Genomic DNA, 44,380 nt, shown 5'->3' with positions numbered 1-44,380 from the left:
GATAAAGTGTGTGCCCTGGCTCCTACCCCTGGAGGCAACCATGATGCAAATGAGTGAACAGCAAGTCCGACTGCAGGCGCAGGCTGAGGACAAGCAAGGAGCCATTCGCCAGGCGGGCGACCTCCTGGTACGTAGTGGCTGCATTGAGGCAGGCTACATTGACAGCATGCTGCAGCGTGAGCAGGTTGCCAATACCTATCTTGGCAACGGTATCGCCATCCCCCACGGTTTGCCTCGCGATCAAGAGCTGATCCATCGGACCGGCATCGCGGTCTTGCAGCTACCTGCTGGTGTTACCTGGAACCCTGGCGAGATCGTCCACCTGGTGGTGGCGATCGCCGCCCGTTCAGATGAGCATATTGATGCACTGCGACGGTTGACGCGTGTGCTCGGCGATCCTGCCGCTGTCGAGCGCCTGATCCACACGACTGATCCCCGCGATATTATTGAGGCCCTTACTGGTGAACGGCCCACCGCTCCCAGTACGGAGGCTGACTATTCCGCTTCTTTCGAGACAGTGATTCAAAATCGTACCGGCTTGCACGCCCGACCGGCGGCGCGCTTTGTGGAGCTGGCCCGCGGCTTTCAGGCCGCGATCCGCGTGCGCTATGGCGAGCGGGTTGCCGACGGGAAAAGTTTGATTGCTCTCTTACAGCTTGGGGCCGAGCGCGGTGCCAGAATCCGCGTTTCGGCGGAAGGCCCTGATGCGGCCCAGGCTCTGGCCACGCTGCAGGCAGCCATTGCCGCTGGTCTGGGCGATGAATTGGAACCGCTACCTCCTTCCGATCCGGCTCCCTCTGAGGTGCCAGTATTGCGCTGGGCACCACGTTCGGTGGCTGCCGCTTACAGCGGTCTGGGAGCCGCCGGCGGGCTGGCCATTGCTCCGCTCCAGCGCTATCGCCGCCAGCGTCTGGAAGTTCTCGATCAGCCAACCGATCCCGCTGGCGATGGGCTGGCGCTGCAACGGGCGCTTGATGTTGCGCAGCGCGAGCTAGACCAGCTCTATGAGGAGGTGCGGGCACGTCTCGGTTCGAGTCGGGCGGCCATCTTCCGCGCTCATCGCGAGTTCCTGCAAGATGCCGAGCTGATCCAGGAGGCGGTACGCCTGATCTACGCCGGTCATGGAGCTGCCTGGGCCTGGCAGCAGGCTATTGCCCGGCGGGTGAGCCAGCTCCAGCAGATCGATGATCCGGTCCTGGCGGGACGCGCTGTCGATTTGAGCGATGTCGGTGAGCGGGTGCTTCGTCACTTGCTCGGTGTGGCGGCAGCGGGCGCTTTTCCTACGGCTGGCCCGGTGATTCTGGTGGCCGAGGACCTGACTCCCTCGGATACGGCAGCGCTGGACCCCGATATTGTCCAGGGTCTATGTACGGCGCGTGGTGGGCCAACGTCACACACGGCTATTATCGCCCGCTCGCAGGGTATTCCGGCAGTGGTGGCTGCCGGTGAGGCTGTACTGACGCTTGCCGATGGTACGCCGGCGATTCTCGATGGCTTCAACGGGCGGCTCTATGTGCGGCCAAGTGAGGCCGATCTGGCTGAGGCTCGCGCTTTACAGGCACAACTGCGTCAGCGGGAGGAGGCGGCCCTGCGTCAGCGCTTCCAGCCGGCGGTGACACGCGATGGGCACCGTGTGGAAATTGCGGCGAATATTAATCGCGCTGAGGAGGTCCCCCAAGCCCTGGACGCCGGCGCCGAGGGCGTCGGCCTGATGCGCACGGAGTTCCTCTTTCTGGGCCGGGCCGCTCCCCCCTCGGAGGAGGAGCAGTATGCGACCTATTGCGCGATGGCTCGTGCCTTGAATGGGCGTCCTCTTATTATTCGTACTCTCGATATCGGCGGCGATAAGCATGTGCCCTATCTGCAATTATCCGCCGAAGATTCTTCGTTCTTGGGCTTACGCGGCATCCGTCTGTGTTTGGCCTACCCCGACCTCTTTGTGACACAGCTTCGCGCCATCTATCGCGCGGCAGCCTGCGGCCCAATTAGCATTATGTTCCCAATGATTGCGACGCTGGAGGATTTCGCACAGGCCCGTGAGTATGCCGAGCGCGTCCGCCGTGAGCTGAATGCGCCCCGTCTGCCGCTGGGTATGATGGTCGAAGTACCTTCGGCAGTACTGTTGGCCGAGGAGTTCGCCGCGGAGGTCGATTTCTTCTCGATTGGGACAAATGATCTGACACAGTATACGCTGGCAATGGATCGCTTACATCCACAACTGGCACGGCAGGCCGATGCGCTCCATCCCGCGGTATTGCGTATGGTGGCACGCACGGTCGAGGTGGCTCGCGCCGCCGGTAAGTGGGTTGGTGTCTGTGGCGGCCTCGCTGGTGAGCCGTTGGGCGCCGCCATCCTGGTTGGACTGGGCGTCTCAGAGTTGAGTATGGCGATCCCTGCTCTGGCCACGATCAAGGCCCAGATTCGCAGTCGCACGCTCGCTGAGCTACAGCAGTTGGCTCAGCAGGCTCTGCGCTGTCGCACAGCGGAGGAGGTACGCGGGCTATGAAGGTGGCAACGGTCACCCTTAATCCGGCCATCGATCAGACGGTGTGCGTGGCCGCTCTGGTGCCGGGCCACGTCCACCGGGCCCACACTATGCTGTTTCAGGCCGGCGGTAAAGGGATTAATGTGGCGGCTTTTCTGGCCGCTAGCGGCTGCCAGGTGAGCGCCACCGGCTTTCTTGGTCGCGAGAATGCGACGCTTTTTGAGCGCTTCTTTGCCGAGCGTGGTATCGTCGATGCTTTTGTACGCCTCCCAGGCCAGACGCGCATCGATATCAAGATTGTCGATGAGGAGCGCCGACAGACAACTGATATTAATTTGCCGGGCCTGGCCCCCTCGGAGGAGGCTCTGACGAAGCTTTGTCAGACCATTGATGAGCTGGCCGCTGATTGCCGCTGGTTTGTGCTGGCGGGTACGTTGCCGCCGGCGGTACCCGCCTCCTTCTATGCCACACTCATTGCGCGCCTGAAGGCGCTGGGCCGACTGACGGTGCTCGATGCCAGTGGCGAGGCGCTGGCTCAAGGTATTCTGGCTGGTCCAACCTTGGTGAAGCCGAATCGGGCGGAACTGGAACAGTTGACCGGCCAGCCTTTGACCACTCTCACTGCCGTGGCTCAGGCGGCTCGCTCTTTGCTGCGCCACGATATTCGTCGCGTGGTGGTCTCCCTTGGCGAACAGGGCGCCCTTTTCGTGGAGGATGAGCAGGTATTGCACGCTGTACCGCCCGAGGTAACGGTCGAGAGTACGGTTGGCGCTGGAGATGCAATGGTGGCCGCTCTGGTGCTGGCGGAGCTGCGCGGCCTGGATCTCACCGCCAGCGCTCGCCTGGCTACAGCCTATGCTCTGGCGCGCATTACGCGTCTCGATGGGGCCTTACCGCCGTCGTCCGTATTGGAGCACTACAGCGAGCGCGTGCAGGTTTACTCGCTTGTAGCGCGGCCTGCTGAGGAGTAGCGGAGCACGCTCCCCCGGGCGAGGCCTCTCCAGTCCGGGTCACTCCGCCTGTGCAGGAGGCTGGTCAGCGGCAGGGCCTGACCCGCGATGGTCACCGACTGCACCATGTCTACTGAGCTAGATTGTGCTCGGTGCCACCGGCCCGTTCTATTCTCTCCACGGCGCCTACGCCTGCGACCACAGCGCTGGGTATTCTCTGCCAGCAGGCGACTCGGAGCTATGTGGCGAGCGAGCGAGCACGTGTTTGTTCTCGCTAGCAATGACGCAGCGTCGTTTTGTCGACCCCACCAAGCAAGCACACACAAAGGAGTTTGCGTATGGCACGGATTGTAGCCATTACCTCATGTCCTACAGGCATTGCCCACACGTTTATGGCCGCTGAGGGTCTTCAGCGCGGCGCCGAGGCCCTGGGCCACACTATCAAGGTGGAGACACAGGGTTCAGTCGGGGTGCAGAATACCCTGACTCCCGAGGAGATCACCACCGCCGATGTGGTGATCATCGCGGCCGATACGAAGGTCGACTTGAGCCGCTTCAGCGGGAAGACGGTTTATGAGACCTCGACGAGCGCAGCTATTAAGGATGGGCAGGCGGTCATTCGCGCGGCGCTCGCCCGCGCCGAGGCTGCGGCAGCAGCGCGTCAGGGAGCCGCCGCTAGTAGCGCCGGCAGCCCTACCCAAACGGCGTCACCCGAGAGCAGCGATTATCTGACGCGTGTGCAACAGGCCAAGGCGGCACGTGCCCAGGCTCGTCGTGGTCCCTATAAGCACCTGCTTACCGGCGTCTCGTATATGATTCCCTTTGTCGTGGCAGGCGGAATCTTGATTGCCCTGGCCTTCGCCATTGCTGGCTACCGCATCGCCTTCTACGACACCTCTAATCTGACCACGTTAACGACCGGTTTTCTTGCTCAGCCGCTGCAGTCGCTGGGAGCAGCGCTCTTCGTCATTGGGGCTAAGGCAGGCTTCCTGCTCTTCGTGCCCATCCTTTCAGGCTTCATCGCCTATTCGATCGCCGACCGGCCTGGTATCGCCCCAGGCATGATCGGCGGTGTTCTGGCCAGCCTCACAAACTCGGGTTTCCTGGGCGGCATCATTGCTGGTTTCCTGGCCGGCTACCTGGTACATTGGATGAACCGCAGCATTCGCCTACCCAGCAACCTGGCTGGACTGATGCCGGTGCTGATCCTGCCTCTGCTTGGCTCGTTGATCACCGGGCTTCTGATGCTCTATGTGGTCGGTACGCCGGTGGCCTTGCTTAATCAGGCTCTGGTGAACGGCCTGAAGGATCTGCAGGGGGTCAATGCCGCGGTCTTGGGATTGATCATCGGCCTGATGATGGCCTTTGATATGGGGGGTCCAGTTAATAAGGCAGCGTACGCCTTCTCGACTGGCTTGCTGCTTGATACCCATAATCCGGTTTATCTGCCGATGGCGGCGGCGATGGCTGCCGGGATGACCCCGCCACTTGGGTTGGCCCTGGCGACACTGCTCTTTAAGAATCGCTTCACGCCCGATGAGCGCGAGGCTGGTAAGGCTGCCTGGGTGCTAGGTCTCTCCTTCATTACGGAGGGGGCCATTCCCTTCGCCGCCAATGATCCTTTCCGGGTCATTCCTTCGATCATGGTCGGCTCGGCGGTGACGGGCGCACTCTCGGCCTTCTTCGGCTGCCAGCTCCATGTCCCGCATGGCGGCATCTGGGTCATGTTCCTGCCTGGCGTCGTGGGTAATCTGCCACAGTATCTGCTGTCGATCGTGGCGGGTACGTTGGTGACTACCGGCATGCTCTTCGTCCTTAAGCGCCCTATCGCAGTCGAGCAGGAGCACATGGAGGCAGCCTTGGCTTAAGCTGCGTGCAGGTTCATAGAGCGTAGGAACTGCAGGGGAAGCTGTGTTCGTTCGCGAGAGCTGTGCTCATGACAAGCGAAGCGCCTGGGATGAGGTGCTGGCTGAGGCAGGATCAGCGCAGTTTCATCCCAAGCTAACGCTTGGATAGCCATCAAAGAAATACTCCATCTCTCCCGACACTGGCGAGGATACGAGGAGCACATTTGACAGGCCAGGTTGCTGGTAGAGCAGCCTGGCCTTTCTGGTGCGAGCGAGTCTCTGCCTTCAGAATGTTAGCTGGTACACTAGCACTGTGAGCGAATAGGGCGGAAGCAATGGGGCGCTTGTAGCTGCCCCACGGAGTTGCTCGACACTGAGGGCTGTACTGTCCTCACCGTAGACGTAGCGCACCGCCTGTCGTGGCAGATGCACCCCAGGTCCTCCAGCCACATTCACTCTGGCTTGATAAGCTGTCAGCGGATCGGTATTGATCAGTAGATACTTAGCGATCCATCACGGCGATCCATCACGCCGCTGCACGGCCTAGACCTTGACCAGACTCTGATCAGAGCGGCCTGCCAGGCCGCGGTCGAAAAGGCTCGGCCAGCTTATAGGGTGTGGTTCCTCTCTATTTTGTAACCGTTACCGTAATCGTTTACGTAAGTATATATATTTAGGAGACTTTTGATTGTCAAGAGTGGGACAATAGCAGGCACGATAGAACCGTCGGGATGCTTGTGCTTATGCCGGCGTTTCGGTATACTTATCTCGTAAGCAGGTAACCGAAGCAGGTCACCTGTGATTTCTCACAGAGTAGAGCAGGAACCCGGAGCAGCAAAGCAGAGTAGAGACGACATGAAGGCAGGTTTTTATCGGCCTGCCTGCCTTGAGGCAGTTATGTTCCACATGCAGCGGAGGCGAAAAGCAAACACCTATGGCCCACAAAGTGACGATACTCGATATTGCACGCCTGGCGAAGGTCTCCACGACCACCGTCTCGCGTGTCCTCCATAACAAGCCGGACGTTGACCCGGCGACGCGCGAGCGTATTCTACGCATTGTTGAAGAGCAAGGCTTTGTCCCCAGCATTACCGCAGCCGGGCTAGCTGCTGGACGTAACCCTCTCATCAGCGTGCTGGTGCCGGCTTTGACCTGGCCATTAATTCCCGAACTGCTGCTGAGTGTGGCCTCTGTCGTAGAGAGCACCTCTTATGAAATGGTGCTCTATAGCATCAGCAGCTCTAATCACGAGCGAGACTGTGGCAAAATCATTGATCGTATTCTTGCCACGCGGCTGACCGCAGGGCTATTGGCTGTCTTTCCGGGTCAGTCCAGTCAGCATCTGACGAGGCTACGGCGCCAGGGCTTCCCGGTTGTGCTCATAGATGATCAGAGTCCGCCGCCGGAAGGGATTCCCTGGATTGGGGCAGACAATCGACGCGGTGCCTATGAAGCCACGCGCCACCTGATCGAGCTTGGTCACCGGCGTATTGCCCACATTCAGGGGCCGCTCAAGTACTGTGTCTCCCATGAGCGCTACCAGGGGTACTGCGACGCGCTCCAGGAGGCAGGTTTAGAGATTGATCCCTCGCTGGTTCTGGAAGGCGACTTTATGCCGGCGGGTGGTCAGCGCTGTGCTCTTGACCTCCTCTCGCGGCCTGCCAGCGAGCGACCCACAGCGATCTTTGCCGCCAGTGATTACATGGCCTATGGCGTGATCGCAGCCGCCGAAACGCTTGGTCTGCGCATTCCTCAAGATATCGCCCTGGTGGGCTTCGACGACAATCCGGCCTCGGCGCACCTGCGACCTGCCCTGACAACTGTTCGCCAGCCAGTGCATGCTATGGGTGAGCAAGCTATCAAGCTGCTGCTAGAGATGATTGAGCAGGAGCAGATGCCGCGGCGCCGGCGGCAGAGCACACCCACCACAGTCGAAGAGTTGCCGCGGGAGGCTCCGCGTCTGGTCCTGCCCACCAGTCTGGTGATCCGCGAGTCTTGCGGTGCTTTGCAGCGTCATCCCTCCGCGCTGCTCCCCGAGGCCTAGGCTACCGCTCGCTCGCGTGCCTAGATTGCTCTTTTGGTCTTTTCGCCTGGTCCGCCTCGGCGTCCGCCGCTACTGCGCGCTTTCCCAGCAATCTCTTGCCAGAGGAAGCGCCGACCGGACCAGGCAGCTTTTCCCAGGGATCTGGCCCTAGCCTGGCGCTAGCCAGAGTGAGACTCTTCCCGTCCTGACCGCCAGTCGCGCTCTTCCTGGCCGTCCTTTTTCTCGATTTGCTGTCTCTTGACCCCCCTGACTACACCCGGTAATATTCTTCCTGAAGAGAACCCTAACCCCCCGGTAGGACGTGTTTTCTAGTAGAGAAGGTCCTGTCGTCTTCAACCGTCTATAAGGAAAGCCCCTGCTTGCAAGACCGGGGAGTAGAAACCATAAGGAAGGCCCGATGAATACACCGTTTGTCTTCGGCTGGCAGCAGCTCTTGCTCTTCGCCATTGCAGCCCTCGGCCTGGCTTTGCTCATCTATGCCATTTTAGGGGTGGTTCGAGGAGAAAAAGTTTACTACCGTCAGAAACATCCTTACCGCAGCGAAAAAGAAGCCTGGGAGCATGGCTGGTATGATCACCCCCATCGCCGCTTCTTTCGCTATCGGAGGCGTTACCGTGTAGGTCACGGCCTCGGTGGGCTGGTCTTGCTGCTGTTCGCTATTCTGCTGCTTTGGCTCACGTCGCTGATGCAGACCTATATCGGTCTGACTGGTGATATCAAGGTGGCCCATGTACGCGCCTATCCGGTCGCTAACATGCCCCACACGATGAACGTTGAGCTGATCCTCTATGGCCAGGACGGTAGTCAGCTCTCCGACAACTTCTACATCGTGGCCGGTGATGAGTGGATGCTCCAGGGAGACATTATCAAGTATCCCTCCTGGCTGAATGTTCTGGGCCTTCATTCTGGCTACAAGCTAACTCGCCTGGAAGGACGCTTTGACGATCCCAATCTGGAGGCGAATGCCAAGCACACGGTAGTAGTTCTGAACGGGGGCGATGACAATTTCTTCCAGACAATGCGCAATCAGCGCGGTAGCTGGCTGTCGAATCTGGTAGAGGCCTCGTATGGCAATGCCGTGTTCAACCCGGCTGATGGCAGCTACGATGTCTTTGTTTCACAGACCGGCTTGTGGGCTAAACGCACGTCTTCCTAGCTAAGTTAGGACGAACGAGCCGCTGGTGGGCCGCGATAAGGCCGGCAATCAATTACAGCCAAGGAGGGGATCACAGGCCAGGCTTCTCTACGGTGTGGACAAGATCTTCTTTGCCCTTCTCGCGGGTCTGGCCGCGGCAGCCGTGTCCTGCTCATCTGCTCGCAGGCGATCTTTTCCAGCCAGGCGCCGCCCCATTCTTAGCGGCAGAGGGCCAGCACCAGCTCACGAGTTGTCTGCCAGGCCGCCGAGCTTGGCTCGATGAGGGCAAAGTGATCAACGTTGGGCAGCTCTATCAGGGTCACTTGATCGCCTGCCAGGCGCGCTCGTTCTGCGTAGCTGCGACTGACCTCCACGGGTACACGGTCATCTGCGGTCCCATGAATCAGCACCTGGGGAACGCCGAGCGGAAGCAAGGCCGCCGGTGAGGCCAGGCGATAGCGCTCGGGTACTTCCGCGGGGCTTCCACCTAGTAACTCGGCAACGGCGTCACGTCCAAGATGACGCTGCCAGCCAGCTTCTAGATCGACCACCCCTGCTAAGCTGACTGCTCCCCGCAAGGGCTTGGCTCTCTCAGGGCGCAATGGTTGCTGTTCTGTACCAATGGCTTGCTGGGCAAGCAGGGGCCACGCCGCGAGCCAGAGAGCAAGCTGTCCCCCAGCCGAGTGACCAAGGCTGATCAGCCGCGTTCGATCGAGGCCATAACTCTCTGCCAGTTGGCACAGGAAATCGACGGCCAGGGCCACATCTTGCAGGGTACCTGGCCAGCCACCGCCTGCATCGCCCAGACGACGGTATTCGATGTTCCAGGTGGCCAGGCCGTGAGCAGTCAGGTCCTCTGCTAGCCCTTTCATGAGAGAGAGGTCGTATGGATTGCGCCAGAAGCCACCATGAATCAGCACTACCACGGGATAAGGCCCAGGTGAGGATGGCAGACGTAGCTCTCCAAAGTGGAGAGGTTGCGGACCGTAGCCCAGGCGGATCAGCCGCGGTTCAGCAGCGCCTTGGTCTGTCGTACTCATCAGCAATTCTCTCCTTTCTTCCTTTGATTGCTTGAAACCGTCTTCGCGAGCAGAGGCCCACTCTCGTTGAGGATGACAGTAGGCAGGTAGCCAGCGGCAGACCGGCTGATAGTGTGCGGCATGACATTGCCCCCTCAGCACCAGTCAGCTCTTTTCACGAGAGCGCAAGCAAATGAGGAGCTATCCACTTGCCGCAGATAGCTCCTCAGCCGGGATGGATGCCCGGACGATGCTGGCAGTGAAAGGCCGTGGAAACGCTTCCCGGCCACTTATCCTTGCCTTTAGGACACCTCCGTCGTTAGCCTGGATTCGCCGCGGGCAGCTTGCCTGGCACGACGGGCCGCCATTGCTTCGGCATAACGCACCGGATCAGGTGTCTCGGGGCGCAGTGAGCGCGTGGCCCGGACCACAAAATGGGCCTCTACGTCCTCCGTCTGAAACATCTCCTTGGCATAGGCAATGGCGTCCTCTTGGCTGAACTCCTTACAGGAGCAGATATCTATATCGACCTCGCCGTACTCGGGCCAGGCGTGTAGGCTAATATGGCTCTGGGCAATGATGACAAAACCGGACATGCCGGAGTCGAGCGGATTCGGTGTCTCGATGTCGTAGAGATGCACCGGACTGACCTTCTCCATCCCCACCCGCGCCGGGAATTCATCCAGCACACGCCTGAGCAGCGGCTCGCTGGTCAAGAGTTCCCGTTTGCAGCCGTACAACTCCAGCATTAAATGCACAAGCATCGGGCTACTCCTCCTGTAGACGTTAAAAGTATGAAATCTGCGAGTCTTTAGCCTCACTCGGCCCAGACTGCCAGGTTAGCGACTCGCTGCAATCAATTCAAGTGCCGTTTTGAGCACAAGTGATATTATACGGTAGCAGGTCAACGGAACCGCAAGCCGGCTGCGGTCGCAGCCTGGCCTGAGGTACTCTCCTGGGGAGAGAACCATCAGAGCCGGCGCTGAACCAGGAATGCACTCAGCTCCCGGACAATCACTAAGGGGAGCCGTTTCATTGGCCTGCCTCCTCACATAAACGAGTAATGGAACACTAGTGTTACAGTATTGCTACGCATGAGCTTAAGCTCATGCTCATCCATAAATAGGCGCAAGTCACTCGCTTGCGCCGCCGCTTCTGGTCGTGCCAGTCCGTTCGCCGCTCCAGCTAGAGCCAGTTAGGAGTGTATGAGCGCACGACTGGCCCAGGGCACGCGAGCGGGAAGAGATCAGCTCAGCAATTCGGGGAGGAATGGCGGGCGCTGCATGGCAGAAGCCTAGCCGGGGCGCAGAAGCCCAGAGCCACCGCTCCCCAGCATTCAACAAGCCTGGCGACGAGAGAAGCGCTTTGCTCCCGCCAGCCACGCAGCGCGCCAGTGGCGGGGGCGCTTGTGTAGAGGGAGCGATGCCCTGCCGGCTGGGCGGGTCGCCAGCAAGGGGACACTCTTGGTCCAGCGGACGCAACGGAGCGTTAGGCTTGTGCGTCGCTCATGCTCAGGCTTGCTCGCGCTCCAGGCAGCCATCTCAATAGCGAAAGGCCTGTCCAGCGACTGCCTCTTATAGTGCTCTAGCCTGCCTGAATGCGGTCGCACAGGTGCTGATGCCTGCGCCAGGAGGAAGCTTGCGGTCGCTGCTTTTTGGTCAGTCGACGCCAGCATTCCGCAGACCAGCGGCTTTTTTCTTAAGGCTGTCTGGATCTGAGATGTTCTGCTGAAACGGGAGAGCCAGATCAACCACACTTTGTCGATCTCCCCCGGTCCACGGCGCCACAGGTCTGCTATCGACCATGCTTGGACCTCGCCCCGAAGGAAGCTTTCTTCCGCCAGCCGCAGCCTCCTCAACGGCAGCGAGAGCCTCTTCCGAGCAGTGACACCGCTGCTCCTCTTGGGGAGAGGCCCAAACGCGCTATACGGTGCGCTTGCCACAAAGAAACGTGCTGCCTCCTGCCAGCACGCCATATGCTCAACTTGAGAAAGAGGGTGATGGTCCGTCGCTCCTGCCCTGCCAGCTTTCCTCTGCCCTCTTGTCAGCGGCAGGCGCAGTAAACCACACCGCTGTTTGTGAAAAAAACGTTCTTCCGGCTGCTCGGATTGTTCAGCTTGCTCAGACTGTCCGGCTTCCTCTGTCGCTTGATGATGACGGCGCTGTGCCTGTTGCCGATGTTGCTGACTCTGCTGCTGGGCCATAGTGATACTGTTGCCAATCCTTTCCTTCCTGGTCAGATAGGTAGTAGCGCCGGACTCCGGCAAGGTTGGCTGCTGAGCAGGCAAGCCTGGTAGAAGGATAGACCTTGCCCGCTCTCTGTGGTCCTGGTGCCATGACAGAACTTGTGCCGCAAGCCTGTACGGCTTGTTCTTCTTGCTGCTCCGCTTGCCCTCTGTTTTTTCGCTCTCTTGCGGCTGGTATGGAAAAGCACCAGGCCCTCTTTTACTCAATCATGGCACGTCGAATCTCGATAATTTGATCGCGCAGCTCAGCTGCTTTTTCGAACTCGAGCTGTTTGGCTGCGGCGCGCATCTGGGCCTCCAGATTTTTGATCAGGCGCAGGGCCTCCTCTTTAGGGATGCCAGTCAGAGCCACTGCTGCCCCTTGCTGCTGTTGCTGACCCTCTTCGGCTCCGGTTGCGCTCATAGCCTTGATGCGCTCTGACAGCGTTTTAACCCCTTTCTTGATGCCGCGGGGAGTGATCCCATGCTGTTCGTTGTAGGCCATCTGCAGGCGACGGCGGCGGTTGGTTTCATCGATTGCCCGCTGCATGGAGCCAGTGATTGTATCTGCGTACATAATGACTGTGCCTTCGACGTGGCGTGCGGCCCGCCCGATCATCTGTATGAGCGAGCCTTCCGAGCGCAAGAAGCCCTCTTTGTCGGCATCAAGGATAGCCACCAGCGAGACCTCTGGAAGATCCAGCCCTTCGCGCAGGAGATTGATGCCCACTACCACGTCGTAGACCCCCAGGCGCAGATCGCGCAGGATATCGACCCGCTCAATGGTGTCGATCTCGGAGTGCAGGTAATGAACCTTGATATTCAGCTCCTGCAGGTAGTCAGCCAGATCCTCGGCCATTTTTTTGGTCAGAGTCGTGACCAGGGCACGCTGCCCTTTCTCGACCCGCTTGCGAATTTCGGCTACCAAATCATCGATCTGGCCTCGCGTTGGGCGCACAAAGATTTCGGGATCGACTAGCCCTGTCGGACGAATGATCTGCTCGACAATCGCTTCGCTATGCTCGTACTCGTAAGGGCCAGGTGTGGCCGAGACAAAGATAGCCTGGTTGATCTGGCGTTCGAACTCGGCAAAGGTCAGCGGGCGATTATCCAGAGCCGAAGGCAAACGGAAGCCATAGTCGACCAGCACCTGCTTGCGGGACCGATCCCCTTCGTACATGCCTCGCACCTGGGGCAGGGCAATATGTGACTCGTCCACCACCAACAGGTAGTCATCGGGCATATAGTCAAGCAGTGTCCAGGGCGGTTCACCTGGGGCACGTCCCGAGAGATGTCGCGAGTAGTTCTCAATGCCGGAGCAGATGCCGGTCTCACGCAGCATCTCAATATCGAAATTGGTCCGCTGCTTCAGACGCGCTGCTTCCAGCAGCTTGCCCTGCGCCTCCAGCTCAGCCAGACGCTCTTGTAGCTCGGCCTGGATCGATTCTATAGCGCGATTGAGACGTTCGCGAGTCGTGACCCAGTGCTTGGCTGGATAGATATCCAGTCGCTGCCGCCTTCCCAGCACCTCCCCCGTCAGCGGATCGATCTCCGTCATGCGTTCAATCTCATCGCCAAAGAATTCAATACGGACCGCTACATCCTCATAGGCCGGGAAGATCTCCAATACGTCGCCGCGCACACGAAAGCGCCCACGGGTGAAGTTGGTGTCGTTACGCTCATACTGAATCTCGGTAAGATGGCGCAAAATTTTATCGCGCCGTCGCTCTTCACCAACACGCAGCGTCAACACCACTTCCCCGTATTCTTCAGGGCTCCCCAGACCGTAAATGCAGGAGACCGAGGCCACAATCAAGACATCGCGCCGCTCAAAGAGGCTACGGGTCGCCGAGAGACGCAGCTTCTCGATCTCTTCATTAAGGAGGCTCTCTTTCTCGACATAGGTGTCGGTGCGTGGAATATACGCCTCTGGCTGATAGTAGTCGTAGTAAGAAACAAAGTACTCTACTGCATTATTCGGGAAGAACTCTTTGAACTCACTGTAGAGCTGCGCCGCTAAGGTCTTATTGGGGGCCAAGACTAATGTCGGTCGCTGCACCTGCTCGATGACCTTGGCGATCGTATAGGTTTTACCGCTGCCAGTGACCCCAAGCAGGGTCTGCATGCGATAGCCTTTTCTCAGGCCCTCGACAAGGGCTGCTATGGCCTGCGGCTGATCACCAGTTGGAGTAAACGGAGCTTCTACTTTGAACTCAGGCACAGATATTTGCCCCCCTCAGGTCTCTTAGCGCTTGCGTGCAATGCTTGTTTGGGTCTTCGTCGGCTCGGGCTGATGGCTGAGCCTCCAAAAGTCCTCACCATTATATCATCTTCTCTTCGTCGTAGCGACCCCTTTTTATGTGGCGGGTCAGTGGACACGAGCTTTCTTTTAGCTCAGCTTCAGCCGCTGACCCTTCCCTTTCTCAGACGCTTGACCCCTCAAGCTAGGAATTCAGTGTCAGAAGCGAATTGCCCTGCCTCGACTAGTCATTATGCTAGAATGGTAGCGAGAGAGGCAGGGAGGTTTCTCCCTCCTCTGTCGGCAGGCCAAGCCCAGAGAGCACCCACCCAAGGAGTCTTTGCTTATGGCGCAGGATTCGCCATTGTCGTCTTGTCCCCGCTGCGGCGCTCCGGCGAGACCCAACCAGCGCTTCTGCCCTGCTTGCGGTCTCAGTTCTGAGGAAGCCCTTCACTACCTGAGCGCTCGGCCACCGCAGCCATTATCAGCGTCGACCCAGCTCGCTGCTCCGGGTCAGCAGGAGAGCGCCTTTCCTCCTGCGACACGGCGTTCGCTGGCCAGGCGCCTTTCCTGGCGAAGCTGGTTGTTTCCGATCCTGCTTGCTGTCGTGCTTCTGGCGGCTCTGAGCTATGTCGCTGCCGGCTTTGCCGGTGCCCCCGTGCCCGGTTTTCGGAGCTCGGCACAGGGACCTGTGACCACGCGGACGCTGAATACAACTGTGACTTATGCTAGCGCTCGCCTGACCATCCAGCGGGTTCAACAGGCTCAGACTTTTGCCGATGATCCGCACGCTAGCTCAGATGGGATGCTGCGTGTCTTCTTGCATGAGGAGAACCCTGCAAACTACTCGATCGCTTATAATCTCTATCAGTGCGCTCATGTAGTTGTCCCCGGCAAGGGGGAACAGGCTCCGCTGCTGGTCACTGCGAATGGTCCTCTTGCTCCCCAGGCCAGCCGTAACAATCTGCTGGATTTTGCCGTCCCTTTCAATGTACCTCTCAGCCAGCTTGTGCTGCGCTTGGGCACGAATAGCGAGGCCCAAATGGATATCCCTTTGACGAGTAAGCCAGACCTTTCACGTTACGCTCCCCGCAGCGTGAAGTTGAATACACAGCTCCAGTACTTCGGGCTGAATTGGACGGTCACAGCCGCTACGCTGAGCTGGAGCGCTAACGGGCAACAAGCCCCACGCGACAAGGTTTTCTTGACGTTGACGCTGACTGCCACTAATACTCTGGCCCAGACGGCTATCCCTGGTTCGCCGTACGATTATATCCGCCTGGAGACGGAGAACGGGAGCCGCATCGCTCCAAGCTATAGCACGCTGCCCGTGGCCTTCGCCCAAGGAGCCAATGGGCAGAGCGGGACGGTCACTTTTCTTGTTCCTCAAAAGAGCCAGCAACTCACGCTGATCATGAGCCAAGCCGGAAGTGGCATGCAAAGCGCCAGCGCCACAATTCGCCTGCCATCTTAGCCCTCGCTCGCTTAGCTGGCCAGACAGGCCCAGAGCATGCGAGCGGACTATACGCGGGGCTTTCTGGAGGTTAGGTGATCAGGCTCTTAACTCCCTGACCTGAGCAGCCATTAGCAAGCAGTATGTGTCCCTGGAAGGGAAATTCCTTCCAGGGACAACGCGCAGTTACGTTCCACAGGAGCAGCGAAAAGCAGCGATTGTCTGCCTGACCCGGGGCTTAGCCGTAGCTCCGGGTGCTTAGTCTAGTAGGAAGCTGCCCATCAGCTCACGTCTGAGCGCAGCCTTGCGTTCCTCATCTAGGGCCGTGGGCGATGGTGACCCGGCCTGGCCTGGCCATCGCTCTGGCCCGCTTTCTTCGCCTTGCTTTCCATCCGTTGAGCCGGACGCTCCAACTCCAGGAGCAGGGGGCGCCATTGTCCCTAGCGGCCCCGTGGCAGCGGCTGCGAATTCATCAAGGAGCATCTCTTCGAGGTACGAGGGCGAGAGCCGAGGACCTTGCAGGCTCGAATCCGGAGTCTTGGGCAGCGGTTGGGCCATTTGTTGGGCTTCCAGCGGACCAATCGAAGCCCGGATCTGGGTAATTTCCGGGAGGCGCCCATCAGTTGCAGCCGCAGCTATCCCTTGCTGATCTTGTCCCACAGAGCGCCCTTCCGGTAGCTCCTGCACCGGCTGATAGGAGGACATTGGTGATATGTATTCAGACTGCGCTGCAGTCGCCGGCATAGGCTCGGGGAATTGCTGCCCCACAGCCCCAGGTACGGCTAGAGGATAGCGCACCCCCAGAATCTCCACGAAGATCCCTCTCCCCTCGCGCAGATCCGCTAACTGCTGGCGCAGCTCGCGATTCTCTCTTTCAAGCTCTTCGAGTAGACGCTGCTGTGCATAGATTGCTTCTAAGAGACGATCAAAGGCATCGCCACTTACGGTCATAGTTTTTAGCTTCTCCTCTCCAGTTGCAGACCTGACGATCCGATCACCCACGACCAACCGCTGCCCCAATCGCTGGAGACAGACAAGATAGAGACGGCTGACATCCTTTCATTGGCGCCTTCTTCGCTGAGTGACTTTCGCTCCCCCGATGAGATAAGCCCCATTCTCTAGTCTTGCCTTGTCCAGACGCTCACCCAACCGCGCCGCTCTTCTCTTCCAGTAGCCACCAGGCAGGCAGGCGCGCCTGTCACCAGGTCTGTCCGACCAGTGAAACAGCCTGATTACCCGAGAAACATTTCTTTGGCATAGAACGGTTGAGGGGCAGTGAAGTAACAATGGTTGGGCTTTGCTTCATAGCCCAGAGTAAGGCGTTTGCCCCTTGCCCCGGGCTGAGATTGCATGTTACAGTTATAGCCGGAATGACCGACGCGCCGGCTCAGGTGCCTCCCCTTCTTGGGGATCACCAAAAAAGGGGAGGCACACTCTAAGATCCTCTGAGCTCAGCTAAGGACTCTACAATGCAGGATTCGGTGACACAGGCAGCAACAACAGACCAGTCGCAGGAGCACCATGCAGGCCGTGGCCGCCTTGGCCCTCTGCTTTGCTGGGCAGTCGTCTTTGCTGACATCGGTACCTCAGTGTACTATACGCCCGGCATTCTCTACGTCACTGTGGGGAAACTGGCCGGGTTCTTTGTCCTCCTTACGATGGTTGTCTTTGTCCTGTTAACGCTCAAGTACGCTGAGGTCTCGGCTCGCTTTCCCCAGGGCGGTGGCGTAGTGAGTGTGGCGGCCCACGCGCTGAACCCCTGGTTTGGAGCCTTGGGCGGGATGTTTATTCTTGTCGATTACTTCTTGACAGCAGCACTGAGCTGTCTCTCTGGTATCTTTTATTTCAGTGTGGTCTTCCCCGCCTTGGGTCCTAATGCTCTCTGGATTACGATTGCCGTGCTGGCCCTGCTGGGTCTCCTCAATTGGGTCGGCATTACGGAGAGCGCTACGGTGAGCCTGGTTGGAGCGGTTATCTCCTTTGTGAGCGACTTGGCTATTCTTGTCACGGTCTTCACTCATGTCTCTCCTGCTGAGGCGCTCCATCTCTTCGAAAGTATGTTCGCCGGCAATGCAGTGACCCCCGTGAAGCTGCTGGTTGGTTTCGGGGGCGCCTTCCTGGCTTTCTCGGGTCTGGAGAGCATCTCGCAGCTATCGCCGGTGATGAAGACTCCTCGCAAAAAGGTCGCCGGCCTGGCCCTGCTGCTGGTCGTGGTAACGATCGGCCTCACCAGCCCCCTGCTCACAACTTTCTCTACGCTCCTGCAGCCGCAGGAGGCAGCCGATCCTCTGAAGAATAGTCAGCTCGTTTCCTTGCTGGCTGGCCACTGGGGCAATTTCTGGCTACAGACCGAGGTAGCAATTAGCGCTAGCGCCCTCCTGGTCTTTGCAAGTAATACGGCTATCATTGGCGCGTACCATGTCTTTATGGCCCTCTCGCGCATGGAGTTCTTGCCTTCCTTTGTGCTAAAGCGGAACCGCCTGCGCGGTACTCCCCACTATTCGATTGCGTTGGCCACGGGCGTTCCCATCGTGGTCCTGCTGCTGGTTCACGGGCAGTTGGATCTCCTTGGCGATATGTACGCCTTTGGCCTGCTCGGGGCGTTCTCGTTGACTTGCCTTGGCCTGGATGTTGTCCGTTGGCGCGAGCGGCGGGCGGCCCGAAACCGCGCCAGCGCCCTGACGGAGCTGCAGCACAGCAGCCAGAATGGTCATGCTCCGGGGGAGCCAGGTCTCACGCTGGCCCCCAATGGCAGCGCGGTTCTCAATGGCCATCACGAGCATCAGGCCTCACAACGGCCCTCTCACGGAGAGATTGTGGAGAGTTCCGAGCGTTCATACGAGGGATGGCGCGGCCTCTGGTATACGCTTGATTTTTATCTGGGGATCGCTACCACCTTTCTGGTGACGCTGGCCTGGTCGATCAATCTAGTGGCGAAGCCTTTGGCCACAGCCTTCGGCGGCTCGGTCGCCCTAGTGGGCATGGGAGTGGCTTTCTATAACTACCGCAGTCATCGCCTGATGGGTCGCCTGCCCGTGCCTGTGACCACCATTGAGGATCATCTCCACGGCTCTATTCTGGCTGTGTTGACGGCCAATAATCCTCATAATGAGGATGTGATCCGCACGGCGATCCACAGCGCCGATGGTCGCCCAGTCGTCTTCCTCTACGTTGGCGAGCCGCGTGTAGCCCGTACGCCGCGCCTCTTCGAGGTGGTTGATCCCTACCTTGAGGATGAGCAGGCCAAGGAGCTTTTCGGCAAGGCTGAGAGCCAGGCCCGCCGTGCCAAAATCAGTACCCGCCGCTATGTCTACCGTCCCTACGAGCCTGGGACGATTGCCCGCGTCTGGCAGATCGTTCATCCTCATGATACGATCGTCCCTGCTGACGAGGTGCCCAGGATTGAGGATATTAATCCCGATCGCATCAGCTACGAGATCACTCCAGGCGGTGGCATGCAGGTCGCGCATATGGTGAAGCGCTGGTAAGTAGGACCGGTCGTATGAGACGGTCGCCATTGCCGTTGCCTCAGCTCTTTGAGCAGAGACGAACAGCTTTCTGGCGCCGGCAAAGCTGCTGTGCGCGGGCCTTGTCAGCCGCACCGGTCAGGACCGCCGTTTCAGGCGTGATACAATAAAGGTTGTGAGCTCTCTCTCGCTGAGTTACGCTTACAGATCCTGTTTACCAACGTATTTGCCGCTGTTGATGGAGGAAGGAGCAACACGTATGAATGAGCGCATTCGTGAGATTCTGAGCTGGTACGCTGGTGAGAATCCCGGCGTCTTAACCAACCTGGCCCGTATCTTGAATCATGGCCGCCTGGGCGGCACTGGTAAGCTGGTCATTCTGCCAGTTGATCAGGGCTTCGAGCATGGCCCCGCGCGCAGCTTCGCCCCGAACCCAGCAGGCTATGATCCTCGCTACCACTTCCAGCTTGCTATTGAGGCGGGCTGTAATGCCTACGCTGCCCCCCTGGGCTTTTTGGAGGCTGGCGCCGCTGAGTTCGCTGGTGAGATCCCCTTGATCCTCAAGTGCAATAACCACGATCTGCTCTATGAGTCGCGCGATCCTTTGCCTGCCTTGACTTCTAGCGTGGAGGATGCTCTGCGCCTGGGCTGCTCGGCTATTGGCTTTACGATCTATCCTGGCTCGGCGGCTCGCGATACGATGTATGAGGAGTTGCGCGAGCTGACCCGCCAGGCCAAGGCTCACGGCCTGGCAGTGGTCGTCTGGTCCTATCCGCGCGGCAGCGGCCTGAGTAAGGAGGGTGAGACGGCTATCGATGTGGTAGCTTACGCCGTGCATATTGCCGCCCAACTGGGGGCCAACATTATCAAGGTGAAGCTTCCCAGCGAGAAGATCGAGAAACCAGAGGCCCAGAAGGTTTACCAGAAGTACGAGATTCCGATCGCGACTCTGGCTGATCGCGTGCGCCATGTGGTGCAGAGCGCCTTTAATGGCCGCCGTATTGTAATCTTCTCGGGTGGGCCGGCTGCCGCTGATGAGCAGGTCTTCGAGGAGGTGCGCGCTATTCGCGACGGCGGTGGCTTCGGTTCAATCATTGGACGCAATTCTTTCCAGCGGCGCAAGGATGAGGCGCTGCGCTTCCTGAGCACGGTGATGGGCATTTATGAGGGGTCCATCCGCTAAGCTGGGAGGGCTACAACGAGACCCCAGAGCGCTCAGGGGCTGGCCACCGGAGAGTGGCCAGCCCCTTTTTGAGGTCTGCTTGTTGACAGCACTGGCTTTTCAGCAGGTCAGGACCTCTTGCCCCTAGCGTGCTCCGCGCACCTGGGTGATGGCCAGTGTGCCGATGGCAAAATAGAGCGTGGTGACGGCAAAGAGCACAGTATAACCGAGATGATTAGGCAGGCTCTGTAAGAGCTGAAGAATGACGCCCCCTATGGCTGTCCCTATGACTTGGGGGAGAATACCCATCATTGACCAGAAGCCCATGAATTTGCCGGCCTCGTTGGTTGGAGGCAGCACATCTGTCGTGAGCGCCCAGTCGACGCTTGTGTAGGCGCCGAAGCCAATGCCAAAGATGAGGGCGGCAATTAAGGCCCCGTATTGAGTCTGGAAGAAGATAAAGACCAGACAGACAATGGCCATCATCGCGCCCGAGAGATAGACCAGTCCCTTACGTCCCCAATGGTCCGAGGCCCAACCGCCGATAATCGAGGTCAGCAGAGCCGTGAGGAGCAGTGCAGGCTGAAAGACCAGGCCATTGAAGAATTCACCTGAGAAGGGGGTGTTGTAGATGATGGTGCGTACTCCTGGCCCCCCCAGAACATTGTCAAAGTAATATTGCAGAAAGTAGTAGACGGTCCAAATGCCCATCATGACCAGGAGCCTGGCGAGGAGAACCCAGGCCATGTCAGGATAGTCCAGAGGGTTGAAGAGGAAGCGCCTGATAAAGCGCCTCAAGCTGAAACGCTCCTGATTCTCGGCGGCGAGAGGCGTTTCTTTGACGGTGAGGACTGTATAGATGACAAAGATGATTTGCACAGCGGCGATGATCAAAAAGATTTTGATGATCTCTTGACGGTAGACGGGGAGAGGATCATGCTTGTTGACAATAGCTCCAGCGACCAGCGAGCCGACGGCTGTTCCAAGGAGCGAGAGCAGCCCGTTGAAGCCGGCGGCAAGGCCGCGCTGATTCTGGGGCACCTTGTCAGCAATGATGGCACTCCAGGGTGAGTTAGCCACGTTGTTGGTGATCTGAAGAAGGATGAAAAGGAGAGCGAAGAGCACAAGGAGCGCGGTGGAGCTGGCCCAACCGGGCGCAAAGGCGAAGGCCAGCAGGACGATGATATTGAAGATGGTGCCGATGATCATGAAGGGACGCCGCCTGCCCATGCGGAAGGTGGCATAGTCGGAGATGGCTCCAACCAGCGGGTTGACGATGACGGCGACAATGGTCCCCCACAGGACAACGGTAGTCAGGTTGATGGCTTCCTGGCTGACTGGCAGGAATTTGGCCACCATGCTGGGGATAACGATGGCAAGGAGCGCCTGCCAGTGAAAGTTGTTGGCAAACCAGAAGACGTTGATGTTGATATGTTCGAGCAGCGATACTCGAGGAGTGACAAACTTTGCAGTCGCTGCGGCACTCATGGCTACTTCGCCTGAGTCTCTGCCAATTTCCATGAGGTTCCTCCCTCTCTGGTCCTGGCTGGCCTCTTTCTGTCTGTACGTTACATGATAATGGCCTGGCCCAGATTTGACCTCTGGCCTGCTACGGCTGATGCTGCAGGCGAGCCCGAGACGACCGGGAGGCTCTTCCAGTACAGGCGGTTCAGCTCTCTCTGCCTCTTGCTCTGCCTGTGCTTATAGCAAGACTGTACCCCCTCCTCTACGATCTGTCAAGTCTGCGCACGCTCTGCTCTCTTTTGCACATCTCTGAGAGATACTTGACGCTCCCTTTGCTGGCTGGCATCCTTTTTCTGGATGGAAGCGGAGCAGGCAATGCGCAGGACCACTGCTGGCTCACCCGCTTCGGCAGGTAGGCCGTCGGCTTGCCAGCGCCCACTTATGCCCGTTGTAGTTTGACAAGGAAGGTTACTCTGATGCGCTTTCCTCGTTTCGAACGGCGCCGTAGCGCGCCCTGGCGTATTTTTGCTGCCTGCTGGACTTTGCTGATTTTGACCGTACAGTATACAAATTATAGCCCTTTGATCCCTGAGCTACAGGCAGCGCTGCATATCAGCGCCGGCACGGTTGGCTTGTTTTCAACGCTGCTTTTCCTCGGCCTTACCTTGGCCTATTTGCCAGCGGGGATGCTGATCGATCGCTATGGCGCTCGTCCGGTGCTGCTGATCTCGACCTTGCTGGCTACTGGCGGGGCTTTGCTGCTGCCCCTGGTGCCACATCTCGCATGGCTGCTGGCGCTGCGATTGGTGACTGGGCTGGGAATCGGCGGGGCTTTCGTGGCAGGCGCTAGTGTAGCAGCGGGGAGCGGCCGCCTGGCCGCACTGGGTCAGGGCCTCTACGGTGGTTCTACCCAGGTTGGTGCGGGACTTGGTCTACTGGTGACTCCTTATTTGGCTCGGCTGGTCGGATGGCGCGGGGCTTTCTTGTGTTGGGGCCTGCCGGGCTTGCTCGGTGCGGCGATCTGGCTCCTGGTGGAGGTCGAGGAGCGACGCCCGATGCGCCAGGGTGGATTGCGGGATGGACTGCGCTCGGGAGCTGTCTGGAGCCTGGGTCTGGCGCATATGGGTACGTTCGGCTTGGGCAATGCTGTTGCTACTTGGATTGCGCTCTATCTGGTGCAGTTGGATCATTTGCCGTTGACTCTGGCCGCTACTTGCGGCTCCTTGGTTCTGCTGAGCGGGATGCTGTTCCGCCCACTGGGAGGTTTCATACTTGGACGCCGCTGGCTGGATAGCATCTCCTTGGTGCGCCTGATGGCTTCGCTCTCCTGCGCTGGGATTGTCTGTCTGGCTTTGCCCTGGCATAACGCTCTGCTAAGCTTGGTCGGCATTGCTCTTACCGCCATTGGTTCTAGCGCTCCCTACGCGGCGATCTTTAATGAGGTCGCTGCACTGCGCAGTGTCGGCAAGGGTGTGGCGCAGAGCCTGGTAAGTGTGATCTCTTCTCCAACGCTGATCATGGGGCCTCCTCTGATCGGCTTCTTGCTTGATCAGACAGCAAGCTACAGCGCCGCCTTTGGAACGATGTTGTTCTTTAGTGCAGTGGCCATCGTCTCTGCTCTGGCTGCCGGGCCAGCCACTGCCCGTGAGCGTTGGACAGCAGGCTTCGCTGCGTCCGATACTGTACCATCTTCTGCCTCCGGCGAGCCTTCTCCTTCTGTCCACAGCGAATAAGCCGCTCTGGTTCGCCAAGTGCTATCTTCAGGACGTGCTCAAGCGTGATCTTTCCCAGAAAAGTACTTGACAAATGGCAAAGATGAGCGTATGATAATTGTCGTCAGTTGCTGGGTCGCAGCCAACCCGGTAGCAAGCTTCTGTGGCGCATTCGTCTAGCGGTCTAGGACACCGCCCTCTCAAGGCGGAGATCACGGGTTCAAATCCCGTATGCGCTACTTTTCTCTCGTCCTCGCCCGAGGCTCCCTCTTATCTCCGCCTCGGGCCTTTTACTTGGTATTCCCTCCTTTGTGCCCCTGCTCCGATGATACCCGCTGCTAGAGAACAGGCCGCCGTTGGCTCGCAGGTCACGATCGCAGAGCTTCGCTTGAAATTATGGGTTTGCCCGCTAGATACTCTTGACAGCGGGCTAAGAATAAGGTATGATAACTGCCGTCAGTTGCTGGGTCGCAGCCAACCCGGTAGCAAGCTTCTGTGGCGCATTCGTCTAGCGGTCTAGGACACCGCCCTCTCAAGGCGGAGATCACGGGTTCAAATCCCGTATGCGCTACTTTTCTCTCGTCCTCGCCCGAGGCTCCCTCTTATCTCCGCCTCGGGCTTCTTGTTTGCCGATGCGAGCCTCACACGAGCATCTCTGAGCGGCGGGATGGTCCTTTTCTCTTCTCGTTCAGGTCGGCTTTTGCTATAGTTATTAAGAGAGCACCGCACCTGTTACATGTAACGGGGCACCGCACTATCTGGTAGGCTACACTGGCTCCCGGATTAGCCAGAGTAGACCAGATCGCTGACAGCAGGATCTTGCTCTCCTGCTCCTTTGCTATCTCTCCACGATGAAAGGGATGTTTTTTCTATGTATAGAAAGGTTGTTACGGGTCTGGTACTTCTAGGAGTCCTCACTCTGGTCCTGGCGGCCTGCGGCATCCGCGATACTGCTGCAGGGGCAGCGAACACCGGCCCAACGGTGAAGATGAGTTCAACTGCGTTCGAGGTCGCGCAGATTACCATCAAGAAGGGCCAGGCGCTCACTCTGGTGGATGATGTAGCTGTGCCACATGTGATTAAAAATGGCACCTGGAAAGGTTCCACCCCACAGGTGACAAAGGAAGCTGGCGCCCCAACGGTCGATCTGAATTTCAATGGCGTTCAGGGTGAGAGCGCCACAACTCCGCCTTTTACGACTGCTGGCACTTTCCATCTGGTCTGCACTATCCATCCCAACATGCAGCTAACTGTTATCGTCCAGTAGTAGCCAGGTAGGTAAGGCCGCAGCCAGGCTGGCCAGGATGAGTAAGGCTTGTGTCAGCAGGACATCACTCCTCTGTAGGAGGGAGAGGGCCGGATCGCCTGAGATCACTCTTGCCTGTCACTGAGGACAGGAGTCCTCTGGCTCCCCGGCCCTCAGAATTAGAGCTTGCCCTGTCATCTGTCTATCCGCTTACTGCGTTTTTTGCTAGTTGTCCTACTTCGCTCTCTTCCTCTTTGGCCTGCCTCCTCTCAGCCCTCTATGCTCTTACTCTGAGAACCCCGGGCCATTGCCGCGGCTGTCATCCGCTCGCTAGTACTTTTTGTCACAAGCAGCCGCTGATCTACAGGTGACCCGGGCGGGTATGCTATACTCAAGGCAGCCTTAAGCAGGGGCCTTTCCGCCAGCCGAGGGATTCGGACTGAATGTAGAGCAGTTGCGCCTATTTCTGTAGATGATGACTGATGAAGAAGATATTGACTTCTTCCGTTTATAGCCTTGTACTGAAGTGCGGCTCTCTGATTTTGCTTTTAGTGCTGTGTGCGGTGATCGTCGCCTGCGGAAATAACAGCTCACAGACAAACCTGGAAAGTCCTAGTGTGACTGCTACTATTGTCTTCGGCACAAATGATTCTCCCACTCCATCCCTGCCAGATTATCTGTGCGGCGCATGGGCAACGGATACCTCGCCGCAGATCGGCAGTGGAAAGATGATTATGGTCTACGCAAAATTCGTCCATACCGTTGATGGGAACCCTGTTGGAGTGGGAGATGCAACTGCGACAGCTACTGTGCGCTGGTGGGATGGCAGTGTGACTACTCAGACGGTACAGACGACCAGCGATGGCCTGGCGGTCTTCTCGATCCCCCCTCGGGCGGATGCGGTCGGCAAGATGACGCTGGTGAATGTGACCTTCAGTAAAGCTGGAACCCCTGGTTGTACTGTACCCCAGGCCGCCTATTTTACTATTTCCGGCGCCGGCACAGCGGTCGCTACGCAAACAGCTAGCCCACAGGCAACAAGTGGTCCAACTCAGCAGACGCCAACGCCTACCGCTACCTCTACGGCTGCGCCGTTCCCAACCGTGACGATTACGGTGACGGTCCCTGTCGGCCCACCACACGGGACGACTACCCCTTCACCGTGACGGTTCTTCCCTGGTTGGCAAGTTGGCCAGCGCTTAGAGTGTCTGCGAGCTACTACGACCCGGTCCTTTGCAGGGAGCGCCTTGTGTGAGCTGCGCCTAGCCTGTGGGGCCGGGTCCTTCTTCCTCCTGGCCCGCTCTTACTCCGGTGCTTCCTTTGCCACTGTCTTGGGAGAGGCAAGAGGCTCGCCCTTGAAACTTCTCTTAATTCGGGACATAATTGCTGTGGAGAGAACTGTACCGGCGTGATATGCTTCTACCTCGCTGCTCCTTCAAGCAGGTTAAGAAGCGTGCTATACTACCATGTGATAGATCGTGTTTGCTGTCATCTCTCCATTGATCAAGATGCAGGACATTCAGGCATATTGAGATACTAGGAAAAGTACTATGACACGCTCTTCAGAGGAGAGGTCACCCGAGCAGTCTACCCCCACTCCTGCCGAAAGTCAGCCCTCAGCCAATCAGCATGAGGCCACTGCTACTAGTACGCTGAAGTCTTGGCCCGCCGGCCCAGGCCGTGAAACAAGCCTGGCTCAGGTCCGTAATCTTCAGCGCCAGCTCGCTCTGCTGCGTGAAGAGAATAAACGTCTCCGCAGTGAACTGGCCGAGCAGCGCTCCGAGCTGGAACGCCTGGTTGCAGCTTATAATAACCAGCAGGCTGGCTTTGATGAGGAGCTGGCAGCTCTGAAGGAGGGACACCAGCGACAAATCGAGCAGTATCAGGCTCATCTCCGCGATATGCTTGCCGAAAACCGCCAGCTCCAGGCAGAGAAGCAGCGCCTACAAGAGCAGTATAAAGAGTTGCAGAAGAATTATCAGCAGGCAGTCGAAGAAGAGGCCCATAAGATGATTGCCGAGGCGGCTAATACGATCATTATGCGCCCGGAACATGTCCCTTCTCTACTGCAGGATGTCAAGAAGACAATCGAGCTGCAGATACGGCAGGAAGAGGATGAGCAGGCCGCCGCCACTCTCTATCTGATCCGCAATGCCCAGCGCCGCGCTCATCAGCTTGAAGAGGAGCTGGCTCGCGAGCGAGAGCAGATTGCTGCTGAGCGTCAACAGCTTCTGCAGATGCAACAGAGCATTCGGGAACAGGCTGATCTGCGCTATAAGACCCTGGCCGCTCATCTTGGCGGACGCTGGTCCTTGGCCGTGACTCTCTCTGTCTTGCTTCTCCTCGTACCTCTTCCCGTGCTGCAATCACTGTTCTATTTTGTCTTTCACTTCTCTCCAGCAGCATCACTCTATATCCCCATTCCTATCTGTATCGGATTAATTATTCTCTTTACACGCATACGCGCTGCAATGGCAACGTACTATTCCAGCGCCCCACGCAAGTCCCCAACTCCTAAAACCTGATATACTCTAGCTATTCATTGTGCAGTTATAGCAAGATTCACTTTCTCTCGATTTGATCTTTTCCATATATCTTGTATAACAATCTAAACTGAATTGCCCTAGACATTTTTTTGTCCTTCATGTACCCTATACAAGGGGAGAGGTCTAGCTCCCTCTTCTGAAGTCGTTCCCCCGTTCGTGGCAAGGAAGGAACGGAAAGGGGAAGGTTATGCCACAGCAGTTACAATTGGAACGGGCCACCGAACAGGACGAAATCATTAACGAAGTCTGCGACTTAGCTAGCAGGCTGGCCAGTGCTCTCCGCGAGCCTCCCTGCTATTGGACTGCCGCTATGCTCCGCAAGTGCTACCGGCAATCATACGCTGCCTTCGCTGAGGCACAGCGTTCAACGCGGGAGCAGCGACGGCGCTGGTGGGTGATCCACTACGCCGATATGGCTCTCTATGCCCTGTGTTGCCGCGCCGAAGGAAGTCCGGAGGAGCTGGAAGACTTTGAGAGCATTACCCAGACCCTCAATCGCACACATGGTTATCAGATCACGCTGCGTCAGGCAGCGAAGGCCGCGATTGCTCGCCACTCGCTCTACTTGCGCAGCTCGGTGCCTTCGTGCGAAGAGAGTCGGCGCGCTGTACTGGAGGCCCTCCAGATCGAAGTGTGACAGAGGTCGGCTGCTGATCTTCTCCACGCTCCCATTACTTTGGGCCGCTGCCGCTTCCTTTGTCCGCCTGCGCCTGCCCCTCGCACTGGGACTGTCTGGATACCGGTGATCATGCCCCCTGTCGCTCAGTGGCCATGGCAAGGGCCGGTAGCGGCCTCTCCAGTAGTCTCCACCAGCCCTGTGAGGCTTCCTCACCTCTCCAGGAGTGCTTTATCCTGGGACCAGGCTCGGGTAGGACTGCAGGTTCGTTGTCTGTCCACCTACCACGCTCGCTCTTTCTCCTCCGCTGCCTGGTCTCTCTGGTCCTGGCAGCCTCCTCTCATTGTCCATTCTCCTCACATAATGGAGCCTCTTGCCAGCCCTTGTCTCAGCAACGAGTCTTTCAGTCGTTATTCATAATAGACTGCATGCTTACTGTCCAAATGGTGGGAGGCTTTTCCCTTTGCTACAATTATCCGGGGGAGGAACAGTCTAGCTAGTAGATAGAGACCTCTGGCCGGCCTTGCGTCTGATCTGCAGGCAAAATAGCTGCGCTGATGCCCAAAGACTGGCTCGGGTCTCGAGGAAGCAGGAGAGACATTGATGGCAAATGCTGACTACAGCCACTATTCCCAATTACAACAGGCTCAATCTTCACGTCAGCCTCATGTTATCTGGCAGGATGGCATTCACCCGGAGCCTTGTATTGTTGTTATTTTCGGGGCCACGGGCGATCTCACTCGGCGTAAGCTCCTCCCAACACTAGCCCATCTGATGCATGCTCATCCACAGCCAGAAAGCTTCGTGGTCGTGGCTTTTGCGCGCCGACCTTTCTCTCAAGAGCAATGGCGCCAATTCGTTGTAGAGACGCTCGCAGAGAATAGCCCGCCCGAGCTGGGCTTAGATGAAGAGGCCAGACAAGCCTTTGCCCAATCTACCTTTTATTGCCAGGCAGATTTGAATGAGTCCGCAGGCTACCAGCAGCTTGCTCAGCTTCTAGCGCACCTGGATGAGCAGTATCAGACACGCGGAAACCGCATCTTCTATCTGGCCATTCCCCCCGATCTGTATGCCCCCGTGGTGCATCAGCTTGGCGAAAACGGCCTGATTCACCGTCCCCACGGCGGTCATCGCCTCAACCATCGTGGTCCTTGGAGCCGCGTGATCATCGAGAAGCCCTTCGGTCGTGACCTCCATTCCGCTCAGAAGCTCAATCGCGAGATTGCTCGCGTACTGCATGAGGATCAGATCTACCGTATCGATCATTACCTTGGGAAAGAGACTGTACAGAATATCCTGGCTATGCGCTTTTCTAACGGTATTTTTGAGCCGCTCTGGAACCAGAAATATATCGATCACGTGCAGATCCTGGTCGCGGAGGAGATCGGCATCGGAGGGCGAGCCGAATACTATGATGAGGCTGGAGCCATTCGCGATATGGTCCAAAACCATATCCTGCAGGTGCTTTGCTTGACGGCAATGGAACCCCCCGTAGCTTTCGAGGCCGACGCTATCCGCGATGAGAAAGTGAAGCTACTGCGTGCTATTCCTCCTCTCACTCCCGAGGAGGTGGCGCGACAGGTAGTGCGTGGGCAGTACATGCGTGGAACAATCAACGGCCAGGAGGTCCCTGGCTATCGCGAGGAGGCAGGCATTCCAGCCGATTCATCAACAGAAACTTTTGTGGCGCTCAAGCTCTTTATTGAAAACTGGCGCTGGGCCGATGTGCCATTCTATATCCGTACGGGGAAACGTTTGCCGAAACGCAGCACTGAGGTCACTATTCAGTTTAAGCGTGTGCCTCATCTGCTCTACAAGCCAAGTGAGGCCCGCGAGCTGGTCCCTAACCGCCTAACGGTGCACATCCAGCCAGAAGAGGGAATCACCTTGAAGTTCGGCGCGAAGGTCCCCGGCGCCGCCCAGCGGCTTAAATCGGTGGATATGACTTTCTCTTACGCGACGGCCTTCCGCATGGAGCCGCCTGATGCCTATGAGCGCTTGATTGCCGACTGTATGCTTGGTGACTCAACGCTCTTTATCCGCCGTGATGAAATTGAGACAGCCTGGCGTCTTATCGACTCGATTACGACAGCCTGGCAGCAGATGCCTGCAGATAGTGTGCGTCCTTACGCCGCCGGTACCTGGGGGCCTCCCGAAGCGGAGGAGCTGATACGGCGCGATGGTCGTGAGTGGGACACGCCTTGAAGCTTGCTCAGCCAGAGGGGGAAGCTTCGGCTCTTCTTCCCTCCTGCGCACAGGCAGCAGGGGAGAGACACGATGAGAGACGGTGAGCGTTGTGCCCCCCTGGCTCGCAGGGAGGCGAGCCAGGGGGAAGGCTAGGAGGTCTTAGTAGATTGCTGCTGTTGCTTCTGTTGCGCAAGTTCACGTAGTAAGGTGGCTGGCGAGGAGAGAGGAAACGACAGGTGTTCCAGCAGCTCTCTGACCGGCTGGCCATCGATGTGGAGATCGCCAAGGCGCTCTGTGAGCATCTCTTTCTCTGCAGGAAATTCGACCTCTTGAAGGCGGCTGAGTATCTCTAGCGGCCAGGAGCAGTGAACATTGTCGCCAAGATAGTCCCGTAAGATGCCGACGAGGAAGGCGATATTCTCATGGCCAGCAGCGATCTCCTCGTAGGCCAATTTGGCCAGGCCACCGGCAATGTGGGTCTTGACCGGCTCCTCAGCTTGGTTTTGGCCCGCACGCTCTGCGCGCAGATGCTCCAGTACTCTGTGTTCGTCGGCTCCCAGGATGTTCCTGACGGTGGCTGGGGTTAGTCCTAGTTCCCTGGCAATCTCGCTTTGGAGCCTGAGTCGGTCACGGCTGAGAACGATGACGTAGGCAGCTTCCATGAGCGAGGGAAGCCAGGTGAGATGCCGATATTCGAAGAGCTTGCGTGGACCACCCGCAATATCGAGCGCCTTTAAGAAGACGCGCAGCGCTTTGTGGTCAAGTTCTTTTTCTCGCTCTATAGGCAGTTGGCCTAGCACAGTCATGCTTTCTCTTCCCCTCCTTTCGCCTGGGTCACCGCGGGTCCTATCTTGATCAGACCGGCTTCGCTGATGGTCACTATGTGGACACGTGTGTCATGGCCAGCTAAGCGACAGCCATCGATGCGGAAAAGCCGGATGACACTGCCAAAGGGCAGACGATACCAGCGCTCGTCATAGGGACTCATAATCTCTCGCTTGAAAAGGACAATGGTCCCATCGACAATGTGCCCAACAGCGTACCCTCCTGCCGCTTCAGCGCTGATGTCCTCGTGTCCGCTCCTTTTCTGGGAAATGAGGAGGGCCGTCTGACGCCACTTCTTGAGGAAATGATAGAGGAAGCGCACGATCTGTCTGGCTTGCATCTCTCGCGACTCATAAAGGCCGGTCACGGAATCGATTACGACGGAGCGACAGCGGTACTGTTTGATGGCATAAGCCAGGGTATCCCCCAGGGCGGTCAGGTCTTCACGCAGAGCAGCATGGCTGGCAGCATCGATAATGATAATGCGCTCTTCAATCAGGTGCTCGTCTACAGCTAGAGCCAGCGCCCGCTGACGCAGCCCAGCGATCAGGAAAGGAGCGGGCTGTTCGACAGTGACAAAGCAGCAGTTGTATCCCATTGCCGCCTGCTTGAGGACAAACTGTTCAGCCATCAAGCTCTTGCCACTATCAGGTACCCCAGTAATCTGGAGGACGCTGCCCAGTGGGTAGCCTCCCAGAGGCTTGACGATCACCTGCCCCTGCTCGTCGCGTGTGAGCAGAAAGAAGAGGTCGTCTAGTCCTTCGACGCCCGAGGGCACACCGCTGATGATGGGCGTCTCCTGGCTAAAGTGGGCCAGAGTGCCAAGACTTTCTTTGATTACCTTGCGCTGCCCGCTTTCAGCTTGCGTTTCCATGCTCTCATTCCTCCCTCCAGACCATAACCCAGCCGGCAGAGCTGCCTCACTACAGCTTGCCGGCTTGTCTCCGCGCAACGCTCGTTGCTTTCCAATCGACCGGCTCGCTCTCGGTAGAGTAGGCCAGAGTGCTCTGTGATCGATACGTCTGGTCCCCCACCCTTGGTTTCAGTGGTCGCTGTGCTGCTTGCTCAGGAGGCTTGCGTGGAGGTGATTCTCCGACCGACCCGCCTGCGCCGGCCAGAGGGCTGTTCGGCAATAGCCCCTTTCTGCTACAGACTTCCCGGTGATTATGGTATTATGTATACGAACAGCGCTTGCCTGTGTGTAGGCCCTGTATTTCAGTCAGCCCACCGAAGGGCAAGGAGAAGAGACGCGCGTATGAGCCATGCTCAAGGGGGAGATCCGTTTCCAGAGCTGAAGCTGAGCCAGGAGCAGCTAGCGGAGCTGCGCCAGCGCTACGCTGAGCTGATTGGCTTTGTTCCCCCCCGTGTTCAGGCCCGAACCGATTTGCTTGCCCGCCTCGATCCCGATTTCCTTCTGCTCCAGGAAGAGATTCGCCGGCGCGCTATGTATCCCTCATGCTTTGATACGAAGACAGCCCAGTTGATGCTGTTTGGCATGCTGCTGGTGCTGCTCTCTGACGCGGCTCACCTCCACGCACGTGCCGCCCGGCGCGTCGGTGCCACCTGGGAAGAACTCAACGCCGTGGTCAATTTAGCTTTTCTTTTCCGCGGGTTGCCTGCTGGCAACCTCGGCGCTCAGATTCTGCAGGAGCTGGCCGCCGCTGAAGGCCAGCAGGGTTCACAGGAGTCAGAACCACGTTAACACGAGACAGAGGAGCAGTATAGCAGCTTTGCCGGACAGGCGTCTCCGCCCCTGATCTCAATAGGGCTTGGCCAGACCGGCAAGGCCAGGCTTTGTTCTTCGTCGTGCTGCAAGGCCGCAACCAAGAGAGGAGATGGCCCCATGACGGACCTTCAGGAGCCAATCAGGGATGTTGCCCACCTGGGCCATGTCGAGCTGCTTACTCCACGACCCGCCGAGAGCCTCTGGTTTTTCACTGAAGTGCTTGGTATGACGGTGACCGATCGTCAGGGCCAGTCGGTCTACCTCCGCGCTTATGGCGATTACGAGCATTGTACTCTTAAGCTGACTGAAGCCCCTCACGCCGGCCTCGGGCATGTCGGTTGGCGCACGGTGAGTCCCCAGGCGCTAGAGCGACGTGCACAAGCGCTGTCCTCCCAGGGCTATGGTCAGGGCTGGATCGAAGGCGATATCGGCCACGGACGAGCCTTTCGCTTTACTGACCCCGATGGCCATCTGATGGAATTGTACTACGAGGCCCAAAAATATTTGGCCTCGGCAGAGCTACGTTCGCGCCTCTACAACCAACCTCAGAAGTTTACTGGCCACGGCGTGGGTGTGAAGCGCATCGATCATGTCAACTTGATGTGCCACGATATCACGCCCAATCGCCTGTTCTTACAGGAACAGCTCGGGTTTCGCCTGCGCGAGCTGCTCCAACCAGAGGAGAACGGTATTGAGGAAGGGGCCTGGCTCAGTGTTACGCCGCTGACTCACGATATTGCTTATATGCGCGATTTCAGCGGCGCTCATGGACGTCTGCACCATATCGCTTACTGGCTTGATAGCCGCGAGGAGGTGCTGCGCGCTGCCGATATTCTATCGGAGCACGATATCTTTATTGAGGCAGGACCAGCACGCCACAATGTCTCTCAGGCTTTCTTCCTTTATCTGTATGAGCCAGGGGGCAATCGCGTCGAAGTCTACTCGGGCGGCTATCTTGCTTTTGCTCCTGATTGGGAGCCGATTGTCTGGCGCCGCGAGCAGCGCGGACGCGGCGTCTATTGGGGCGGCGCTCTGCCAGAGAGCTTCAAGACCTATGGGACCCCGGTCATTGAGTCAGTCCAGACCAGCCAGGGGGGGCAAACGCCAGCTCCCGTTTTTGATCCTCTTTGAGAGATGCGGTAAGACCAGACAGGTAGAGCGTCTTGCTCTTGCTCGATTCTCTGCCAGCAGGTGATTAGCCCCTGCGCAGCTTTTGCGGCTGGCTGGGTCGGCGACCCGCCTCACCTTGCTTCACCGGCTGGGCTACCTGTTCAGTAGGGACTTCCCGCTTGCTCGTGCGCTGGACCGTTCTTGCTTGTTTGCTCGCTTGTATCGGGCCTCATCAGTTAGAGCCTGAGGCGATGGCTGTTCTCTCGCTGGTCAGGTCAAGCTTGGGAGATTGTTAGCTGTTCACCTCTCGCTTTCGTTGACTAGGCCTGGGCGACACGCCGTTGGGCTATTGGAGAGAGATGAGACGGAGCCGCCTCCCGGCTGGCCCCCCTGCCAGCAGGCCACGGCCTCCGCCCTCTCACAACCGCGTGCCAGTCGGGAAGAGTGACCAGGAAACGAGAGGTGCAAGAAGGAGAAGCGCAATGGTCTACCATAGCGAAGTTATTGGCAGTTTACTCCGCCCTCCTTATCTCCACCAGGCACGCCAGCAGTTAGAGGCAGGGACCATGAGTCCCTCGGAATTTAAGGCGATCGAGGACCGCGCTGTCGATGAGGCGATTGCTTTGCAGGAAGAGGCGGGTATCGAGGTGATTACCGATGGGGAGCAGCGCCGCTATGCCTTCTTCGGCCATCTCATCGAGGCACTCGATGGCTTCGATAAGTATGGTGGCTGGGCTATCCCTTTCCGTGATGAGAGCGGCGAGGAACTGGTGATGCGACGCCCGGTGGTGGTGGATCGCCTGCGCTGGCGCCGCAGTATGTGTAGCGAGGAGTGGGTCTATCTGCGCGCACGCAAGAAGCATGCCGGTAAAGTGACGATGATCAGCGCTCAACAGGCGGCGGCTTACTACGATCCTGAGAAGTCAAAGGGGGCTTATCCTACCCTCGATGCCTATCTCGCCGATATCGTCGATATCTCGCGCCGCGAAGTCGAGGAGCTGATTCGTCTGGGCTGCACCTATATTCAGATCGATGCCCCTCAGTATGCGGCCCTGCTCGATCCGCAGATTCGCGAGGGCTACCGCCAGCGCGGTAATGATCCTGAAAAGTTGATTGATCGCTGCATCGAGCTGGATAATGCTATCATCGATGGCCATCCGGGCATCACCTTCGGTCTCCATATCTGCCGCGGTAATAATCAGAGCAAGTTCTATGCTAGCGGAGATTACGAGCCAATTGCTCGTATCTTCCAGAAAACTCATTTCCAGCGCTTCTTGCTAGAGTATGATGATGCACGTTCAGGCGGCTTCGAGCCGCTGCGCCACATACCGGAGGACCGCTTTGTCGTGCTGGGCCTGGTGACGACAAAGAAGCCACAATTAGAGAGCCGCGATGAACTGCGTCGGCGCATTGAGGAAGCGACACGCTATATTCCCTTGGAGCGGTTGGCTTTGAGCCCGCAATGTGGTTTTGCTTCAACCATTGAAGGCAATCGCCTTTCGCTCGAAGACCAGCGCCGTAAGCTGGAGCTGGTGGCGAGCGTGGCACGTGAAGTTTGGGGCTAAAGCCTTTCCAGTACAGACCGCTGACCTCTGACTTTTCCTCTTTTCCTGGCCAGGCGACGATGGGTCAGGCTGGGTCAGTTATCTTGTTCTTGACCCATCGTCGCTACCAGGCTGCTTCCATTTACTCCACAGGCTTGAGCCTCCCTCGCTTCTTATTCTAGCTATCCTTCTTCCAGGTGTCTTGCCCTTCAATTGCTGGCCGCCCAGTCAGTTAGGAGAGATCAGCCTCTTTTTGAGGGAATCCTGAGAGGGAGCATACGCAGTCCTGTCTGTTTCTTGAGCATTCCCGGGCTATACTGCCTCTGTTAGACAGACAGGAGGGCGGAGAGGGTGGCTCTGCCGCTTTGCCGCAGGAGGTGCAATACGATGGTCACCTTTGGGGCTACCATTCTGGTGGTTGAGGATGAACCGGAACTGGCCAGCGCTCTGGAACGCAGCCTGACAGCTCATGGCTATCGTGTCTTGAGCACAGGCCGTGGTGAGGACGCGCTCGGGCTTTTTGCTCGTGCCCATGTTGATCTGGTGCTGCTCGACCTGTTGCTACCTGATATTAGTGGCCTGGAGGTCTGTCGACGTATCCGTGCGGTTTCATCGACGCCCATTATCGTACTCTCGGTGAAGAACAGTGAGCACGATAAGGTAGAGGCCCTAGATCTGGGGGCCGATGATTACGTGGCCAAGCCCTTCGGGATCGCTGAGGTGCTGGCACGTATTCGCGTGGCTCTGCGTCGCCTGGAGCGACAAAACGGTGGCTCCGCGGAGGAGCAAGTCCTTATTGGGCCTCTCGTGATGGATTTCGGTCGCCGTCGTGTCTTGCTCAAGGGGCGCGAGATTGCTCTGACTCCAACTGAGTACGAGTTATTGAGAATCTTCGTGGTGCATCGTGGCAAGCTGTTGACTCGTCAGATGCTGTTGCGCATGCTCTGGGGTTCTGCGTCTCATGATCGCGTGCATAGCCTCCATGTCTATGTCGCCCAGCTCCGACAGAAGATCGAGCCTTGTCCCGGTAAGCCGCGCCTGATTTTGACGATCCCAGGCGTAGGCTATCGCTTCAGCGATGAGGTTGAGGCGGCAGATCAGTTTAACTGCGCGCATCCTTGAGCTTGTCTTGAGCAGTTGCTCCTGCTTCTGGAGAAAAGTTTGAGCAAAAGGGCGCGTACTCGGAACGCATCTTGAGCAGGCTTAAGTTACACTGTGGCCGAGAGCAGTTGCAGTTGGGCAGCGCAGCGGTGCGCTCAGCCCTTCGCCGCCGCTGATGGCCCATGCACAAAGAAGGACGGTTCAAGATGACACGACGTTGGTTGCTTCCCTTTAGCTGGGGAATCGATGTCCAGGCTATTGATGCCATTGTGCGTCTCGCTGCTCTGGAGGAGGCGAGCTTGATCGCCCTCTCCTTGCTACCAGGCGCGAAGATGCGTAAGCTGCGCGCTGAACATTGGCAGCAGTCTCAGGATTTCCTGGAGGTCGTGCGTTGGAAGAGCCAGCGCTACGGCGTCAGGGGCGCCGCCTACGAGCTGTTGAGCGAGGATTTTGGGCAGAGCATCGTGAGCTTTGCTCGTAAGTTCGGCTGTGACCGCGTGCTTGTGATCCGTCGCCCTCATGGCGACGCCTTGCTGCCGGCCCCGCAGGTTCAGCAGCTCTTGCGTGAGCGCCTGGTCCCTTTGATCCTGTTCTACCTGCCAGAGAGCGCTGAGGAAGTCTCTCTTGGACGAAGATTGCAGGATTGGCTCAAGGTCCACTGGCCCAGGCCGGTGGCCCATATCGGTGGCACTCGTTAGGTTGTCTGTCGCCAGGCGCTGGCTTCAATCAAGCAAGGTGAGGTAGGTGAAGATGTCTCAAAAAGGTTCTGTACTGATCGTCACGAGCGATACGTTGCTCGGATCGCTCCTTCAGCGGGCGCTGCAGGCTCAGGGCTATGAGACCGCTCTGTGTCGCTCGGCGGCAGCAGCTCTGGCTCAGCTTGCCACTCTGGTCCCCACAGTGCTGGTTGTTGATCTGGCTCTGAGCGATGACACCGGCTGGGGTTTGCTGCGCCAGGCTCGGGCCCGTGGTCTACTGGCACCGCGCGTTGATGAGCAAGGTAATACCTGTCTTCCTGTCGTCCTGTTGTCCTTTAATCCGCTTCAATCGCGCTGTAGGGGAGAGCTGCGCCCATTGGCCTGCTTACCCCGTATCTGTCCACTTGGCGCTGTGCTGCGCCTGGTTGCTCACGCCTGCGCTCAGTGGTCTTCAGAGACAGCGCAAGCGCCGGTCGCCGCTTCCGAGACCGGTCTGCCGACAGGGGAGGATTGGCGTTATGCTTGACACGCTGATTGTGGTCGTGACGCTGCTGACGTTCTTGCTCTTTATTGGCTTCACGCTGGCCTGTGAGCGTCTCTGATGCTGGGTCATCCTGCCCACGGAGGATTTTCTGTGAATACACCATTGGAGTACTTGCTGACTGGCCTCACGGCCTTACTCCTTCTGATCTATCTGGTGATTGCCCTGCTGAAACCAGAATGGTTCTGATAGTGCACCGCTAGAGGATGACTTTCGATGCCCGTTACACTCAATAGTCTTGTTCAGATCAGTTTGTTCTTGGTGCTTGTGTTGGTCCTGACGAAACCACTGGGCCTCTACATGGCCAAGGTTTTCAACGGAGAGCGCACCTGGCTCTCTCCGGTTCTGGGGCCGCTGGAGCGCTTCCTTTACCATGCCTGTGGCATTGATCCCGAGCGTGAGCAGCGCTGGACCGGCTATGTTATTGCCATGTTGCTCTTTAACCTGGCCGGGATGCTCTTGCTTTATGTGCTGGAACGGACTCAGCAATGGCTGCCTCTTAATCCTGAGCACCTGGGACCTGTCGAGCCACAGCTCGCCTTCAATACCGCGGCCAGCTTTACGACGAACACTAACTGGCAGAACTACGCCGGCGAGCAAACTATGAGCTACCTGACTCAGATGGCTGGCCTGGCTTACCATAACTTTGTCTCGGCTGCCACTGGGATGGCCCTGGCTGTGGCCCTGGTACGTGCTCTGGCTCGGCGTAGCGCTGAGTACCTTGGCAATTTCTGGGTTGATCTGACTCGCGCCATCCTCTATATTCTGCTCCCCATCTGTCTGGTCGGCGCTCTGATCCTGGTGTCTCAGGGCGTTGTCCAAAATTTCAATCCCTACACGGTGGTGCATACTCTGGAAGGTGGCACCCAGGTGATTGCCCAAGGGCCAGTGGCCTCTCAGGAGATTATCAAGGAACTGGGGACGAACGGCGGCGGCTTTTTCAATGCTAACTCGGCTCATCCTTATGAGAATCCGAACGCTCTGACTAATCTGATAGAGATGCTGGCCATTATTGGAATCGGCGCCGGTATGTTCTATATGTTCGGGCGCATGGTCGGCGATACGCGCCAGGGATGGGCTTTGTGGGCAGCCTCAGCCATCATTTTCGTGCTGGCGTTAGCGGTGGCCTTGCCTGCCGAGCAGAGTGGTAATCCGCTGCTGACCCATCTTGGCGTCAACCAGCAGGCTTCGGCCTTGCAGCCAGGCGGCAATATGGAAGGCAAGGAGGTCCGCTTTGGCATCACGGATTCGGTTCTCTTCACAGTCACCACTACGGCCACCTCCTGCGGCGCGGTCAATAGCTTTCTCGATAGTTATACGCCACTCGGCGGCCTGGTACCGCTAGCCAACATGGCCTTGGGAGAAGTGATCTTCGGCGGGGTCGGCTCCGGTCTCTACGGTATGTTGATGTTCGCCATCCTGACAGTCTTTATTGCCGGCTTGATGGTGGGACGCACGCCGGAGTATCTCGGCAAGAAGATCGAACGCAAAGAGGTGATGATGGCTGCCCTGGCGCTCCTATTGGGACCGGCTACAATCCTGGGCTTCGCTGCCATCGCTAGTGTTTTGCCCCAGGGCCTGGCTTCGCTCACGACGAACTCTGGCCCGCATGGCCTCTCGGAGATCCTCTACTTGTATACCTCCTCGAATGGTAACAACGGCTCGGCTTTCGCTGGCCTGGCCGGCAATACGCCCTTTTACAACTGGACGGGGGCTTTCGCCATGTTGATTGGACGCTTCGCCTTCTCGATCCCTATCCTGGCCTTTGGCGGTTCCCTCGTCGGCAAGCGTGTGGTGCCCGCTGGACCAGGGACTTTTCCTACGACGGGACCTCTGTTTGTGATGCTGCTGGTAGGGGTCATTCTGATCGTGGGGGCTTTAACTTACTTTCCAGCCTATGCCCTCGGGCCAATTGTCGAACATTTGCTGATGCTGGCAGGAAGGACCTTTTGAAGGATGAGCAGCCATACACTGGAAGTGCAGCCGTGGAAGACGCGACGCAAGAGCGGCGCCTCTTCTTTTGATCCGCAGATCGTGCGTCGCGCTTTATTGGACGCATTCCGCAAGCTTGATCCGCGCTGGCAGATTAAGAATCCTGTAATGTTCGTGGTGGAGGTTGGTAGCCTGATTACTACCACGGAGTTTGTGCGCCTGCTGCTGACGGCGCCAACCCCGACGCTCTCCGCTGCGCACTTGCACAATGAAACGCTCTTTGTGCTGGCCGTCAGTCTCTGGCTCTGGTTCACTGTGCTTTTTGCAAACTTCGCGGAGGCAATGGCTGAGGGGCGTGGCAAGGCTCAGGCTGAGACTCTGCGCCGCGCGCGTACAACTACGACGGCTAAGCGTCTACGCCGTCCTGAGCGCTCCGCCCCCTGGGAGGAGGTAGCCGCACCCTCCCTGCGCAAGGGCGATTATGTGCTGGTGGAGGCGGGCGATGTGATTCCCGGGGATGGCGAGGTCGTTGAGGGCGTGGCTGCGGTCGATGAGTCGGCCATCACTGGCGAGTCGGCCCCTGTCATCCGCGAGAGCGGGGGCGACCGTAGCGCTGTCACTGGCGGCACGCGCGTGCTCTCCGACTGGATCATTGTGCGCATCGGCGCCAACCCCGGTGAAACCTTCCTCGACCGTATGATCGCCCTGGTTGAGGGGGCACAGCGTCAGAAGACTCCCAATGAAATCGCTCTCAATATTCTCCTGGCCAGCCTGACGATCATTTTTCTCCTGGTGGTGATCTCGCTGGAGCCGTTCGCTATCTACTCGGGTAGCCCCGTTTCGATCACAACCTTGATCGCTCTGCTGGTCTGCCTGATTCCGACGACGATCGGCGGCCTGCTCTCAGCCATCGGCATTGCTGGGATGGATCGTTTGGTGCAGCGCAATGTCCTGGCTATGAGCGGGCGCTCCGTGGAGGCCGCCGGCGACGTTGATGTCTTGTTGCTCGATAAGACAGGCACCATCACGCTGGGCAATCGCCAGGCAACGCGCTTCCTCCCCATGCCCGGCATCGAAGAGCAGGCCCTGGCACGAGCTGCTCTACTCGCTAGCTTGGCCGATGAGACTCCCGAGGGGCGTTCGATTGTGACCTTGGCCCACGAGCGTTTCGGCCTCAGCGAGGAAGCAGCTACCCTTGGGCAGGTCAGCCGCTTTGTGCCTTTCTCAGCCATGACGCGCATGAGTGGCCTGGATTTGCTGGCTGATCACAATGGCTCAAGCAGCGGCTTGGACCCCGAGGAACTGGCGAGCCTTCCAGCGCTGCGCACTATCCGTAAGGGGGCTGCCGATGCCATTATGGCCTATGTCCAGGAGCATGGCGGTGCATCTGTGGACCGTGAGCTGCTGCAGCGCACCGTCGATGAGATTGCTCGGGCGGGAAGCACTCCCCTGGTGGTCGCTGAAACCTGGCGCTCCGGCCCAGATCACCAGGAACAGGCCCGCGTGCTGGGCGTGATCGAGCTGAAGGATATCGTTAAGGGGGGCATGCGCGAGCGCTTCGAGCAACTGCGCCGTATGGGGATTCGTACGATTATGATCACGGGCGATAATCCCCTTACCGCCGCAGCCATCGCCCGTGAGGCCGGTGTCGATGACTTTCTCGCCCAGGCTACTCCAGAGACTAAGCTGAAGCTGATCCGCGAGCAGCAAGCCGGAGGACATATGGTGGCTATGACCGGCGATGGTACCAACGATGCCCCAGCTCTGGCACAGGCCGATGTCGGCGTGGCTATGAATAGCGGTACGCAGGCCGCTAAGGAAGCGGCCAATATGATCGATCTAGATTCGAATCCCACCAAGCTGATCGAGATCGTCGAGATCGGCAAGCAGCTCCTGATCACGCGCGGCGCTCTGACGACCTTTAGCATCGCCAACGATGTGGCCAAGTACTTCGCCATTATCCCGGCGGCCTTCTCGGCGACCTATCCCCAACTGAATGCCCTGAACGTCATGGGCCTGGCAACACCCCACAGCGCAGTGCTCTCAGCGGTCATCTTTAACGCCCTGATCATTATTGCGCTGATCCCGCTGGCTTTGCGCGGCGTAAAATATCGCCCCATTGGGGCCGGGCCCCTGCTGCGACGCAATCTGCTGATCTATGGCCTGGGCGGCATCGTGGCCCCCTTTGTGGGCATTAAGCTGATTGATATGCTGCTGTCGCTGCTGCATTTGACACTCTAAGTCCGAAGCGAGAAGAGGATGAGTCTGATGCCTACCACCTTACTTAAGAAGCTTGTACAGGAGTATCTACGTCCAGCGCTGGTTATGACGCTGCTGCTGACCATTCTGCTAGGCCTCCTCTACCCCGGAGTGGTCACTGCCCTGGCCCAATTGCTCTTTCCTTACCAGGCGAACGGCAGTCTGCTCTATGCCGACGGACGTCTGGTCGGTTCGGAGCTGATTGGACAATACTGGACCTCGCCGAAGTACTTCCACGGGCGCCCCTCAGCTACGCTCAGCGACAACGGCAGTCAGGCCCAGCCCTATAATGCCGAGAATTCCGGCGCCTCCAACCTGGGGCCAACTAGCAAGACTCTCGCGCAGATGGTCCAGCAGCGCGTCGCTCAGCTTAAGCGCGAGAATCCCGACGCACCGCCAGGACCGGTGCCCGCCGATCTGGTAACGGCCTCTGGCTCGGGCCTTGATCCCGACATTTCGGTGGCTGCGGCGCTCTATCAGGTGCCGCGGGTGGCTCAAGCCCGTGGGCTGAGCCAGGAGAGAGTACGTCAACTGGTGATGAGCCATGTACAGGGGCGCTTCCTGGGTATCTTCGGCGAGCCGCACGTGAACGTCCTCGATCTCAATCTGGCTCTCGACGCGCTTCAGCACTGAGCTGCATGCATCCTACTCACCTCATTCACAGGCAAGAACAGCTTCCACTTGAGCAGCAGAGAGGGCGGAAGAAGAAGGAGGAGCCGCGGAGCATGAGAGAGCAGAAGTCTGGAAAAGTTGGTAGCCACCAGGACGATGGGCGCCCGTCCCCGGAAGAGCTGCTCCAGCGCTACGCCCTGCGTGATGCGGATCTGGCGCAGCAGCAGTCAGCAGCGGGGGGAGCCAACAAGCCGGGCGGCGAGCATGGATCAGCAAAGGACCAGGCTTCGGCGGCGCATGAGCCGCGCTCCTCTCCTGGCCGTCGCGGACGCCTGCGCATTTATCTGGCCGCTGCTCCCGGGGCTGGCAAAACCTATGCTATGCTCAATGAGGGGCACCGGCGTAAAAGTCGCGGCACGGATGTCGTCATCGGCTATGTTGAGACCCACGGGCGCCCACGCACTGAGGAGCAGATCGGCGACCTCGAGATCATTCCCCGTAAAAAGATCGCCTATCGCGGCCTGACTCTCGAAGAAATGGATCTGGAGGCAATTCTGGCACGCCGTCCCCAGGTGGCGCTGGTCGATGAGCTGGCGCATACCAACGTTCCTGGCTCCCGGAACGAGAAGCGTTATCAGGATGTGCTTGAGTTGCTGGAGGCCGGCATTGACGTGGTGACCACCCTTAATATTCAGCACCTTGAGAGCCTCAATGATATCGTGGCCCAGATTACTGGGGTGCGAGTGCGTGAGACGCTGCCCGACTGGATTCTTGATCAGGCTGATGAGGTCGAGCTGATCGATATCTCGCCCCATGCCCTACGCCAACGCATGAAGCATGGTAACATCTATCCGCGCGAGCGCATCGATGCGGCCCTCAATAACTTCTTCCGCGAAGGGAACCTGACCGCTTTGCGCGAACTGGCCCTCCGGCGGACCGCCGAGAAGACGGAGGCTCAGCTTCAGCAGTATATGGCCTCACATAGGATCGCCAGGCTCTGGCCAGCCTGCGAACGCGTACTTGTCGGCTTCGATCACCGACCCCACAGTCGTCAGGTCATTCGCGATGCCTGGCGACTGGCGCACGGTCTCCAGGCCCAGTTGATCGCGGTGTCTGTTGAACCGACCGGTTACGCCGCCTGGATGGCGCGCTTGGTGCGCCTGCTCAAATATGGTCGCCGTCTGCGCTCGGAAGAGGAAGCAGCCCGACGTCGCCTCGAAGAGCATGCCCAGCTTGCAGAGGACCTCGGGGCCGAGGTGCTCCATGTTCGCAGCCAGGATGTGGCGCAAGCCTTGGTTACTATCGCTCGCGAGCGCCGTGCGACGCTGATCGTACTCGGTTTACCGGCGCGCCGCCGCTGGGAGGAATGGCTACGTGGCTCGCTCGTTAATCGCCTGCTTCGCCTGTGCAGCGATATCGATATTCACCTGGTGCCGCGCCGCCCTAACGACGAGATTGAAGCCGACGCTTAGGCTCCTTCTCCTGTCTCTACTAGAGTAGCAGCATTCCAGCAAAAGGACTTGACAGCTAGCCGCTTGGACTGCTATACAACCAGCTATGTACTCACATGAGAAAGCCGCTCTACCTGAGTAGAGGAGAGGAGCCTTCGACGGATGGAGCTACGTGGGAAACGTGTTCTGGTCATGGGACTGGGCTTGCAGGGTTCAGGCATTGCCGCCGCTCGCTATGCTGCCGAACAAGGCGCCATTGTGCGCGTCACCGATAAAAAGCCGGCAGAGGTACTGGCTCCCAGTATTCGCGCTTTGGCTGGCCTGCCCATCGAATTTATCCTTGGCGAGCATCGCGAGGAAGATTTTCGCTGGGCCGAAATCGTCATTCGCAATCCCGGTATTCCGCGCAATTCGCCTTACCTGCAGATTGCTCGTGCGCACGGCGCTCAGATCGAGATGGAGCTAGCGCTCTTCATGCTTGCCTGCCCAGGACGCACCATCGGCATCACCGGCACACGCGGTAAAACTACAACTACTACCCTCATCTATGAGATTCTGCGCGCTGCAGGCAAACCTGTCGTCATCGGTGGCAATGTCGCTGGCGTCGAAACGCTCTCCCTCCTGCCCCAGATCACCCCCGAAACCCTGGTGGTCTTGGAGATGTCAAGCTGGCAACTGGAGGGCTTCGAGCAGCATCGCATCAGCCCCTCGGTGGCCGTGATGACTAATCTTTATCCCGACCATCTCGACACCTACGCCAGCATGGAAGACTATGGGGCGGCCAA

33 protein-coding genes and 2 tRNA genes are annotated in these 44,380 nt (G+C 58.3%); 28 read left to right on the top strand and 7 right to left on the bottom strand.

Annotated features, from left to right (window positions below):
* The 5 genes from ptsP to IRZ24_RS00785 all read left to right on the top strand — a co-directional run.
* Positions 1-2,506: phosphoenolpyruvate--protein phosphotransferase (gene ptsP, locus IRZ24_RS00805; protein ID WP_297159644.1), on the top strand; the 2,506-nt coding region annotated here is incomplete at its 5' end.
* Positions 2,503-3,456: a 1-phosphofructokinase gene (pfkB, locus tag IRZ24_RS00800; RefSeq protein ID WP_297159642.1), complete on the top strand. Its 954-nt coding sequence runs from the start codon at positions 2,503-2,505 to the stop codon at positions 3,454-3,456. The genes ptsP and pfkB, both read left to right, overlap by 4 nt.
* Before the next feature lie 317 nt (positions 3,457-3,773).
* On the top strand, positions 3,774-5,303 hold the full coding sequence (locus IRZ24_RS00795; protein WP_297159639.1) for a PTS fructose transporter subunit IIC: 1,530 nt from the start codon (positions 3,774-3,776) through the stop codon (positions 5,301-5,303).
* A gap of 913 nt (positions 5,304-6,216) precedes the next feature.
* Positions 6,217-7,326, top strand: a complete 1,110-nt coding sequence (locus IRZ24_RS00790) for a LacI family DNA-binding transcriptional regulator (RefSeq protein ID WP_297159636.1) — start codon at positions 6,217-6,219, stop codon at positions 7,324-7,326.
* Between the two features lie 397 nt (positions 7,327-7,723).
* Complete coding sequence (locus tag IRZ24_RS00785) at positions 7,724-8,482, top strand: hypothetical protein (RefSeq protein WP_297159633.1); 759 nt, start codon at positions 7,724-7,726, stop codon at positions 8,480-8,482.
* 197 nt (positions 8,483-8,679) lie between these two features.
* Here the strand turns inward: IRZ24_RS00785 and IRZ24_RS00780 are convergent, their stop codons facing one another.
* The 3 genes from IRZ24_RS00780 to uvrB form a co-directional block, all read right to left on the bottom strand.
* Positions 8,680-9,501 (bottom strand): alpha/beta hydrolase, encoded by an 822-nt coding sequence (locus IRZ24_RS00780; protein WP_297159631.1) that lies wholly within the window; start codon positions 9,499-9,501, stop codon positions 8,680-8,682.
* Between the two features lie 281 nt (positions 9,502-9,782).
* On the bottom strand, positions 9,783-10,244 hold the full coding sequence (locus IRZ24_RS00775; protein ID WP_297159628.1) for an S-adenosylmethionine decarboxylase family protein: 462 nt from the start codon (positions 10,242-10,244) through the stop codon (positions 9,783-9,785).
* 1,680 nt (positions 10,245-11,924) lie between these two features.
* Positions 11,925-13,925: an excinuclease ABC subunit UvrB gene (gene uvrB / locus IRZ24_RS00770; protein ID WP_297159626.1), complete on the bottom strand. Its 2,001-nt coding sequence runs from the start codon at positions 13,923-13,925 to the stop codon at positions 11,925-11,927.
* A gap of 364 nt (positions 13,926-14,289) precedes the next feature.
* Here uvrB and IRZ24_RS00765 point away from each other — a divergent pair, with 364 nt between their 5' ends.
* On the top strand, positions 14,290-15,417 hold the full coding sequence (locus tag IRZ24_RS00765) for a zinc ribbon domain-containing protein (RefSeq protein WP_297159623.1): 1,128 nt from the start codon (positions 14,290-14,292) through the stop codon (positions 15,415-15,417).
* 237 nt (positions 15,418-15,654) lie between these two features.
* On the opposite strand, the gene IRZ24_RS00760 is transcribed toward IRZ24_RS00765, so the two are convergent.
* Positions 15,655-16,347: a hypothetical protein gene (locus IRZ24_RS00760; RefSeq protein WP_297159621.1), complete on the bottom strand. Its 693-nt coding sequence runs from the start codon at positions 16,345-16,347 to the stop codon at positions 15,655-15,657.
* Between the two features lie 518 nt (positions 16,348-16,865).
* On the opposite strand from IRZ24_RS00760, the gene IRZ24_RS00755 reads away from it, so the two are divergent.
* Together IRZ24_RS00755 and IRZ24_RS00750 are read left to right on the top strand one after the other, a co-directional pair.
* Entirely contained in the window at positions 16,866-18,884 is a 2,019-nt protein-coding gene (locus IRZ24_RS00755; protein ID WP_297159619.1) for an APC family permease, read from the top strand.
* Positions 18,885-19,122: 238 nt separating this feature from the next.
* Positions 19,123-20,046, top strand: a complete 924-nt coding sequence (locus IRZ24_RS00750) for a class I fructose-bisphosphate aldolase (protein ID WP_297159617.1) — start codon at positions 19,123-19,125, stop codon at positions 20,044-20,046.
* 123 nt (positions 20,047-20,169) lie between these two features.
* Here the strand turns inward: IRZ24_RS00750 and IRZ24_RS00745 are convergent, their stop codons facing one another.
* Entirely contained in the window at positions 20,170-21,546 is a 1,377-nt protein-coding gene (locus IRZ24_RS00745; RefSeq protein ID WP_297159615.1) for an MFS transporter, read from the bottom strand.
* 419 nt (positions 21,547-21,965) lie between these two features.
* Here IRZ24_RS00745 and IRZ24_RS00740 point away from each other — a divergent pair, with 419 nt between their 5' ends.
* The 8 genes from IRZ24_RS00740 (at position 21,966) to zwf (ending at position 29,814) form a co-directional block, all read left to right on the top strand.
* The gene (locus IRZ24_RS00740; protein WP_297159612.1) at positions 21,966-23,222 is read left to right on the top strand and encodes an MFS transporter; all 1,257 of its coding nucleotides are present in this window, start codon (positions 21,966-21,968) and stop codon (positions 23,220-23,222) included.
* A gap of 144 nt (positions 23,223-23,366) precedes the next feature.
* A tRNA-Glu gene (locus IRZ24_RS00735) sits at positions 23,367-23,440 on the top strand.
* Between the two features lie 258 nt (positions 23,441-23,698).
* Positions 23,699-23,772 (top strand) — tRNA-Glu (locus IRZ24_RS00730).
* A 300-nt stretch (positions 23,773-24,072) separates the two neighbouring features.
* Positions 24,073-24,468, top strand: a complete 396-nt coding sequence (locus IRZ24_RS00725; protein ID WP_297159609.1) for a plastocyanin/azurin family copper-binding protein — start codon at positions 24,073-24,075, stop codon at positions 24,466-24,468.
* Between the two features lie 713 nt (positions 24,469-25,181).
* Positions 25,182-25,613: a hypothetical protein gene (locus IRZ24_RS00720; protein ID WP_297159607.1), complete on the top strand. Its 432-nt coding sequence runs from the start codon at positions 25,182-25,184 to the stop codon at positions 25,611-25,613.
* A 384-nt stretch (positions 25,614-25,997) separates the two neighbouring features.
* Complete coding sequence (locus tag IRZ24_RS00715) at positions 25,998-26,972, top strand: hypothetical protein (protein ID WP_297159606.1); 975 nt, start codon at positions 25,998-26,000, stop codon at positions 26,970-26,972.
* A 208-nt stretch (positions 26,973-27,180) separates the two neighbouring features.
* Positions 27,181-27,630: a hypothetical protein gene (locus IRZ24_RS00710; protein WP_297159604.1), complete on the top strand. Its 450-nt coding sequence runs from the start codon at positions 27,181-27,183 to the stop codon at positions 27,628-27,630.
* A 582-nt stretch (positions 27,631-28,212) separates the two neighbouring features.
* Complete coding sequence (gene zwf, locus IRZ24_RS00705) at positions 28,213-29,814, top strand: glucose-6-phosphate dehydrogenase (RefSeq protein ID WP_297159600.1); 1,602 nt, start codon at positions 28,213-28,215, stop codon at positions 29,812-29,814.
* A gap of 131 nt (positions 29,815-29,945) precedes the next feature.
* Here the strand turns inward: zwf and IRZ24_RS00700 are convergent, their stop codons facing one another.
* Complete coding sequence (locus tag IRZ24_RS00700) at positions 29,946-30,602, bottom strand: hypothetical protein (protein WP_297159598.1); 657 nt, start codon at positions 30,600-30,602, stop codon at positions 29,946-29,948.
* Positions 30,599-31,495, bottom strand: a complete 897-nt coding sequence (locus IRZ24_RS00695; RefSeq protein WP_297159595.1) for a KaiC domain-containing protein — start codon at positions 31,493-31,495, stop codon at positions 30,599-30,601. Before IRZ24_RS00695 ends, IRZ24_RS00700 begins: the two co-directional genes overlap by 4 nt.
* Positions 31,496-31,876: 381 nt before the next feature.
* On the opposite strand from IRZ24_RS00695, the gene IRZ24_RS00690 reads away from it, so the two are divergent.
* From IRZ24_RS00690 to IRZ24_RS00635, 12 genes are all read left to right on the top strand, one after another.
* Positions 31,877-32,323, top strand: a complete 447-nt coding sequence (locus IRZ24_RS00690) for a carboxymuconolactone decarboxylase family protein (RefSeq protein ID WP_297159593.1) — start codon at positions 31,877-31,879, stop codon at positions 32,321-32,323.
* A gap of 141 nt (positions 32,324-32,464) precedes the next feature.
* The gene (locus IRZ24_RS00685) at positions 32,465-33,478 is read left to right on the top strand and encodes a catechol 2,3-dioxygenase (RefSeq protein ID WP_297159590.1); all 1,014 of its coding nucleotides are present in this window, start codon (positions 32,465-32,467) and stop codon (positions 33,476-33,478) included.
* 461 nt (positions 33,479-33,939) lie between these two features.
* Positions 33,940-35,022: a cobalamin-independent methionine synthase II family protein gene (locus IRZ24_RS00680; protein WP_297159588.1), complete on the top strand. Its 1,083-nt coding sequence runs from the start codon at positions 33,940-33,942 to the stop codon at positions 35,020-35,022.
* A gap of 366 nt (positions 35,023-35,388) precedes the next feature.
* Positions 35,389-36,123, top strand: coding sequence for a response regulator transcription factor (locus IRZ24_RS00675; RefSeq protein ID WP_297159585.1), 735 nt, complete (start codon positions 35,389-35,391; stop codon positions 36,121-36,123).
* Positions 36,124-36,308: 185 nt separating this feature from the next.
* On the top strand, positions 36,309-36,800 hold the full coding sequence (locus tag IRZ24_RS00670; protein WP_297159582.1) for a hypothetical protein: 492 nt from the start codon (positions 36,309-36,311) through the stop codon (positions 36,798-36,800).
* A gap of 52 nt (positions 36,801-36,852) precedes the next feature.
* Positions 36,853-37,326, top strand: coding sequence for a hypothetical protein (locus IRZ24_RS00665; protein ID WP_297159579.1), 474 nt, complete (start codon positions 36,853-36,855; stop codon positions 37,324-37,326).
* Between the two features lie 108 nt (positions 37,327-37,434).
* Positions 37,435-37,530, top strand: coding sequence for a potassium-transporting ATPase subunit F (locus IRZ24_RS00660; RefSeq protein ID WP_297159576.1), 96 nt, complete (start codon positions 37,435-37,437; stop codon positions 37,528-37,530).
* Positions 37,531-37,557: 27 nt separating this feature from the next.
* Positions 37,558-39,294, top strand: a complete 1,737-nt coding sequence (gene kdpA, locus IRZ24_RS00655) for a potassium-transporting ATPase subunit KdpA (RefSeq protein WP_297159573.1) — start codon at positions 37,558-37,560, stop codon at positions 39,292-39,294.
* 3 nt (positions 39,295-39,297) lie between these two features.
* Positions 39,298-41,514, top strand: a complete 2,217-nt coding sequence (gene kdpB / locus IRZ24_RS00650; protein WP_297159570.1) for a potassium-transporting ATPase subunit KdpB — start codon at positions 39,298-39,300, stop codon at positions 41,512-41,514.
* A 27-nt stretch (positions 41,515-41,541) separates the two neighbouring features.
* Positions 41,542-42,165, top strand: a complete 624-nt coding sequence (gene kdpC / locus IRZ24_RS00645; RefSeq protein WP_297159565.1) for a potassium-transporting ATPase subunit KdpC — start codon at positions 41,542-41,544, stop codon at positions 42,163-42,165.
* A gap of 92 nt (positions 42,166-42,257) precedes the next feature.
* A complete protein-coding gene (locus IRZ24_RS00640) occupies positions 42,258-43,616 on the top strand; it encodes a universal stress protein (RefSeq protein WP_297159563.1) in 1,359 nt (452 codons plus the stop codon).
* 141 nt (positions 43,617-43,757) lie between these two features.
* Positions 43,758-44,380 (top strand): Mur ligase family protein (locus tag IRZ24_RS00635; RefSeq protein ID WP_297159560.1); only part of this gene is annotated, 623 nt, incomplete at its 3' end.

Origin of the sequence: Thermogemmatispora sp. (assembly GCF_019683755.1) — a bacterium.
Taxonomy (GTDB): domain Bacteria; phylum Chloroflexota; class Ktedonobacteria; order Ktedonobacterales; family Ktedonobacteraceae; genus Thermogemmatispora.
This window is presented reverse-complemented; position numbering and strand designations above follow the sequence as displayed.

Bases quoted from the DNA above. Each gene is read 5' to 3' on its own strand.
- IRZ24_RS00795 (WP_297159639.1), top strand. From the start codon at position 3,774: ATGGCACGGATTGTAGCCATTACCTCATGTCCTACAGGCATTGCCCAC.
- IRZ24_RS00710 (WP_297159604.1), top strand. From the start codon at position 27,181: ATGCCACAGCAGTTACAATTGGAACGGGCCACCGAACAGGACGAAATC.
- IRZ24_RS00780 (WP_297159631.1), bottom strand. From the start codon at position 9,501: ATGAGTACGACAGACCAAGGCGCTGCTGAACCGCGGCTGATCCGCCTG.
- kdpC (WP_297159565.1), top strand. From the start codon at position 41,542: ATGCCTACCACCTTACTTAAGAAGCTTGTACAGGAGTATCTACGTCCA.
- IRZ24_RS00765 (WP_297159623.1), top strand. From the start codon at position 14,290: ATGGCGCAGGATTCGCCATTGTCGTCTTGTCCCCGCTGCGGCGCTCCG.
- IRZ24_RS00665 (WP_297159579.1), top strand. From the start codon at position 36,853: ATGTCTCAAAAAGGTTCTGTACTGATCGTCACGAGCGATACGTTGCTC.
- IRZ24_RS00700 (WP_297159598.1), bottom strand. From the start codon at position 30,602: ATGACTGTGCTAGGCCAACTGCCTATAGAGCGAGAAAAAGAACTTGAC.
- kdpB (WP_297159570.1), top strand. From the start codon at position 39,298: ATGAGCAGCCATACACTGGAAGTGCAGCCGTGGAAGACGCGACGCAAG.
- IRZ24_RS00740 (WP_297159612.1), top strand. From the start codon at position 21,966: ATGCGCTTTCCTCGTTTCGAACGGCGCCGTAGCGCGCCCTGGCGTATT.
- IRZ24_RS00760 (WP_297159621.1), bottom strand. From the start codon at position 16,347: ATGACCGTAAGTGGCGATGCCTTTGATCGTCTCTTAGAAGCAATCTAT.
- IRZ24_RS00670 (WP_297159582.1), top strand. From the start codon at position 36,309: ATGACACGACGTTGGTTGCTTCCCTTTAGCTGGGGAATCGATGTCCAG.
- IRZ24_RS00695 (WP_297159595.1), bottom strand. From the start codon at position 31,495: ATGGAAACGCAAGCTGAAAGCGGGCAGCGCAAGGTAATCAAAGAAAGT.
- IRZ24_RS00640 (WP_297159563.1), top strand. From the start codon at position 42,258: ATGAGAGAGCAGAAGTCTGGAAAAGTTGGTAGCCACCAGGACGATGGG.
- IRZ24_RS00785 (WP_297159633.1), top strand. From the start codon at position 7,724: ATGAATACACCGTTTGTCTTCGGCTGGCAGCAGCTCTTGCTCTTCGCC.
- IRZ24_RS00775 (WP_297159628.1), bottom strand. From the start codon at position 10,244: ATGCTTGTGCATTTAATGCTGGAGTTGTACGGCTGCAAACGGGAACTC.
- IRZ24_RS00720 (WP_297159607.1), top strand. From the start codon at position 25,182: ATGGTCTACGCAAAATTCGTCCATACCGTTGATGGGAACCCTGTTGGA.
- IRZ24_RS00675 (WP_297159585.1), top strand. From the start codon at position 35,389: ATGGTCACCTTTGGGGCTACCATTCTGGTGGTTGAGGATGAACCGGAA.
- IRZ24_RS00745 (WP_297159615.1), bottom strand. From the start codon at position 21,546: ATGGAAATTGGCAGAGACTCAGGCGAAGTAGCCATGAGTGCCGCAGCG.
- kdpA (WP_297159573.1), top strand. From the start codon at position 37,558: ATGCCCGTTACACTCAATAGTCTTGTTCAGATCAGTTTGTTCTTGGTG.
- IRZ24_RS00750 (WP_297159617.1), top strand. From the start codon at position 19,123: ATGAATGAGCGCATTCGTGAGATTCTGAGCTGGTACGCTGGTGAGAAT.
- IRZ24_RS00690 (WP_297159593.1), top strand. From the start codon at position 31,877: ATGAGCCATGCTCAAGGGGGAGATCCGTTTCCAGAGCTGAAGCTGAGC.
- IRZ24_RS00680 (WP_297159588.1), top strand. From the start codon at position 33,940: ATGGTCTACCATAGCGAAGTTATTGGCAGTTTACTCCGCCCTCCTTAT.
- IRZ24_RS00715 (WP_297159606.1), top strand. From the start codon at position 25,998: ATGACACGCTCTTCAGAGGAGAGGTCACCCGAGCAGTCTACCCCCACT.
- IRZ24_RS00790 (WP_297159636.1), top strand. From the start codon at position 6,217: ATGGCCCACAAAGTGACGATACTCGATATTGCACGCCTGGCGAAGGTC.
- IRZ24_RS00755 (WP_297159619.1), top strand. From the start codon at position 16,866: ATGCAGGATTCGGTGACACAGGCAGCAACAACAGACCAGTCGCAGGAG.
- IRZ24_RS00725 (WP_297159609.1), top strand. From the start codon at position 24,073: ATGTATAGAAAGGTTGTTACGGGTCTGGTACTTCTAGGAGTCCTCACT.
- pfkB (WP_297159642.1), top strand. From the start codon at position 2,503: ATGAAGGTGGCAACGGTCACCCTTAATCCGGCCATCGATCAGACGGTG.
- zwf (WP_297159600.1), top strand. From the start codon at position 28,213: ATGGCAAATGCTGACTACAGCCACTATTCCCAATTACAACAGGCTCAA.
- IRZ24_RS00685 (WP_297159590.1), top strand. From the start codon at position 32,465: ATGACGGACCTTCAGGAGCCAATCAGGGATGTTGCCCACCTGGGCCAT.